Origin of the sequence: Clavibacter nebraskensis NCPPB 2581, from assembly GCF_000355695.1 — a bacterium.
GTDB lineage: Bacteria > Actinomycetota > Actinomycetes > Actinomycetales > Microbacteriaceae > Clavibacter > Clavibacter nebraskensis.
On sequence record NC_020891.1, the window covers coordinates 2,493,330 to 2,550,799 of the forward strand.

At 72.0% G+C, this 57,470-nt stretch carries 46 protein-coding genes and 2 tRNA genes (1 of these 48 only partly in view); 24 read left to right on the top strand and 24 right to left on the bottom strand.

Annotated elements, in window-relative coordinates; translation table 11 throughout:
• The first annotated feature begins 118 nt into the window (after positions 1-118).
• The 6 genes from hrpA (at position 119) to CMN_RS11705 (ending at position 12,709) form a co-directional block, all read left to right on the top strand.
• Entirely contained in the window at positions 119-3,937 is a 3,819-nt protein-coding gene (hrpA, locus tag CMN_RS11680; protein ID WP_015491017.1) for an ATP-dependent RNA helicase HrpA, read from the top strand.
• Between the two features lie 210 nt (positions 3,938-4,147).
• Complete coding sequence (locus tag CMN_RS11685; protein ID WP_015491018.1) at positions 4,148-5,845, top strand: purine-cytosine permease family protein; 1,698 nt, start codon at positions 4,148-4,150, stop codon at positions 5,843-5,845.
• Between the two features lie 65 nt (positions 5,846-5,910).
• Positions 5,911-6,645 carry a GntR family transcriptional regulator gene (locus CMN_RS11690; RefSeq protein ID WP_015491019.1) on the top strand — a complete coding sequence of 245 codons (735 nt, stop codon included), beginning with the start codon at positions 5,911-5,913 and terminating at the stop codon, positions 6,643-6,645.
• An 88-nt stretch (positions 6,646-6,733) separates the two neighbouring features.
• Positions 6,734-10,456 (top strand): urea carboxylase, encoded by a 3,723-nt coding sequence (uca, locus tag CMN_RS11695; protein ID WP_015491020.1) that lies wholly within the window; start codon positions 6,734-6,736, stop codon positions 10,454-10,456.
• Entirely contained in the window at positions 10,453-12,225 is a 1,773-nt protein-coding gene (atzF, locus tag CMN_RS11700; protein ID WP_015491021.1) for an allophanate hydrolase, read from the top strand. Before uca ends, atzF begins: the two co-directional genes overlap by 4 nt.
• Before the next feature lie 43 nt (positions 12,226-12,268).
• Positions 12,269-12,709: an AAA family ATPase gene (locus CMN_RS11705; RefSeq protein ID WP_015491022.1), complete on the top strand. Its 441-nt coding sequence runs from the start codon at positions 12,269-12,271 to the stop codon at positions 12,707-12,709.
• Between the two features lie 7 nt (positions 12,710-12,716).
• On the opposite strand, the gene CMN_RS11710 is transcribed toward CMN_RS11705, so the two are convergent.
• From CMN_RS11710 to CMN_RS11725, 4 genes are all read right to left on the bottom strand, one after another.
• On the bottom strand, positions 12,717-13,562 hold the full coding sequence (locus CMN_RS11710; RefSeq protein ID WP_015491023.1) for a sulfurtransferase: 846 nt from the start codon (positions 13,560-13,562) through the stop codon (positions 12,717-12,719).
• 33 nt (positions 13,563-13,595) lie between these two features.
• Positions 13,596-14,129 (bottom strand): GNAT family N-acetyltransferase, encoded by a 534-nt coding sequence (locus CMN_RS11715; RefSeq protein ID WP_015491024.1) that lies wholly within the window; start codon positions 14,127-14,129, stop codon positions 13,596-13,598.
• Between the two features lie 129 nt (positions 14,130-14,258).
• Complete coding sequence (locus tag CMN_RS11720; RefSeq protein ID WP_015491025.1) at positions 14,259-15,254, bottom strand: ribonucleotide-diphosphate reductase subunit beta; 996 nt, start codon at positions 15,252-15,254, stop codon at positions 14,259-14,261.
• A 160-nt stretch (positions 15,255-15,414) separates the two neighbouring features.
• Positions 15,415-17,922, bottom strand: a complete 2,508-nt coding sequence (locus CMN_RS11725) for a ribonucleoside-diphosphate reductase subunit alpha (protein WP_015491027.1) — start codon at positions 17,920-17,922, stop codon at positions 15,415-15,417.
• Between the two features lie 329 nt (positions 17,923-18,251).
• On the opposite strand from CMN_RS11725, the gene CMN_RS11730 reads away from it, so the two are divergent.
• Positions 18,252-19,463: an MFS transporter gene (locus CMN_RS11730; protein ID WP_015491028.1), complete on the top strand. Its 1,212-nt coding sequence runs from the start codon at positions 18,252-18,254 to the stop codon at positions 19,461-19,463.
• A gap of 70 nt (positions 19,464-19,533) precedes the next feature.
• A complete protein-coding gene (locus CMN_RS11735; protein WP_015491029.1) occupies positions 19,534-20,007 on the top strand; it encodes a hypothetical protein in 474 nt (157 codons plus the stop codon).
• Positions 20,008-20,073: 66 nt separating this feature from the next.
• Here the strand turns inward: CMN_RS11735 and CMN_RS11740 are convergent, their stop codons facing one another.
• Positions 20,074-21,066, bottom strand: coding sequence for an aldo/keto reductase (locus CMN_RS11740; RefSeq protein WP_015491030.1), 993 nt, complete (start codon positions 21,064-21,066; stop codon positions 20,074-20,076).
• Positions 21,067-21,075: 9 nt separating this feature from the next.
• Positions 21,076-21,477: a hypothetical protein gene (locus CMN_RS11745; protein ID WP_227077685.1), complete on the bottom strand. Its 402-nt coding sequence runs from the start codon at positions 21,475-21,477 to the stop codon at positions 21,076-21,078.
• A 135-nt stretch (positions 21,478-21,612) separates the two neighbouring features.
• Here CMN_RS11745 and CMN_RS11750 point away from each other — a divergent pair, with 135 nt between their 5' ends.
• Positions 21,613-23,229 (top strand): S1C family serine protease, encoded by a 1,617-nt coding sequence (locus CMN_RS11750; protein WP_015491032.1) that lies wholly within the window; start codon positions 21,613-21,615, stop codon positions 23,227-23,229.
• Positions 23,230-23,298: 69 nt separating this feature from the next.
• Here the strand turns inward: CMN_RS11750 and arfA are convergent, their stop codons facing one another.
• The 5 genes from arfA to CMN_RS11775 all read right to left on the bottom strand — a co-directional run bounded on the left by arfA (position 23,299) and on the right by CMN_RS11775 (position 29,314).
• The gene (gene arfA / locus CMN_RS11755; protein ID WP_015491033.1) at positions 23,299-24,843 is read right to left on the bottom strand and encodes an arabinosylfuranosidase ArfA; all 1,545 of its coding nucleotides are present in this window, start codon (positions 24,841-24,843) and stop codon (positions 23,299-23,301) included.
• A gap of 100 nt (positions 24,844-24,943) precedes the next feature.
• Positions 24,944-25,864, bottom strand: a complete 921-nt coding sequence (locus CMN_RS11760; protein ID WP_015491034.1) for a carbohydrate ABC transporter permease — start codon at positions 25,862-25,864, stop codon at positions 24,944-24,946.
• Positions 25,861-26,799 (bottom strand): carbohydrate ABC transporter permease, encoded by a 939-nt coding sequence (locus tag CMN_RS11765; protein ID WP_015491035.1) that lies wholly within the window; start codon positions 26,797-26,799, stop codon positions 25,861-25,863. Before CMN_RS11765 ends, CMN_RS11760 begins: the two co-directional genes overlap by 4 nt.
• Positions 26,800-26,859: 60 nt before the next feature.
• Positions 26,860-28,209: an extracellular solute-binding protein gene (locus CMN_RS11770; RefSeq protein ID WP_015491036.1), complete on the bottom strand. Its 1,350-nt coding sequence runs from the start codon at positions 28,207-28,209 to the stop codon at positions 26,860-26,862.
• Positions 28,210-28,312: 103 nt separating this feature from the next.
• Positions 28,313-29,314 (bottom strand): LacI family DNA-binding transcriptional regulator, encoded by a 1,002-nt coding sequence (locus CMN_RS11775; protein ID WP_015491037.1) that lies wholly within the window; start codon positions 29,312-29,314, stop codon positions 28,313-28,315.
• A 115-nt stretch (positions 29,315-29,429) separates the two neighbouring features.
• Between CMN_RS11775 and CMN_RS11780 the strand changes: the two genes are divergently transcribed.
• A complete protein-coding gene (locus CMN_RS11780) occupies positions 29,430-29,867 on the top strand; it encodes a hypothetical protein (protein ID WP_015491038.1) in 438 nt (145 codons plus the stop codon).
• Between the two features lie 19 nt (positions 29,868-29,886).
• On the opposite strand, the gene CMN_RS11785 is transcribed toward CMN_RS11780, so the two are convergent.
• The 7 genes from CMN_RS11785 to galU form a co-directional block, all read right to left on the bottom strand.
• The gene (locus CMN_RS11785) at positions 29,887-30,282 is read right to left on the bottom strand and encodes a DUF3054 domain-containing protein (protein ID WP_172638680.1); all 396 of its coding nucleotides are present in this window, start codon (positions 30,280-30,282) and stop codon (positions 29,887-29,889) included.
• Positions 30,283-30,291: 9 nt separating this feature from the next.
• Positions 30,292-31,911 carry a DUF7059 domain-containing protein gene (locus CMN_RS11790; protein WP_015491040.1) on the bottom strand — a complete coding sequence of 540 codons (1,620 nt, stop codon included), beginning with the start codon at positions 31,909-31,911 and terminating at the stop codon, positions 30,292-30,294.
• Positions 31,912-32,009: 98 nt separating this feature from the next.
• On the bottom strand, positions 32,010-33,644 hold the full coding sequence (locus CMN_RS11795; protein WP_015491041.1) for a cellulase family glycosylhydrolase: 1,635 nt from the start codon (positions 33,642-33,644) through the stop codon (positions 32,010-32,012).
• Positions 33,645-33,763: 119 nt separating this feature from the next.
• Positions 33,764-33,836 (bottom strand) — tRNA-Ala (locus tag CMN_RS11800).
• Between the two features lie 67 nt (positions 33,837-33,903).
• On the bottom strand, positions 33,904-34,863 hold the full coding sequence (locus CMN_RS11805) for a hypothetical protein (protein WP_015491042.1): 960 nt from the start codon (positions 34,861-34,863) through the stop codon (positions 33,904-33,906).
• Between the two features lie 97 nt (positions 34,864-34,960).
• Complete coding sequence (locus CMN_RS11810) at positions 34,961-35,629, bottom strand: GNAT family N-acetyltransferase (protein ID WP_015491043.1); 669 nt, start codon at positions 35,627-35,629, stop codon at positions 34,961-34,963.
• Positions 35,630-35,686: 57 nt separating this feature from the next.
• Positions 35,687-36,583 carry a UTP--glucose-1-phosphate uridylyltransferase GalU gene (galU, locus tag CMN_RS11815; RefSeq protein ID WP_012039135.1) on the bottom strand — a complete coding sequence of 299 codons (897 nt, stop codon included), beginning with the start codon at positions 36,581-36,583 and terminating at the stop codon, positions 35,687-35,689.
• Positions 36,584-36,623: 40 nt separating this feature from the next.
• On the opposite strand from galU, the gene CMN_RS11820 reads away from it, so the two are divergent.
• The 3 genes from CMN_RS11820 to mscL are packed head-to-tail and all read left to right on the top strand — an operon-like array spanning position 36,624 to position 38,100.
• Positions 36,624-37,199, top strand: a complete 576-nt coding sequence (locus tag CMN_RS11820; RefSeq protein ID WP_015491044.1) for a 5-formyltetrahydrofolate cyclo-ligase — start codon at positions 36,624-36,626, stop codon at positions 37,197-37,199.
• A gap of 6 nt (positions 37,200-37,205) precedes the next feature.
• Positions 37,206-37,589, top strand: a complete 384-nt coding sequence (locus CMN_RS11825) for an FmdB family zinc ribbon protein (protein WP_015491045.1) — start codon at positions 37,206-37,208, stop codon at positions 37,587-37,589.
• 28 nt (positions 37,590-37,617) lie between these two features.
• A complete protein-coding gene (gene mscL / locus CMN_RS11830) occupies positions 37,618-38,100 on the top strand; it encodes a large conductance mechanosensitive channel protein MscL (protein ID WP_015491046.1) in 483 nt (160 codons plus the stop codon).
• 40 nt (positions 38,101-38,140) lie between these two features.
• On the opposite strand, the gene CMN_RS11835 is transcribed toward mscL, so the two are convergent.
• Positions 38,141-38,389, bottom strand: coding sequence for a hypothetical protein (locus tag CMN_RS11835; RefSeq protein ID WP_015491047.1), 249 nt, complete (start codon positions 38,387-38,389; stop codon positions 38,141-38,143).
• The gene (locus CMN_RS11840; RefSeq protein ID WP_015491048.1) at positions 38,389-42,114 is read right to left on the bottom strand and encodes a DUF4011 domain-containing protein; all 3,726 of its coding nucleotides are present in this window, start codon (positions 42,112-42,114) and stop codon (positions 38,389-38,391) included. Before CMN_RS11840 ends, CMN_RS11835 begins: the two co-directional genes overlap by 1 nt.
• A 230-nt stretch (positions 42,115-42,344) precedes the next feature.
• Here CMN_RS11840 and CMN_RS11845 point away from each other — a divergent pair.
• The 3 genes from CMN_RS11845 to CMN_RS11855 all read left to right on the top strand — a co-directional run bounded on the left by CMN_RS11845 (position 42,345) and on the right by CMN_RS11855 (position 43,249).
• Positions 42,345-42,416: transfer RNA gene (locus CMN_RS11845), tRNA-Arg, on the top strand.
• A 39-nt stretch (positions 42,417-42,455) separates the two neighbouring features.
• Complete coding sequence (locus CMN_RS11850; RefSeq protein WP_015491049.1) at positions 42,456-42,917, top strand: XRE family transcriptional regulator; 462 nt, start codon at positions 42,456-42,458, stop codon at positions 42,915-42,917.
• The gene (locus tag CMN_RS11855) at positions 42,917-43,249 is read left to right on the top strand and encodes a HepT-like ribonuclease domain-containing protein (protein ID WP_041465561.1); all 333 of its coding nucleotides are present in this window, start codon (positions 42,917-42,919) and stop codon (positions 43,247-43,249) included. Before CMN_RS11850 ends, CMN_RS11855 begins: the two co-directional genes overlap by 1 nt.
• Positions 43,250-43,259: 10 nt before the next feature.
• Here CMN_RS11855 and CMN_RS11860 read toward each other — a convergent pair whose 3' ends face one another.
• A complete protein-coding gene (locus CMN_RS11860) occupies positions 43,260-44,372 on the bottom strand; it encodes a type I restriction endonuclease (protein ID WP_015491051.1) in 1,113 nt (370 codons plus the stop codon).
• A 108-nt stretch (positions 44,373-44,480) separates the two neighbouring features.
• Here CMN_RS11860 and CMN_RS11865 point away from each other — a divergent pair, with 108 nt between their 5' ends.
• Both CMN_RS11865 and CMN_RS11870 read left to right on the top strand, forming a co-directional pair.
• A complete protein-coding gene (locus CMN_RS11865) occupies positions 44,481-44,801 on the top strand; it encodes a nucleotide pyrophosphohydrolase (protein ID WP_015491052.1) in 321 nt (106 codons plus the stop codon).
• Positions 44,788-46,563 (top strand): DUF2075 domain-containing protein, encoded by a 1,776-nt coding sequence (locus CMN_RS11870; RefSeq protein ID WP_015491053.1) that lies wholly within the window; start codon positions 44,788-44,790, stop codon positions 46,561-46,563. Before CMN_RS11865 ends, CMN_RS11870 begins: the two co-directional genes overlap by 14 nt.
• A 16-nt stretch (positions 46,564-46,579) precedes the next feature.
• Here the strand turns inward: CMN_RS11870 and CMN_RS11875 are convergent, their stop codons facing one another.
• Together CMN_RS11875 and CMN_RS11880 are read right to left on the bottom strand one after the other, a co-directional pair.
• Positions 46,580-47,074 (bottom strand): hypothetical protein, encoded by a 495-nt coding sequence (locus tag CMN_RS11875; protein WP_227077686.1) that lies wholly within the window; start codon positions 47,072-47,074, stop codon positions 46,580-46,582.
• A gap of 119 nt (positions 47,075-47,193) precedes the next feature.
• Entirely contained in the window at positions 47,194-47,862 is a 669-nt protein-coding gene (locus CMN_RS11880; protein ID WP_131666502.1) for a hypothetical protein, read from the bottom strand.
• 262 nt (positions 47,863-48,124) lie between these two features.
• On the opposite strand from CMN_RS11880, the gene CMN_RS11885 reads away from it, so the two are divergent.
• The 5 genes from CMN_RS11885 to CMN_RS11905 are packed head-to-tail and all read left to right on the top strand — an operon-like array spanning position 48,125 to position 54,869.
• Positions 48,125-49,492 carry a purine-cytosine permease family protein gene (locus tag CMN_RS11885; RefSeq protein ID WP_015491056.1) on the top strand — a complete coding sequence of 456 codons (1,368 nt, stop codon included), beginning with the start codon at positions 48,125-48,127 and terminating at the stop codon, positions 49,490-49,492.
• Positions 49,489-51,054 (top strand): hydantoinase/oxoprolinase N-terminal domain-containing protein, encoded by a 1,566-nt coding sequence (locus CMN_RS11890; protein WP_015491057.1) that lies wholly within the window; start codon positions 49,489-49,491, stop codon positions 51,052-51,054. Before CMN_RS11885 ends, CMN_RS11890 begins: the two co-directional genes overlap by 4 nt.
• A complete protein-coding gene (locus CMN_RS11895) occupies positions 51,047-52,162 on the top strand; it encodes an S-methyl thiohydantoin desulfurase family protein (protein ID WP_015491058.1) in 1,116 nt (371 codons plus the stop codon). Before CMN_RS11890 ends, CMN_RS11895 begins: the two co-directional genes overlap by 8 nt.
• 50 nt (positions 52,163-52,212) lie before the next feature.
• Positions 52,213-53,319 carry a DUF917 domain-containing protein gene (locus tag CMN_RS11900; protein WP_015491059.1) on the top strand — a complete coding sequence of 369 codons (1,107 nt, stop codon included), beginning with the start codon at positions 52,213-52,215 and terminating at the stop codon, positions 53,317-53,319.
• Positions 53,316-54,869 carry a PucR family transcriptional regulator gene (locus CMN_RS11905; RefSeq protein ID WP_015491060.1) on the top strand — a complete coding sequence of 518 codons (1,554 nt, stop codon included), beginning with the start codon at positions 53,316-53,318 and terminating at the stop codon, positions 54,867-54,869. The genes CMN_RS11900 and CMN_RS11905 overlap by 4 nt, the downstream gene beginning before the upstream one ends.
• 9 nt (positions 54,870-54,878) lie before the next feature.
• Here the strand turns inward: CMN_RS11905 and CMN_RS15435 are convergent, their stop codons facing one another.
• Complete coding sequence (locus CMN_RS15435; RefSeq protein ID WP_015491061.1) at positions 54,879-56,486, bottom strand: SNIPE associated domain-containing protein; 1,608 nt, start codon at positions 56,484-56,486, stop codon at positions 54,879-54,881.
• A gap of 211 nt (positions 56,487-56,697) precedes the next feature.
• On the opposite strand from CMN_RS15435, the gene CMN_RS11915 reads away from it, so the two are divergent.
• Positions 56,698-57,470: the 5' portion of an L-threonylcarbamoyladenylate synthase gene (locus CMN_RS11915; protein ID WP_015491062.1), read on the top strand. The gene runs 10 nt beyond the window's last position; 773 of the gene's 783 nt are visible here — the first part of the coding sequence; its start codon is at positions 56,698-56,700; its stop codon lies beyond the right edge, outside the window.

Here is a 57,470-nt window from a genome sequence, read left to right on the forward strand (position 1 = left end):
TCGGCTCGGGAGGCGGCTGCGACCCGCGCGCCGCGTGGTCCCGGCGCCTTTCCCCGAAGCTACCTCCGGGCCCCCGCCACGGGGAGGGGCGACGGTGCGCGGATAGACTCAAACCAGCATGGAATCCAGCATCGCGTACCCGCCCGAGCTCCCCGTCAGCCGGATGCGGGACGAGATCGCCGACGCCATCCGCGACAACCAGGTCGTCATCGTCGCGGGCGCGACGGGCTCCGGCAAGACCACGCAGCTGCCGAAGATCTGCCTCGAGCTCGGTCGCGAGAGCATCGGCCACACGCAGCCCCGTCGCCTCGCCGCGCGCACCATCTCGGAGCGCATCGCGGAGGAGCTCGGGGGCGAGGTCGGCCAGCTCGTCGGCTACCAGGTGCGCTTCACCGACAAGGTCTCCGCCGACACCCGCATCAAGCTCATGACCGACGGGATCCTGCTCAACGAGCTGCAGCGCGACCGGCTGCTGAAGAAGTACGACACGATCATCATCGACGAGGCCCACGAGCGTAGCCTCAACATCGACTTCCTGCTCGGCTACCTCAAGCAGCTGCTGCCGCGCCGGCCCGACCTGAAGGTCATCATCACGTCGGCCACCATCGACCCGCAGAGCTTCTCGCGGCACTTCGGCGACGCGCCCATCGTGGAGGTCTCGGGACGCACGTACCCCGTGGAGATCCGCTACCGGCCGCTCGTCGCGGAGGCCGCCGTCGCGGGCGAGGATGACGACCTCGCGGACGCGCCGATGGAGCGCCCGGCCGACGACCGCGATTACCTCGAGGGCATCAACGCCGCCCTCGACGAGCTCGCGGGCGAGTCATTGGGCGACGTGCTCGTGTTCCTCAGCGGCGAGAACGAGATCCGCGACGCCGAGGACGCGATCCGCTCCCGGAACCTCCCGCACACCGAGGTGCTGCCGCTCTACGGGCGGCTCTCCTCGGCCGACCAGCACCGCGTCTTCCAGCCGTCGACGCAGGCGGGCGTGCGCCGCCGCATCGTGCTCGCCACCAACGTCGCCGAGACGAGCCTCACGGTGCCCGGCATCAAGTACGTGATCGACGCCGGCACCGCGCGCATCTCCCGCTACTCCGTGCGCTCGAAGGTGCAGCGGCTCCCCATCGAGGCGATCTCGCAGGCGTCCGCCAACCAGCGCTCGGGCCGCTCCGGCCGCACGAGCGACGGCATCGCGATCCGCCTCTACTCGGAGGAGGACTTCCTCCGCCGACCCGAGTTCACCGAGCCGGAGATCCTCCGCACCAACCTCGCGGCCGTCATCCTGCAGATGGTGTCGCTCGGCCTCGGCGACATCGCCGCGTTCCCGTTCCTCCAGCCGCCGGACTCGCGCGGCATCAAGGACGGCGTGGACCTCCTCACCGAGCTGGGCGCGGTCGTCCGCTCCCCCGACGGCACCCCCGCGCTCACCAAGGTGGGCCGCGACCTGTCGCGCCTGCCCATCGACCCGCGGTTCGCGCGCATGGTCGTCGAGTCGCGCAAGCACGGGGTGAGCCGCGAGGTCATGATCATCGTGGCCGGCCTCACCATCCAGGACGTGCGCGAGCGCCCGCTCGAGAAGCGCCCGCAGGCCGACCAGCAGCACGCGCGCTTCGTGGATCCGTCGAGCGACTTCATCACCCTCCTCAACCTCTGGAACTACCTGGAGGAGAAGGAGGCCGAGCTCTCCTCGAGCGCGTTCCGCCGCATGTGCAAGGCCGAGTTCCTCAACTACGTGCGCGTGCGCGAGTGGAAGGACGTGTTCCGGCAGCTCCGCCAGCTCGCCCGACCGCTCGACCTGCAGATGAACGAGCCCAAGGCCGACCCCGACGGGATCCACAAGTCGCTGCTCGCGGGCCTCCTCTCGCACATCGGCCTGAAGGATGCGCAGAAGAAGGACTACGTGGGCGCCCGCCAAGCGCGGTTCGTGGTGTTCCCGGGATCCGCGCTCGCGAAGAAGCAGCCCGACGCGATCATGAGCGCCGAGCTCGTGGAGACCAGCCGCCTGTTCGCGCGCACCAACGCGGCCATCGACCCGGCGTGGGCCGAGCCGATCGCGGGCGGGCTCGTCAAGCGCACCCACAGCGAGCCGCACTGGGAGAAGAAGCAGGGCGCGACCGTCGCGTGGGAGCGCGTGACGCTCTACGGCGTCCCGATCGTGCTCAAGCGGCGCGTGCAGTTCTCCCGCATCGATCCCGCGTACGCGCGCGAGCTGTTCATCCGGCACGCGCTCGTCGAGGGCGACTGGGAGTCGCAGCAGGCGTTCGACCGCGCCAACCGGAAGCTCCGCGAGGAGCTCGCCGAGGTCGAGGTGCGCACGCGCCGCCGCGACATCCTCAACGACGACGAGGCCGTCTTCGAGTTCTACGACAGGCGGATCCCGCGCGACGTCGCCTCCACGCGCGCCTTCGAGGGCTGGTGGAAGAAGGCCCGGCAGGAGACGCCCGACCTCCTCACGATGACCGCCGAGGAGCTCCTCGCCGAGGACGCCGTCGACGTCGACGAGGCCGCGTTCCCGCCCACCTGGCAGCAGGGCGACCAGCGCCTGTCCCTCACCTACCGCTTCGAGCCGGGCGCGCCCGACGACGGCGTCACCGTGCAGGTCCCGCTCGCGCTCCTCGCGCGCCTCAGCCCCGCGGGCTTCGACTGGCAGGTGCCCGGCATGCGGCGCGATCTCGTCACCGCGATGATCAAGGCCCTCCCCAAGGCGCTCCGCAAGAACGTGGTGCCCGCCGCCGACTGGGCCGACCGGCTGCTCGAGGGGCTGCCCGAGCCGGATCCGCAGCACCCCGTGGCCTTCACCACCACCCTCGCGGGCCTCATCATGCGGAAGGCCCACGTGCGCGTCGCGGACGACGACTTCGACCTCGACCGGATCCCCGCCCACCTGCGCATGGCGTTCCGCGTGGTCGACGAGCGCGGCCGCGAGGTGGCCGCCGGACGCGACCTCACCGAGCTGCAGGCGCGACTGTCCAGCCGCGCCCGCGACAGCGTCGCCCGGGCCACCGCGCGGCCCGTCGAGCGCGTCGCCGGCGCGAAGGGCGGTGCGCCCCGCGGCATGGAGCGCACCGGCCTCACCACGTGGGACCTCGACGAGCTGCCTCGCTTCGTCGACACCGCGCAGGGCGGCACGGGCGACAGCCGGCACGTCATCCGCGCGTACCCGGCGCTCGTCGACGAGGGATCCACCGTCGCGATCCGCCTCATGGCGACCGCCGAGGACCAGGCGCACGCCATGCCCGGCGGCGTCCGGCGCCTCCTCGTCCTCGCCATCGCCAACCCCTCGGCCTACGTGAAGCAGCACCTCACGAGCCAGGAGAAGCTGATGCTCGCGACGAGCCCGTACCCGAACGTGCAGGCGCTCTTCGACGACTGCCTGCTCGCGTGCATCGACCAGGTGCTCGAGCGCGTGGCCCCCGGCGGCGCGATCTACTCGAAGGAGCTGTTCGAGACGGCGCGCGACCGCGTCTCGGGCGTCGTCATGGACTCGATGTTCGACACGGTGGCGCTCGTCAACCGCGTGCTCACGGGCGCGCGCGACGCCGAGCGCGCCATCAAGCAGGCCACGAGCATGCAGCTGATCGGCGCGCTCACCGACGCGCGCGACCAGCTCGCGGGCCTCGTGCACCCGGGCTTCGTCTCCGCCACCGGTCTCGCCCGGCTGCAGCGCCTGCCCGCCTACCTCTCCGGGCTCACCCACCGCGTGCAGCGCCTCCCCGACCAGCCCGCGCGCGACCGCGCGTGGATGACCGAGGTGCAGAAGGCGACCGACCTCTACCGCGAGGCCGGCGGCGTCATCCCGTCGGCGCCGCGCGCGCCCGAGTCGCTCGTGCACGCGCGCTGGATGCTCGAGGAGCTGCGGCTCAGCCTCTTCGCCCAGCATCTGCCGACGGCCGAACCGGTGTCGCTGCAGCGGATCCGCAAGGTGCTCGCGGGCTGACGCGCCGGGTCGGCCGCCGGATCGGGCGGGTGGGTGCTGTCGCGCCCGTCCTCGATTTCGTATACAACGGCGTGTACAGCGCTGTCGACACATGGATGTTCGCTGCGGGGAACATGGCGGTAACACGGCGTCAGCAGAGTGGTGGACACGGCGCCCGCCGGAGCGCGTCGCGCATCCCTCCCTGCACCGTCGTCCGTGAAAGGTCGTGCCATGTCATCAGAGACCCGGCCAGCTCCGCCCGCCACCGCACCCGCCGCCGCACTCGCCGCCACCGACTCGCCCACCCGCACCGCCACGCGGGAGAGCCTCGAGGACTACACCCTCCGCTTCGCGCCCCGCTCCTACCGCCGATGGACCGCCGGCGTCGTCGCCACGAGCGCCCTCGGCGGCATCGCGTACCTCGCCGACTTCTCCATCGGCGCCAACATCGGCATCGCGCACGGCACCACGAACGCGCTCCTCGGGATCCTCGTCGCCGCCGTCATCATCTTCGTGACCGGCATCCCCCTGGCGTACTACGCGGCCCGCTACAACATCGACCTCGACCTCATCACGCGCGGATCCGGCTTCGGGTACCACGGCAGCGTCATCACCAACGTGATCTTCGCGACCTTCACCTTCATCTTCTTCGCGCTCGAGGGCTCGATCATGGCGCAGGGGCTCGAGCTCGGCCTCGGCATCCCGCGGCCGGTGGGCTACGCGGCGTCGACGCTGCTCGTGATCCCCCTCGTGATTTACGGGATGAAGGCGCTCTCGAAGCTGCAGGTGTGGACCACGCCGCTCTGGCTCGTGCTGATGGTGATCCCGTTCGCCTACCTCGTGATCGCGAACCCCCGGTCGGTTGGCACCTTCCTCGCCTACCCGGGCGAGGGCGGCGGGACCGGCGGCGCCGACCTCGCCTCCGTCATGCTGGCGGCCGGCGTCTGCCTCTCGCTCATCGCGCAGATCGCCGAGCAGATCGACTACCTCCGCTTCATGCCGCCGAAGACCGACGCCAACCGCGTCGCCTGGTGGCGCGCCGTGATCCTCGCCGGCCCCGGGTGGGTGCTCTTCGGCGCCGTCAAGCAGGCCGTGGGCCTCTTCATCGCCGTGTACCTCATCGCCACGCTGGATCCCGCCGCGTCGGCCACCGCCAACGAGCCGGTCCACCAGTTCCTCGGCGTCTACGAGCAGATGATGCCGGGCTGGCTCGCCCTCGCCCTCGCCGTCGTGCTCGTGGTGATCTCGCAGATCAAGATCAACGTCACCAACGCCTACTCCGGATCCCTCGCCTGGACGAACTCGTTCACCCGCGTCACCCGCACGTACCCGGGCCGCATGGTCTTCGTGATCGTCAACCTCGTCATCGCGCTCGCGCTGATGGAGCTCAACATGTTCGACTTCCTCAACACGATCCTCGGCTTCTACGCCAACTGCGGCATGGCCTGGATCGTCACCGTGGCGACCGACATCGCGATCAACAAGCACATGCTGGGGCTCTCGCCGAAGCACCCGGAGTTCCGGCGCGGCATGCTGCACGACTGGAACCCGGTCGGCGTCGTGGCGCTCGCGCTCAGCGCGGGGATCTCCATCGCCATGTTCTTCGGCGCCTTCGGGCCGGGCATCGCCCCGTTCTCGCCCATGTTCGCGGTCGGCATCGCGATCGTCGCCACCCCGCTCATGGCGATCCTCACGCGCGGCCGCTACTACCTGCGCCGCACCGACGACGGCATCGACCTCCCGATGCTCGACGCGGACGGCAACCCCTCCGCCGCGCTGCTGCGCTGCCACGTCACGGGGCTGGAGTTCGAGCGACCGGACATGATCCTCTCCGCCGAGCGCGCGGAGGACGGCTCGCCGCAGTACATCTCCTCCCTCGCGCTCGCGACCGACAGGACGGGGCACTACGTGCTCCCGGCCCAGCGATGAGCCGCACGCTGACGGCGCCGCCGCACCGGAGGATCCTCTCCCCTTTTGGACCGTATGGTGCAGGGATGAGCGACGACGACACCGCCCCCGCGACCCCGACGGCGTCGGCGACCGGGACCGGAGGGCGGCGCTCGCGCACCGATTACGTCTACGAGCAGCTCCGCGACCGCCTCATGAGCGGCGCGTACGCCCCGCGGACCCGGCTGCGGGAGGACGCGATCGCCGCCGAGATGCAGGTGTCGCGGACGCCCGTGCGCACGGCGCTCTTCATGCTCCGCAGCGACGGCCTCATCGAGAACGACGAGTACGGCTACCGCGTCGTCATGCCGGACCTCCAGAACCTCGCCGCCCTGTACGAGCTGCGCGTGACCCTCGAGATGCGCGGGATCCAGCGCACCATCGACTACGACGCCGCCGCCTACGACCTCCCGCTGCTCACCGCGGAGCTCGACCGGTGGCGGGAGTTCGCGGAGAGCCCGCCGTCGCCGACGCCGCAGTTCGTCGTCGAGGACGAGCGGTTCCACGTCACGCTCTGCCGCGCGGCCGGCAACGAGGCGATCGTCGACGCGCTCGAAGCCGTCAACCACCGCATCCGCTCGGTGCGCATGTACGACTACGTGACCGAGGACCGCATCACCGCGACCGTCCAGGAGCACCTGGCGATCGGCGACCTCGTGGTCGCCGGCGACGTCGAGGCGGCCAAGACCGCGCTCGGCGAGCACGTCGGCGTCTCCATGGACACCGTGATGGCCCGGGCCACCCGCGCCATCACGAACATGGTCACCCGCGGCGTCCTCTGACGCCCCTCCTCCCCGCCTGACCCGCGACAGCCGCGCCGCCCGATCCCCCGGGCCGCGCTCCTCCGCCGACCCGGAAAGCCGAGACCCCATGCCCGGAACCGCTCCCCCCGCACCGCGCTTCGACAGCGTCCTCATCGCCAACCGCGGCGAGATCGCGCGCCGCATCATCCGCACGGCCAGGCGGATGGGGCTGCGCACCATCGCCGTGTACTCCGAGGCCGACCGCGCCGCCCCGCACGTGCGGGAGGCCGACGAAGCCCACCTCCTCGGCCCGAGCGCACCCGAGAGCAGCTACCTCGACATCGACCGCATCGTCGAGGTCGCGCTGGCCGCCGGCGCCGGCGCGATCCACCCGGGCTACGGCTTCATCTCGGAGAGCGCCGCGTTCGCCCGGGCCATCGAGGAGGCGGGCATGGTGTTCGTCGGCCCCACCTGGCAGCAGATCGAGGCCTTCGGTCCGAAGCACACCGCGCGCGCGATCGCGATGGAGTGCCAGGTCCCGTGCGTGCCCGGGAGCGGCCTGGTCGGGTCGGAGGACGCCGCAGCCCAGGCCGCCGCCGAGGTCGGCTACCCGGTGATGGTGAAGGCGTCCGGCGGCGGGGGCGGCGTGGGCATCGTCACCTGCGCCGACGAGGCGCAGCTCCGCGCGGCCTTCGCCTCCGTCACCCGGCTGGCCGCGGCGCACTTCGCGACCCCCGGCGTGTTCGTGGAGCGCTTCATCGCCCGTGCCCGCCACCTCGAGGTGCAGGTGTTCGGCGACGGGGCGGGGAACGTCGCGATCCTCGGCGACCGGGACTGCAGCCTGCAGCGCCGCCACCAGAAGGTCGTCGAGGAGGCCCCGGCGCCGCACCTCCCGGACCACGTGCGGGAGACGATGCACCGGAGCGCCGCCGCCCTGGCGCGGCACGTCGACTACCGCTCGGCCGGCACGGTCGAGTTCGTCTACGACGCGGAGAGCCAGGAGGTGTTCTTCCTCGAGATGAACACCCGGCTCCAGGTCGAGCACCCCGTGACGGAGCAGATCCTCGGCGTCGACCTCGTCGAGTGGATGCTGCGCGTGGGCCTCGGCGACGTCGGCCCCGCCGGCTTCCTGCTCGCGGCCGACCTCCCCCGGCCGACGCGTCACTCCGTGGAGGCCCGCATCTACGCGGAGGACCCCTCGAAGGACCACCGCCCGAGCTCGGGCCTCCTGACCGAGGTCGCGTTCCCGGCGGGCGCGGTGGCTGACCTCGCGGACCTCCGCATCGAGAGCGGGGTGGAGACGGGCGACGTCGTCACGCCGGTCTACGACCCGATGCTCGCCAAGCTCATCGTCACGGCCGACGACCGCACGCAGGCGTTCGCGGCGCTCGCCGACGCGCTCGCCGAGACGCGGATCCAGGGACTGGAGACCAACCTCGGCCTGCTGGTGAGCATCGCCCGCTCCCCGGAGGTGCTCGACGGGAGCATGACGACCTCGCTCCTCGAGACCCTCCGCGACGAGCGCCCGCGGATCGACGTGGAGCGCGGCGGCGCGTCCACCACCATCCAGGACTGGCCCGGGCGGCTCGGCCACTGGCAGGTCGGCGTCCCGCCGGGAGGCCCGATGGACGACCGCTCCTTCCGGCTCGCGAACCGCGCGGTCGGCAACCCAGAGGGCGCGCCGGGCCTCGAGTGCACCGTCACCGGACCCGCGCTGCGCTTCTCCGACGCGACCCTCGTCTGCGTCACCGGGGCGGACGCGGTCGTGACCGTCGACGGGATCCCCGTGCCGCAGTGGGAGCCCGTCCTGGTGCCGGCCGGCGGCACGCTCGACGTCGGCACGGTGCGCGGCGTCGGGGTGCGGACCTACGTCGCCGCGCGCGCGGGCTTCGACGTGCCCGCGTACCTCGGCAGCGCGGCCACGTTCGCGCCCGGGAGCTTCGGCGGCCACGGCGGCCGGGCGCTGGCCACGGGCGACGTGCTCCGGACGGCACCGCTCGAGCGGGCGGGATCCACGACGCAGCTCGGCGAGCCCGCTCCCGTGCCCGCGGCCGAGCGTCCCGTCATCGGCGCCTCCTGGACCCTGCACGTCGCCGAGGGCCCGCAGCCGGCCCCCGACTACTTCACGCCCGAGGACATCACCGCCATCTACGACGCCGAGTGGGAGGTGCACTTCCACGCGGCACGCACCGGGATCCGGCTCGTCGGCCCGAAGCCGCGCTGGGCGCGACCGGACGGCGGCGAGGCGGGCCTGCACCCCTCGAACCTGCACGACAACGCGTACTCGGTCGGCGCGATCAACTTCACGGGCGACACCCCGTCGATCCTCGGCCCCGACGGCCCGAGCCTCGGCGGCTTCGCCTGCCCGGTCACCGTCGTGAGCGCCGACCGCTGGAAGCTCGGCCAGCTGCGCCCCGGCGACACCCTGCGCCTCGTCCCCGTCAACGAGTCGGAGCTGCCGCGCATCGGCGACGCCCGGCGCACGGCGCGCGCCTTCGTGCCGCGCTCCACCCGCCGCGACGACGACGACGGCGTGCTCGCCCGGCGACCCGCGACCGACGCCGCCCCCGAGGTCGTCTACCGCCGCGGCGGCGACGACAACCTCCTCGTCGAGTACGGCCCGATGACGCTTGACCTCGGGCTGCGGATGCGGATCCACGCGCTGATGGAGGCGCTCGCCCGCGTCGACCCGGCCGGGCTCGTGGACGTCACCCCCGGCGTCCGCTCGCTGCATCTGCACGTCGACCCCGCGGTGCTCGGCGTGCGCCGGCTGCTCGGCCTCCTGCAGGAGCTCGAGGACATGATCCCGGCGACGGCCGACCTCGTGGTCCCGAGCCGCGAGGTGCACCTGCCGCTCTCGTGGGACGACCCGGCAGTCCACGAGGCCATCGACCGGTACGCGTCGCTGATCCGCGACGACGCCCCGTGGAACCCGTCGAACATCGAGTTCATCCGCCGCGCCAACGGCCTCGGCTCGGTGGACGAGGTCCGCGACATCGTCATGTCGGCGCAGTATATGGTGCTCGGCCTCGGCGACGTCTACCTCGGCGCGCCGGCCGCGGCCCCGCTCGACCCCCGCCACCGGCTGATGACGACCAAGTACAACCCGGCGCGCACCTGGACGGCCGAGGGCACGGTCGGCATCGGCGGCACCTACATGTGCGTGTACGGCATGGACAGCCCCGGCGGCTACCAGCTCGTCGGCCGCACCCTCCCCATCTGGGCGGGCGTCCGCACGCGTCGCCGGGCCTTCACCGGCGGCGACCCGTGGCTTCTGCGCTTCTTCGACCGGATCCGCTACCACCCCGTGAGCGCCGAGGAGCTGACGCACCTCCGCTCCGAGATGGCGGCCGACCGGCTCGAGCTCGACATCCGCCCGGGCGAGTTCTCGCTGCGCGAGCACGAGGACATGCTCACGCGCGACGCCGACCCCATCGCCGCGTTCCGCGCCCGGCAGGCGACCGCGTTCGAGGCGGAGCGCGCCGCGTGGGAAGCCGCCGGCGAGTTCGCGACCCGCGAGGAGGCCGTCGGCGCCGGCGCCGCGGAGGACGACGTCCGCTCCCGGCTCCCCGAGGGCGCCACCGTGGTGGAGGCGCCCATGGCGGGCGCCGTGTGGAAGGTCGAGGTCCCGACCGGGGCCTCCGCCGCCGCCGGCGCCGCGCTCCTCGTCCTCGAGGCGATGAAGATGGAGACACCCGTCCGCGCGCCCCACGACCTGCGGGTCGTGGAGATGCTCGTCGAGGCGGGAGCCACGGTCGCGGCGGGCCAGCCGCTCGCCATCGTCTCCGCCCCCGCCCCCCTGACCGCCGCGGCAGCACCGCCGCACCCCGAACGGAGAGACCCCGCATGACCGCATCGTCCACGACATCACCCCTCACCGCTCCCGCCGCGGCACCGCATCCGGTCGCCCGCGTCCGCGCCGCCTACCGGCGCATCGCGGAGGTGGATCGCCCGGAGGTGTGGATCACGCTGCGCCCGGAGGAGGAGGCCGTCGCCGCCGCGGCCGGCGTCGCGCGGGCCCTCGCGGAGGAGGGCGCCGGCGCCCTGCCGCTCGCGGGCCTGGTGGTCGCCGTCAAGGACAACATCGACGCCGCCGGGTTCCCCACGACCGCCGCGCTGCCCGTCAGCGCCTACACGCCTGCGGAGAGCGCCACGGTGGTCGCGCGCCTCGAGGCGGCGGGCGCCGTGGTCCTCGGCAAGACGAACCTCGACCAGCTCGCGACCGGGCTCGTGGGCACGCGCAGTCCCTACGGCGAGGTGCGGGGAGCGGCTGATCCTGAGCTCGTGTCCGGCGGATCCAGCTCGGGCTCCGCGGTCGCGGTGGCGCTCGGGATCGTGGACGCCGCGCTCGGCACCGACACCGCCGGGTCCGGGCGCGTGCCCGCCGCCTACAACCGGCTCGTCGGGATCAAGCCCACCCTCGGCCTCCTGCCCGCCCGGGGCGTCGTGCCGGCCGCGCCCTCCTACGACACCGTGACGGTCTTCGCGCGCACCCTCGCCCTGGCCGAGCGCGTGGCCGGGGTGATGGCGGGTGTCGACGACGCGGATCCGGCCAGCCGCCCCTGGCCCGCCGACGCCCCGCTCCGCGCGGCTCCCGTCCTCCGCCTCGCGGTCCCGGCCGACGCGGGCCTCGCGCCCATGTCGCCCGCGTGGCGGCGGGCCTTCGACCGGACCGTCGCGCTGCTGGCGGACGCCGGCGTGGAGGTCGTCGAGGTCGACATCGCGCCGCTGCTCGCGGCCGCCGCCCTCCTCTACGACGGCGCCCTCGTCGCCGAGCGCACCCAGGCCGTCGGGCACCTGCTGGCAGGGTCGCCCGAAGGCGCGGATCCGTCGGTCGCCCGCATCATCGGATCCGGCGCCGCGAAGACGGCCGTCGAGCTCGTCGCCGACCAGCAGGCCCTCCGCCGCCACCGGCTGGACGCCCGGCGCATCCTCGCCGGCGTGGACGCGCTCCTGCTGCCCACCGCGCCCGGGCATCCGTCGCGCGCCGAGGTCGCGGCGGATCCGATCGGCGTCAACTCCTGGGTGGGCACCTACACGAACTTCGTGAACCTCCTCGACCTGGCCGCGATCGCGGTGCCCGGGCCGGACGCCGACGGCCGGCCCTTCGGCGTGACCCTGGTCGGCCCGGCGTTCTCGGACGCCGCGCTCGTCGACGCCGCGGACCGGCTGCAGCGCGCGGTCGGCACGGCGCCCGACGAGCCGCGCACGCCCGCCCCGTCCTGGGGCCCCGCTGCCACGCCGATCGCCGTGTTCGGCGCGCACCTGGTGGGCCAGCCGCTCAACGGCCAGCTCACCGCGCTCGGCGCCCGGCTGCTCGGCGACGCGGTCACCGCGCCCGCCTACCGCCTCCACGCGCTCGACACCGTGCCGCCCAAGCCGGGGCTCGTCGCCACGGAGACGGGCGGCGCGTCCATCACCGGGGAGCTGTGGGCGATCCCCTCGGGCCGCGTGGCCGACTTCGTCACGCAGCTCGCGCGCCCCATGGTGGTCGGCAAGGTGGCGCTGGCGGACGGATCCGAGGTGCTCGGCTTCCTCTGCGAGCCCCAGGCTCTCGAGGACGCCGAGGACATCACCGACCGCGGCTCCTGGCGCGCGCACCTCGGCGCGGGCCACTGACCGCGGCGCGCGGGGTCGCCCCGCCGCCGCGTACCGTCGACGCATGACGCGGATCCTCCTCACCGGCATGTCCGGCGCCGGGAAGTCGACGCTCCTCGCCGAGCTCGCCCGGCGCGGGCACCGCACGCTCGACACCGACCACGACGGCTGGACCCTGCCGGACGGCCGATGGGACGAGCCTCGGATGGCCCGCTTCCTCGACCTCGAGCCGCGCGTCGTCGTCTCGGGCACCGTCGAGAACCAGGGCGCGTTCCGCGATCGGTTCGCGCACGTCGTGCTGCTGAGCGCACCCCTCGACGTGCTGCTCGGGCGCGTCGCCGGACGCACCGGGAACGACTACGGGAAGGACCCCGCCGAGCGCGAGGAGATCCGCCGGAACACGCGGGAGGTGGAGCCGCTGCTCCGCCGGTCGGCCGACCTCGAGCTCGACGGCCGGCGCGCGACCGCGGACCTGGCCGACGAGCTGGAGCGGCTCCTGGGGTGACCGGCGGTCAGGCCCCGCCCGGCTCCGCGCCCGTCGCGGCCGGCAGCTCGGGCCGGTTCGACCACGCCGACCAGGATCCCGGGTACAGCGCCGCGTCGATGCCCGCGATCGCCAGCGCCGCGACCTCGAGCGCCGCGCTCACGCCGGACCCGCAGTAGACCGCGACCTCGTCCGCATCGGGCACCCCCAGCGCCGCGTACCGCGCGTGCAGCTCCGCGGGCGAGCGGAACGTGCCATCCGCGGCGAGGGCGTCCGAGGAGGGCGCGCTCCGAGCACCCGGGATGTGACCCGGACGCGGATCCCACGGCTCCACCTCCCCGCGGTACCGCTCCCCCGCGCGGGCGTCGAGCAGCACGCCGTCGAGCGCGACTCGAGCGGCGCCGTCCTCGTCGACCACGGCGAAGAGGCCGGAGGCCAGCGTCACGTCGCCGGGAGTCGGCACGACCGCGCCGGTCTCGAGCGGCAGGCCGGCGGCGGACCAGGCGGGCAGGGCGCCGTCGAGGATCCGCACGTCGGCGATGCCGGCGTCGCGCAGCAGCCACCACACCCGCGCCGCCGCGAGGCTGCCTCCGCCGTCGTACGCGACGACCGTGTCCCCCGCCCGGACGCCCCACCTGCGCGCGGCCTCCTGCAGCGCCGCGGGCTCGGGCAGCGGATGCCGCCCCTCCTCGGGAGCGCCGTGTCGCGACAGCTCGGTGTCGAGGTCGGCGTACACGGCACCCGGGATGTGACCGGCCTCGTGCAGCGGCCGGCCGGGAGGGCCGCCGAGCGACCACCGGACGTCGAGCATGCGCACGTCGTCGCGGGTGCGGAGGGCATGGTCGAGCTGGGCGGGTGTGATGAGGATCTCCATCACCCCACGCTCGCAGCGCGGTGCGGTGCGGGATCAGGCCAGCGGCTTCTCGAAGCAGACCGAGTTCGTGACGGGGATGTACGGCGGGTACACGTCGATGGGCAGCCACCCCGCGGTCGCGTAGAGCTGGATGGCGTCGGGCTGCCGGTCGCCCGTCTGCAGGATGAGCCGGTGGGCGCCGCGCTCCCGGGCCACGCGCTCCAGCTCGGCCATGAGCACGCGGGCGAGGCCGGTGCCGCGGTGCGCGGGATCCACGACGACCTTCTTCAGCTCGAGCTCGTCACCGAGGTGCCGGATGACGCCGTGCGCGGCCGCATCCCGGTCGTCGCCGTCGAGGACGAGCAGCACGATCGCCTCGACGTCGGCCGGGTCGAACGCGAACGCCACCGCCGCCTTCGCGGGCCAGTCGGGGTCGTCGGCGTGGCGCCCCTCGTACCGCTCGTCCATCTCGGCCTCCATGGCCGCACGGATCCGCACCCCGCGCGGGTCGTCCCAGCCGACCACCTCGGTGCGGTAGACCCGCCCGTCGCGCACGACGTGCCGGGCGTCGGCCTGCTGCTCGGTCATGCTCCCTCTCCTTGTCCGTCCCGGCCGGTGGCGGCGCGGGCATGACGACGCCCGCACCGGCATCCGGGTGGATGCGCGGCGCGGGCGGCGTCGGGTCGTGCGATGCGGCGCTGGAGCGCCGCGGCGGTCCTACTTGGCGCCGACGGTGGCCGACGCGTTCGACTCGTACGACGTGTTGGTCGACTCGAAGAAGTTGACGAGCTGCAGCGTGTCGTTCGCCGTCGCCATCCACTTCGCCGGGTTCGAGACCTTGTACTCGGCCTCGAAGCCGAGCTCCTCGAGGCGGCGGTCGGCCAGGTACTTCACGTACTGGTTGATGTAGTTCGCGTTGAGCCCGAGGATGCCGTTGGGCAGGAGGTCCTTGTTGTACTGCTCCTCCATCTCGACGGCGTCGAGGATCATCTGCTTGATCTCGGCGGCGAACTCCTCCGTCTGCAGGTCGGGGTTCTCCTCGAGCACCGTGAGGATGAGGTTGATCCCGAACTTCAGGTGCAACGACTCGTCGCGCACGATCCAGTCCATGAGCGAGCCGAAGTTGCGCAGCAGGTTCCGCTGACGGAACGACAGCGACACCATGAAGCCCGAGTAGAACCAGATGCCCTCGAGGATCACGTTGTACGCGACGAGATTCCGGACGAAGTCCTTCTTGCCCTCGGTGGTGGTGATGTCGAGGGTCTGCTCGGTCATGCGCTTGATGAACTTGACCTCGAACTCCTCCTTGCGCGCCATCGACGGGATGTCGACGTGGGAGTTGTACGCGGCCTCGCGGTCGATCGGGAACGTCTCCAGGACGTACTCGAACGACATGCAGTGGTTCGCCTCCTCCCACATCTGCTTCGCCAGGTAGAGGTGGCACTCCGGCGCGTTGATGTAGGGGTAGACGCCGAACGCGAGCGCCTTGTTCACAAGCAGCTCGTTCGGGTTGAAGTAGCTCATGAGGAACGTGATCGCGTGGCGCTCCTCGTCCGTCATCTTCTTGAAGTCCGCGATGTCCTCGCCGAGCTGGATCTCGTTGGGGAACCACGTGTTGGCGACGGCCTGGTCGTACAGGTCCATGGCCCACTGGTAGTTGACGGGCTTGAGGAGGAGGCCCTCCTGGATTCCCGTGCCGAGGATCTTCGACATTGGTGTCTCTACTTTCGCACTGCGTTACGGGTCGTACGGTGGGGCGGCCGGTCGGGCCGGGAGGAGCTGGGAGCGGTTCCCGCCTACTGGCAGGAGTCGCACTGGAGCTCGTCCATGGGGTCCATGGGGACGACGTAGTCGCCGAACGTGTCGTCGTTCATCAGCGTGCACCTCCCACTCCGCCGAAGCCGAAGCCCTTGCGGGGCGCCGGAGCGGACTGCGGCGCCGAGGCCTCCGCGGTCGCGGTGGATGCGGGAGCGGTCGACGCGGGAGCGGTCGGCGCGGGAGCGCCGCCGCCGAATCCGCCGAAGCCCTTGCGCTTGGTGCCGTCGGCGTCCTGCGACTTGTCGACCTTGACGGTCGACTGCTCGGCCGTGTGACGCGGCTTCATGTGCAGGTAGTACGTGGTCTTGACCCCGCGCTCCCAGCCGGCGAAGTAGATGTCCATCATGTCGCCGAGGTCGCGCGTCTCGAGGTACATGTTGCGGCTGATGGCCTGGTCGATCCACTTCTGCGCGCGCGCCGCGACCTCGAGGAACGCGTACGGCGAGAGCTGGAAGCTCGTGCGGTACGTGGCCTTGACCGAGTCCGGGATGGCGGCGATGTTCTGGATGTCGCCCTGGCTGCGGAGGATGCTCTCGCGCACCGTCTCCCAGAGGCCGAGCTCCTGCAGGTCCTTCACCAGGTTCCGGTTGACCTCGAGGAACTTGCCCGAGGAGGTGGAGCGGCTGAAGATCTGCGAGAACTGCGGGTCGAGGCCGGGCGTGGTGCCGGCGACGAGGCCGATGGACGCGGTGGGCGCGATCGCCATGAGCGTCGCGTTGCGCATGCCGCCCTTGACCTTGGCGCGCAGCGCGTCCCAGTCGAGGCGCGTGGTGCGGTTGACCTTCACGGGTACGCCTCGGTCGGCCTCCATGAGCGCGATCGAGTCGAGCGGCACGAGGCCCTCCGACCAGCGCGAGCCCTCGAAGTTCGGGTACGCGCCGCGCTCCTTGGCGAGGTCGGCCGACTCGTCGATGGCCGCGTAGGAGACGTGCTCCATGATCTCGTCGATCAGGTCGTACGACTCCTCGGACTCGTACGAGTAACCGAGCTTCTCGACGACGTCCGTGAAGCCCATGACGCCGAGGCCCACCGCGCGGTTCTGCTGGTTGGAGAAGTCGGCCTCCTTCACGCTGGAGCGCGTGATGTCGATGAGATTGTCGAGCTGGCGCACCGCGAGGCGGGCGCTCTGCTCGATCTTCGCGAAGTCGACCTTCCCGTCGGCGAAGTGCTGCGACAGGTTGATCGACGCCAGGTTGCAGACGGAGACGTTGTCCTCGTCCTGCGGCAGCGTGATCTCGGTGCAGAGGTTCGAGAGGTGGATCGTGCCCGTGCTGTTGTTCAGGGCGCGGTTGTTGATCGTGTCCTTCCAGGTCAGCCACGGGTGGCTGGTGGTCTGGAGCGAGATGAGGATCGCCTTGAACTGCTCGCGAGCCTTGATGCGCTTGAACATGCGCAGGCGCCCGGCCTCGGCCTCGCCGACGTAGAACGCGTAGCGCTCCGAGAACGCCTTGCCGTACAGCTCGTTGAGGTCGGAGACCTCCAGCGGGTCGAAGAGGAACCAGTCCTCGTCGTTCTGGACGCGCTTCATGAACTCGTCGCTGATCCACACGGCCGTGTTGGCGGTGCGGGTGCGGCGGTACGGGTCGCCCGAGTTCTGGCGCAGGTCGAGGAACTCGGGGAAGTCGAGGTGCCAGTTCTCCATGTAGAAGCAGAGGGCGCCGAACTTCTTGCCGCCGCGGCTGACCGCGCGGAGCACCGAGTCGATGGTGTGCATGAACGGGATCGGGCCCGTGGAGGTGGTGTTGTTCGAGCGGATGGGCGAGCCCTGCGCGCGCAGCTTGGAGACGGAGAGGCCGATGCCGCCCGTGCCCTTGGTGAGCCACATGACGTCGCGCGTGGTCTTCGCGATGTGCTCGATGTCGTCCTGCATCTCCATGACGAAGCAGTTCGCGAGCTGCGGGTAGATGGTGCCCGCGTTGACGAGGGTGGAGCCGGCCGCGAGGTACTCGAGCTTCGACATCTTCTCGTAGAAGGCGATGGCGGTCTCGGTCGGGTTCTGCTCGTTGAGCGTGAGGCCCATCGCGATGCGCATCCAGAAGTACTGGGGCACCTCGAGGGCGTCGCCGTTGCGGCCCTTGATGCCGTAGCGGTTGTTCAGCGTGACGACGCCGATGTACTTGAGCAGCTCGTCGTGCGCGGGCTCGAGGGCCTGGGCGAGGCGCTCCAGGTCGAACAGCTGCACGAGGCGGGAGTCGAGGAGCATCTCGTCGACGCCGCGCTGGATGTTGCGGGCGAAGTGCTCCGCGTGGAGGCGCTTGAGCTCCTCGGGCGACGAGTAGTCGCCGAGGACGCGCTTGTAGATGGTCTTGAGGAGCAGGCGCGCGGCGACGGTGTCGAACGCCGGGTCGTCCTTCACGTTCTGGAGCGCGACCTGGATGACGGCCTCATCCAGCTGCTGCGTGGTGATCCCGTCGAAGAGGGTGATCTCCAGCTCGGAGGCGATCTGCGTGACCCAGCCGATGTTCTCGTCGAGGCCCTGCGTGGCGTCCTCGATGGCCAGGTTGATCCTGTTCGCGTCGTACGGCTCCTTCGAGCCATCCCTCTTGACTACCGTGATCGACACTCTGCATCTGCTCCTTGCGGTCTCGAGGCCCATGCCTCTGGGCGGGGCTGCGTGCCCTGGTTCATAGAGCCGATGACGTGCTGATTCCGGTCCGCTGAAATACCAGCGTTGCGAACCCGCCATATAGTGGCTGTCGGCTGACAGCCACTATATGGCGGGTAGCGGCGATCGCCTAGCCACCACATCTAGTGGGCGTGTCATCCACAGATTGTGGACAAGTCCGCGGACTTGTCCACACGCTCCAACGCTACGGAGGCCCGCCGACATCGCTGTCCGGTGGCGCCCGGGGCTGCGGGACGAGGCCTCCCGGCCGGTAGGATCTGACCCTCGTGAGCACGTACGGAAGCCTCCTCAAGACCCGCGGCGTGGGCCGGATCATCGCCGCCCAGCTCGTGGCGCGCTTCCCGGGCGGCATGCTCTCGCTCGCGTTCCTCATGCACGTCGAGCGGATCCACGAGTCGTACGGCGCCGCGGGCCTCGTGCTCGCCGCGACGAGCATCGGCCAGGCGGTCGCCGGACCCCTCACGAGCCGGTGGATGGGCGTGTGGGGCATGCGTCCCGTCCTCATCCTCACGTCGGCCGTGTGCACGGTCGCGATCGTCGCGGTGGCGCTCGGCGACGCGGGCACGTCCGTCCCCGCCTTCATGGGGCTGGGGCTGCTCGCCGGCCTCGCGAACCCGCCGGTACAGCCGGCCGTCCGCACCATCTACCCGAAGATGGTCAACTCCAAGCAGCTCACGCCCCTCTTCTCCCTCGACGCGTCGGCGCAGGAGATCATCTGGGTGCTCGGGCCCGTCATCGCCACGTTCCTCGCGATCCAGGTCGATACGAGCGCCGGGATCCTCGTCGCGGCCGCCTTCCTCGTCGGCGGCGGCGCGTGGTTCATCTCCTCCCCCGAGCTCGGCCGCGTGCGCATCCCCCGCAGCAAGCGCCGGTTCGGCGTGGTGCTCGGGCGGCCGCCGGTGCTGCTCAGCACCATCGTCGGCTTCCTGCTCATCGCGGCGTGCGCAGCCATCGAGGCGGGCGTCGTCGCCGTGTTCGGCCACGGCGGGCCCGAGGCGGGCTTCGTCCTCGCGATCTTCGCGGTCGGCTCGCTCATCGGCGGCCTCGCGCTCGGCCACATCCCCATCAGCCCGTGGGCGATGGCCCGGCGCATGGCGATCATCCTGGCCGGTACCGCCATCGCGGCCGTGTCGATGAACGTCGTCTGGCTGTCGGTGTTCCTGTTCCTCGCGGGCGTCGGAATCGCGCCAGCGCTGGCCGTGCTCTTCGCCGTCGTCTCGTCGTCGGTGCGCTTCAGCGACACGGCAGAGGCGTACGGCTGGGTCGGCACCGGGCAGCTCATCGGGGCCGCGCTCGGATCCGCCGCGGCCGGCTTCGTCATCGACGCGCAGGGGGCCCAGGGCGCGTTCGTCGTCGCAGCGGCGCTGCTCGCGGCGGGCGCGGCCATCGCCGCCGTCTTCCACCGGCACAGCCCGGACCTCCGCGGCCGCGACGCCGGCCCCATCCCGGACACGGAGCCCGTCCCCGTCATGACCTGACCGTCGGGCAGCGCCCCAGAGTCTCCGCCCCCGCGGAAACTCGACCGCCCGCGCTGGATAGTGTGAGGGCATGACCTCTCCGCAGACCCCTCTGACCACGCGCCGCCTGCGCGCCGGGATCGCCGGGCTGGGCCTCGTGCTCGGCCTCGCCCTCGCCGGCTGCAGCTCGCCGGCCGCCGACGACGCCGCGACGCCCACCCCGTCCGCCTCCGCATCCGCCGAGGCCGCGAGCCCCACGCCCGAGGCGCCGACCGAGGGCGACGCCGGCTCCGGCGACGCCGCCGCGTCCGGCTCCCGCGAGGCCATCGCCGCGAAGACCCGCGACATCGCCTGCGGCCTGAAGGACAAGTCGACGCTCGAGGAGTCGGACGTCCAGGCGTTCCGCGACCTCGGCACCGAGATCAGCACCTCCACAGAGAGCGGCGCCGCGGCTGCTGGCCAGCAGATCACGGCCCTCGCCGACCAGCTCGCACCCGGCGTCGGCCAGCCGATCAGCGATGAGCTGAAGACGCAGATGTCGAGCGCCTGCGACCAGCTGCAGTAGCGCTCCCCGCACGCACGACGGCCCGGCCAGCGCGAAGCTGACCGGGCCGTCGCGCGTCCGGTGGGACTACCAGCGCGGGTGGACCGCGGCGCGGAAGTAGCGGTCGTAGACGTCCGCCACCTGGCGCTCGAAGACCTCGCCGAGGGCGGGGGCGTCGCCGGCGCGCGCGTTCGCTTGGGCCTGCTCGGCGTTCCGGGCGCCGGGGATCACCGTGGAGACGCCCTTGCGCTGCACGATCCAGGCGAGCGCCACCTGAGCGGGCGTGAGGTCGGGCGCCGCCTCGTGCGCGGCGGCCGCGAACTCGCGGGCCGCGGCGACGCCGTCGTCGTAGTCGACGCCCGAGAAGGTCTCGCCCACGTCGAACGCGGCGCCCCCGCGGTTGAAGTTGCGGTGGTCGGTCTCGGCGAACGTGGTGTCCGCGGTGTAGCGGCCGCTGAGGAGTCCGGACGCGAGCGGCACGCGGGCGACGATCCCGACGCCCGCCTCGACTGCGGCCGGCAGCACGTGGTCGAGCGGCTTCAGGCGGAACGCGTTGAGGATGATCTGCACGCTCGCGACGCCGGGCCGCGCGATGGCGAGGAGGGCCTCGTCGGTGGTCTCGACGCTCACGCCGTAGGACGCGATCGCGCCGTCGGCGACGAGCTCGTCGAGGGCGTCGTAGACGCGGTCGCTCGAGAACACGGGCGTGGGCGGGCAGTGCAGCTGGACGAGGTCCAGGGTGTCGACGCCGAGGTTCTTGCGGGAGCGGTCCGTCCACTCGCGGAAGCGGTCGAGGGTGAAGTTCGCGGGATCCTGCGCGTCGCGGCGGCCCATCTTGGTGGCGACGGTGACGCCGGCGTCCGGATGCGCGCGCAGCCAGGATCCGATGATCGTCTCGCTGCGGCCGTCGCCGTAGACGTCGGCCGTGTCGAAGAAGGTGATGCCCGCGTCGGCCGCGGCGTCGAGCACCGCGAGCGCGTCGTCCTCGGCCACGTCACCCCAGTCCCCGCCGAGCTGCCATGTCCCGAGTCCGATGACCGAGACGTTCCGATGGGTCCTGCCGAGGCTTCTCTGCTCCATGCGTCGAGCCTACGCGCGAGGACCGGCGGCCTCGTGGTCGCCGGTCGCGGGCCGGACGCGGAGGGCGTGCACGGCGAGCGCGGCGAGCGCGGCCATCGGTCCGCCCGCGACGATGCCCGGCGCGAGGGTCACGAGCAGGGGCACGAGGTCGAGGAGCCAGCGCTCCCCCAGCGGGTCGCCGAAGCTGGAGTACGGCATCGAGGTCGCGATGCCGGCGGCGAGCGCGCGCAGGCCGAGGCCCGCGGCGGGGAAGGCGACGGCGAGGGCCCAGAGGACCGGGGCGAGCCAGGCGGCGAGGGCGGGACGCTCGGTCGCCTCCTGGGACGAACCCGGCGCCGCCCGCTGGAACGCCGGGTCGAATCGCGGATCCTTGCCGGACGGCTCGCCATCGTCGTCCGACCTCCGCGTCATGTCACTCAGGGTACGCCCGGGCGGGGCCCAGGATGCATGGCGGACGCTCGTGCTCGTCATGGGGTGCTCATAGGGTCGCCGGGTGTGATCTCCCCATGGCCCTCATCGGGCCACCCGAGACACGAAGGACCCGTCATGAACGAGACACCCCAGGAGCCGACCGGACGTCCGGACGAGGCCCCCATCGACGCCACCCGCTCGACCGACGCCACCCCGGCCGCGTCCGAGAGCGCCCCCGCGGCTCCGGCCGCGCCCGCCGCCGGGCAACCCGCCTGGCCGGCCCCCAACGGTCCCGCGGCCGGCGGTCCCGCCGCGCCCGCGACCCCCGCCGCCGCGCCCGCCGGATGGACCGCCCCGACCGCGGCGCACGCCGCCGCCGGCCCCGCGGTCGGCGCCGGCGCCCCCACCGCGCAGCAGCCCACGTCGCAGCAGCCCACCGCCGCCTACGCGACCGCGATGCCCGCCGGCGGCCACCCCGCCGGATCGCCGTGGCCCGCCCCCGCGACCGACGCCTTCGGACGCCCGCTCGTCGTCGATGCGGCGGGGAACCCCGTCCCGCCGAAGCGCATGCGCCGCGGCCTCCGCACGGGCCTCATCGCCGGGGCGTCCGCCCTCGCGCTCCTCCTCTCCTTCGGCAGCGGCACCGCGGTGGGCTTCATGGCCGACCTCGGCCGCTCGAGCTCGCAGGCGGGGAGCACGCAGATCCAGGACCCGGGCTCCTTCACGCCGGGCCAGGGCTTCGGCCGCGGCACGACCACGCTGCCCGGACAGGGATCCGGCAGCGGCTCCGGGTCGGGATCCGGCACGCAGTCCGGCACCGGGCGCGGCACGTCGGTCACCTCGCCCGAGGCGACGACCGCGCAGAAGGCCGGCGTCGTCACCATCGACTCCGCGCTCACCTACGAGAACGCGGCCGGGGCGGGCACGGGCATCATCCTGTCGTCCGACGGCACGATCCTCACCAACAACCACGTCGTCAGCGGCGCCACCAGCATCCGCGTCACGGTCGAGTCGACCGGCAAGGCGTACGTCGGGAAGGTCGTCGGCACCGACGCCACGAACGACGTCGCGGTCCTGAAGCTCGAGGGCGCGTCGGGGCTCACCCCGGCGAAGCTGGACACGGACGGCGCCCAGGTCGGCGAGGCCGTCACGGGCGTCGGCAACGCGGGCGGTACGGGCACGCTCACCGCAGCGACCGGACAGGTCACCGCGCTCGGCCAGACCATCACCACGCAGTCCGAGGGCACGGCGGCGGGCGAGACGCTCACCGACCTGATCCAGACGGACGCGCCCATCGTCTCCGGCGACTCCGGCGGGCCGCTCGTGGACGCGGAGGGCGAGGTCGTCGGCATCGACACGGCCGCCTCGTCCGGCTCCGAGCAGATCGCCGGGTTCGCCATCCCGATCGAGAAGGCCATGTCCATCGCGAAGCAGATCGAGAGCGGGGTCGAGTCCGGCACCGTGAAGATCGGCTACCCGGCGTTCCTCGGCGTGCTGCTCGCGAACGGCGCGGGCACCGTGGCGGGAGCGCCCGTCCAGGGCGTCGTCGACGGATCCGGCGCCGCGAAGGCAGGCCTCGCCCAGGGCGACGTCGTGACCTCGGTCGACGGCAAGGCCGTCGCCTCGGCCTCCGAGCTCAGCGCCGCGATCTCCGCGCACAAGCCCGGCGAGTCGGTGCAGCTCGGCTGGACCACCGCGGCCGGCGCCGCGAAGACCGGCGCCGTGACCCTCACCGAGGGCCCCGTGAGCTGATCCGCTCCTCCCCCACGACGACGGCCCGCCCTGCATCGCGCAGGGCGGGCCGTCGTCATCGTGCGGGCGTCAGCTGCGGGTCACGTCCAGCACCACGACCGCCCAGGACAGCGCCGGGAGCGTGAGCGTCAGGCGCCCGCCCTCGGCGTGCACGCCCTCGAGCGGCACGAGCCCCACCTGCTCGCCGGTCTCGACCGTGTTGCTCGAGTGCCGGTCGCCGCCCTCGGGCACGCGCAGGACCTCGGCGCGGCGGATCCGGCCGGCGTCGAGGCCGCGCAGGGCGACCTCGGCCGACGCCTCCTCCTCGAGCCCGCGGTTGGCGAGGAAGAGCGCGACGGTGCCGGCCTCGTCGTCCCAGGTCGCGCTCACGTCGACCACGTCGGCGGTGCCGAAGCGGTCGTTGTCGTAGCGGTCGCTGTCCACCTCGACCTGGAGGATGCGGCCCGTGGCGAGCTGCGCCATGCGGGCGAACGGCCAGAAGATCGACTGCCGCCAGGCGGGCCCGCCCTCCTCGCTGCGGATGGGCGCGATCACGTTCACGAGCTGCGCCTGGTTGGCGATCTTCACCCGGTCGCCGTGCCGCAGCAGCGAGTTGAGCAGCGTGCCGACGACGACCGCGTCGGTGACGCTGTACTCGTCCTCGATGACCCGCGGGTGCTCGCGCCATCCAGCCTTCTCGATCCGATGCGGCTGGTCCTCGCCGTCGAGCCCGCGCTGGTACCAGACGTTCCACTCGTCGAAGGAGAGGTCGATCCGCTTCCGGTTCTTCAGCCGCGCGCCGGTCGCGTCCGCGGTCGCGACCACCGACTCGATGAAGAAGTCCATGTCGACCGCGCTCGCGAGGAAGCTCCGCACGTCGCCGTCGTGCTCCTGGTCGTAGGCGTGCAGCGAGACGTAGTCGACGACGTCGTAGGTGTGGCCGAGCACGGTCTGCTCCCACTGGCCGAAGGTCGGCATGCCCGAGTTGGAGCTGCCGAACGCGACGAGCTCGATACTGGGATCCACCAGCCGCATGGCCTTGCCCGCCTCCTGCGCGAGGCGGCCGTACTCGTCGGCGGTCTTGTGCCCGATCTGCCACGGCCCGTCCATCTCGTTGCCGAGGCACCACAGCTTGATGTCGAAGGGCTCCTCGGCGCCGTTCCTCCGGCGCATGTCGGAGTGCTTGGATCCGCCGGGGTGGTTCGCGTACTCCACCAGCGAGCGCGCCGCGTCGACGCCGCGCGTGCCGAGGTTGACGGCCTCCATCACCTCGACGCCCGCGGCCTTCGACCAGCCCACGAACTCGTGCAGGCCGAACGCGTTGGTCTCGACGGTGTGCCACGCGCCGTCGAGGCGGCGGGGCCGGTCCGCGACCGGGCCGACGCCGTCCTCCCAGTCGTAGCCGGAGACGAAGTTCCCCCCCCCCCCGGGGTAGCGCACGACGGTGGCGCCGAGCTCCTTCGTGAGGTCGAGCACGTCCTGCCGGTAGCCCTCGGGCGTCGCGGTCGGGTGGCCCGGCTCGTAGATACCGCTGTAGACGCACCGGCCCATGTGCTCGACGAACGAGCCGAAGAGCCGGCGGGGCACGTCGCCGATGGTGAAGTCGCGGTCGATGGTGATGCGGGCGCGGGTCATGGGCGTCCTCCTCGGTGCGGGGCCCGGGCGCGTGCGTCCCGGGCGGGATGGGTGGGATGGGTGGGATGCGTGGGCACGCGGGCGGGACCGGGGCGCGGGCTCACTGGCCGCCGAACCCGGTGGTCGAGATGCCCTTGATGATCTGGCGCTGGAAGAAGAGGAACACCAGGATCAGCGGCAGCGCGGCGAGCACGGCCGAGGCCATGTTCTGCGCGTACTGGATCCCGTAGGCGTTCTTCACCGTCTGCAGGCCGACCGGCAGGGTCATGAGCGTGGCGTCGTTCGTGGCGATGAAGGGCCAGAGGAAGTTGTTCCACGCGCCGATGAAGACGAAGATCGCGACGGCCGAGAGGATGGGGCGCGACAACGGCATCACGATCTGCAGGAACACGCGCACGCGTCCGGCCCCGTCGACGCGCGCGGCGTCCTCGAGCTCGATCGGGATCTGGTCGAAGAACGCCTTCAGGATGAAGACCATGGCGGGCTGCACGATCTGCGGCAGGATCACGGCCCAGAGGGTGTCCACCAGGTCGAACGCCAGCATCTGGTGGAAGAGCGGGACGATGAGGATCTGCGGCGGGATGATGATCGACGCCACGATCGCCCCCATCAGCAGCTTGCGGCCGCGGAAGTCGATGCGGCTGAGCGCGTAGCCGGCGAGCGCCGAGAACACGACAGCCACGACCGTGATCACCGTGCTGGTGAGCAGGCTGTTCCAGGTCCACAGCGGGATCGTCCCGCCGTTCAGCACGGAGGCGTAGGCGTCGAGCGTGAACCCGTTCGCCGGGAGGATCGTCACGGGGAACGCCGCGGCGTCCGTCTCCGACTTGAACGACGTGAGCACCGCCCAGAGGAACGGCAGCAGCCACGCGGCGGCGAGGACGATGAGGATCAGGAGCGCGGCGATGCGCGACGGCTGGAACCGCGGCGTGCCCGTGCGGCCCTGGCGGGCGGCGACGCTGGTCGCGGGCCTCCGGGCGAGCGTGCCGGAGGAGAAGGCGGGACGGGTGGCGGTGGTCATGACTTCCTCCGGGTGGCCGCGATCTGGATAACCGACATGACCACGATCAGCGCGAAGAAGATGTAGGAGATGGCGGCCGAGTAGCCGAAGCGGAAGCCGGTGAACCCGGTCTCGAAGACGTACTGGACGATGGGCCGGGTCGATCCGCCGGGCCCGCCCGCGGTCATCTGGTAGATCTGGTCGAAGACCTTGAGCGACGCGAGCACCTGCAGGATCGCGAGGAGCGCGGTCGTCGGGGCCAGCTGCGGGATCGTGATGGAGAACAGCTGCCGCCACTTCCCGGCGCCGTCGAGCGCGGCCGCCTCGTACTGCTGGTCGGGGATGTTCTGCAGCGCCGCCAGGTAGATGAGGAAGTTGAACCCGACGGTCCACCACACGGTGGTGATGACGACGCTCGTCATGGCGAGGTTCGAGTCCTGCAGCCACGCGGGCTGCGGGAGGCCGAGGGCGCCCGCGATCGCGTTGACGACGCCGAGCTGCGGGTTGTACATCCAGAGCCAGAACAGCGACACGACCGTGGACGCGAGCAGGAACGGCAGGAAGAAGGCGAGCCGCCAGAGCCACTGGCCGGGGAGGCCGAGGTTCACGAGGAGCGCAAGCACGAGGCCGACGACCAGGAGCGGGATGGTGCTCGCGATCGTGAACACGACGGTGTTGCCGAGCGAGCGCCACATCTGGGAGTCGCCGAAGGCCTCGAGGTAGTTCGCGAAGCCGATGAGCTGGCCGTTCGCGCCGGTGAGGCTCTGCCCGGTGAGGCTCTGGTAGAAGCCGTAGAGGACGGGCCAGACCAGGAACACCAGGAAGGTGATGAGGAACGGGGCGATGAAGAGCAGGCCCTGGGTCTGCTCCTTGGCCCGGACCCGGGGGCTGCCCGGGGCGGGCCGTGGAGACCCGGCCGCGGGAGCGACCGGGGTGGGTGGTGCTGCTGTCGTCACGAGTGGACTCCTTCGTCGTTTCGCTGGGAAGAGGGGGCGGCGACGGCCGGCGGTCGCGCGCTACAGGGGGTTGGGCTTGGCGAGCAGCGCGTCGATCTGCCGGATGAAGGCGTCGAGGCCCTCTCCCGCCTCCTGGCGCCCGAGGAACACGTTCTGCACGTTCTCGGCGAAGTACGTCTGGAAGTCGGATCCGGATCCGGTGAAATACGCCACCGGGTCGTACTCGATCTGCGCGGCCGCGTTCGCGTAGTGTGCCTGCGGCAGGAGCTCCGCGTACTCGGGGCTGTCGATGACCGGCTTGTACGCCGGGATGTGCCCGGCGCCCGCCCACTGCAGCGAGTTCTTCAGGAGGTCGGCTACGAAGAGGTAGGTCCTCTCGCGCTTGACCGGATCCGGCGAGCTCTGGTGCGGGAGCACGAACGCGTGGGAGTCGGCGAAGGTCGCGGGCGTGCCGAAGAGGTTCGGGATGGGCATCGCGTCGAACGGCACCTTGGCCGTCTGGAAGGTGGGGAGCTCCCACACGCCCGTGACGATGGCGCCGCTCTTGCCGCCCGCGAACTCGGCGATGGCCGTGCCCGCGTCGCCGCTCGGGGTGGCGATCGTGCCGTCGAGCAGGCTCTGGATGAACTCGAGCGACGCGACGGCCTTGTCGCGGTCGTACACGACCTGGCCGCCCGTGGGCAGCTCCATGTCGCCGCCCATCTGCTTGTAGAACGTGTAGAACATGCGCCACATCTGGGCACCGTCGCCGAGGTACCCGTAGCTCAGGGCGTGCTCGCCGGTGACGGCCTGCATCGCGCGCATGACCTCGAGGAACCGGTCCGGCGACGCGATCTCCTCGAGCTGGCCGTCGCCGCCCAGCACGCCCGCCTGGGCCGCGATGTCCGTGTTGTACATGAGGATGAACGGGTGGCTGTCGAGCGCGATGGAGTACAGCTGCCCGTCCACCACGCCCTTGTCCCACACGCGCGGCTCGAAGTCGGCCTGGGTGACGCCGAGCTCCGCGAGCCTGTCGGTGTCCCACGGGTCGAGCAGTCCGCCCGGCGCGAAGCCGGGCACGCGCGCCGCGTGCATGATCGCGACGTCGGGAGCGCGGCCGCCCACCGACGCCATGGCGAGCTTCGTGTAGTACGGCTGGCCCCACGCGAGGACCGTGGCGGTGACGTCGAATCCGCCGCCGGAGTCGTTCGCCTCCTTCACCATCTCCGTCATCCGGATGCCGTCGCCGCCGGACAGCAGATGCCAGTACTTCAGATCGACGATGCCGCCGGCCGACGCCACCTGCGGCGCGCAGCCGGAGAGTCCTCCGACCAGGAACGCGCCGCCCAGGGCCGCCGCTCCGCCCATGAGGATCTGACGCCTCGACCATGCCGAGGGACGTCTCCCGGCCTTTCCTGCAACAGGATCCATTGACCACTCCTTCGTGATGCAGTGATCATTACATCGTTGTAATGAGGAGCGCAACGTTTCCGCCCGGACGATCTGTTCGACGTTCGCGGAGCGGCAGTCCGGGTCAGGCGAACGGGCGCGTGCTGCCGCGGACCACGATGCGGTGCGGGATCACGAGCTGCACGGGCGGGCCGTCGCGCTCCTCGATCCGGCGGACGAGCTGGCCGACGGCCGCCTCCGCGTAGGCGCGGATGTCGAAGTGCACGGACGTGAGGGTGGGGATCGAGAAGCGCGACTGGTCGACGTCGTCGAAGCCCGCGACCTGGATGTCCTCGGGCACGCGCACGCCGTGGTCGGCGAGCGCGCGCAGGGCGCCGAACGCGAGGCCGTCGGTGAAGCAGAACAGCGCGTCAGGGAGGGGGTTGCCGTCGGCCAGCCAGGCGTCGACCGCCTCGGCGCCGGACGCGCTGTTCCATCCCGTGCGGTCGATCTCGACGGGCGCCTCGCCCGCCTCCTCCATCGCGCGCCGGTAGCCGATGCGGCGGAGGTCGCCCGCCGCGGACTCCTCACGGGTGGCCGTGCCGACCGCGGCGATGCGCCGCGCCCCCGTGCCGAGGAGGAAGCGCGTCATGTCGTACGCCGCCTGGACGCTGTCGACGAGCACCCGGTCGACGATCTCCTGCTCGACCTCGCCGATCACCACGACGGGCGGCAGCGACTCGGCACGCGCGATCGCGCTCCGCGAGAGGAGCACGGGGTTGAGGATCAGGCCGTCGACGAGGTGCTCGCGCGCGCGCGACATGAGGTCGCGCTCGCGGTCGGGCAGCGAGCCCGTCTCCTCCATCTGGATGCTGTAGCCAGCCTCGTGCGCGACCTCCACCAGGTGGTGGGCGAGCTCCGCGGAGTACGCGGTGCCGAGGTCGGGAAGGGCGACCGCGATGACGCCCGTGCGCCCGTTGCGGAGGCCCCGCGCCGAGAGGTTCGGCACGTAGTCGAGGTCGGCGACCGCCCGCTCGACGCGCTCACGGGTGGCGGGGCTCACGGCGACGCGGCCGGTGATCACGTTCGACACCGTCTTCGGGGAGACCCCGGCGCGCGCGGCGACGTCCTTCACTGTCGCGCGCATGATCCTCCCCGTGTCCGACCGGCGGCGTCTGCCGCGGGCGGTGCCCCGAATCTAATGCACACGCATTCCCCCGCCCGCGGAGGCGGCGCCCGGGAGCGCCCGGCATACTGCACGGATGATCTCCACCGCGCACGCCACGACCCTCCTGGAGCTCGGCCTCGCGTGGAGCCCCGAGCCCGGCGACCGGTTCCGGATCCGCGGCCAGGGCTTCGAGTCCGACGTCTTCACCATCAGCGAGCTCACGATCGAGGCGCACAAGCACGCGACGGGCACCGTGCTCGGCTTCAACGGCACGACCGAGTGGGCGCTCGACTCCGTGGCGCTCGAGGACAGCCTGTGGCTGCCGCGCGAGGACCAGCTCCGGGCGCTGCTCGGCGGGGCCTTCCGGTCGCTCCGGCGCGAGATCGGCGGCGCGGAGGACGGCGCGCACGTGGTGCTCGTCGTGATCGACGGCGAGGAGGTCGAGCACCGCGACCTCGAGGCCGAGGAGGCCTACGCGACGGCGCTCATCGCCGTGATGGAGGCCGCCGCCCCGACGCCGCCCTCCGACTGACGCGGGGCGGCCGCCGGGCTCAGGCCCGCGCGCGCCGGCGGACGACGACGGCCGAGATCGCGCGCCAGCCGAGCATCAGGACGGCCAGGATGATCGCGGTCGTGATGACGAACGGGATCACGACGCCCTCGCCGCTGAGCGCGCGGAGCACCATCCCGACGACCAGCGTCACGCCCCAGACCACGAGGCCGGTGGGCACGACGCGCGACGGGCTGTGCCAGGCCCGCGCCACGATCCAGCCGACGAGCCCGCCCGCGAGGAACGGCCAGGCGGTGCCGAGCACGCCCGACAGCGAGAGGTCCTCGCCGTGGCTCGCGCGGCCGATGAGGACGAAGGCGACGATGAGCGCGGCGTCGAGCACGACGGCGCGGACGATCTCGGGACGGGCGGCGCGGCGGGCCATTCGGGGAGTCACCCGGCGATCCTAGGCGTCGCGCCCTGGGCGGTCGGCGTGGGCGTCACCGGTCGTCGCGCCCGGCAGCAGGAGGAAGCCGTCGGCCACGAGCGCGCGGATCCGCGGCAGCAGCTCGGCGCGCAGGGCGTCGGCGTCCACCGCGGTGAGCTGCGCGACGGCGTCGACGATGGCGCCCACCGCCAGCTCGCCGTCGCACGCACCGACGAGCGCCGCGAGGCCCGTGTCGAGCGGCACCTCGCGGCCGAAGCCCGCGCCCTGGCGGAGCGTCATGACCGTGGGATCCTCGGCCCCCGGCCAGTAGTGCCGTTCCTCCGTGACGTCGCCGGCCACGACGAGCGCGAGCCCGGCGAGCGCCCGGTCGTCGACGCCGGCGAGGGAGTCGTGCGCGGCGAGGGAGGCCTGGAGGTGGTCGCCGAGGCCGGTCGGGTTGTGGCCGAGGCCGCCGTGCAGCCGCTCGATGCGGCGGAGCCTCGGCGTCCCCGCGGCCGGCCGGCGGAGGGTGAGGTAGCCGAATCCGACCCCGTCGACCCCGCGCGCGGCGAAGTCGTCGAGCCAGGCGCCCATGAGCGCCTCCGACTCGGGGGTGCCGGCGCGGGTGCCGCCGTCGCGGATCCACGTCTCGGCGTACAGCGCCGCGTCCTGCACCTCGCGCTCGACGATCCACGCGTCGAGTCCGGATCCGGTGCGCGCGGCCGCCCGGTCGAGCCAGCCTGCGACGCGCTCGAGGCCGGGCTCCCCGGCGCGGTGCTCCCAGTTGCCGAGGAGCTGCGCGACGCCGCCGGGCGTCAGGTGGTCGGCGAGGTCGGCGACGACGCCCTCCACGAGCGCGTCGCCGACGAGGCCCGCGTCCCGGTACTCGTAGGCCGGCACGCCCTCCGCGCGCGGGGTGATCACGAAGGGCGGGTTCGAGACGATGTGGTCGAACCGCTCCCCCGCGACGGGCTCGAACAGGCTGCCGAGCCGGAGCTCGATGGTCGTGATCCCGTTGAGGGCCGCGTTGAGCGCCGCGAACGCGAGGGCCCGCGCGGAGATGTCGGTCGCGACGACGCGGTCGGCGTGCCGGGACGCGTGCAGAGCCTGGATCCCGCAGCCCGTCCCGAGGTCGAGCGCGCTGGAGACGGGCGTGGAGATCATGAGGCCGCTGAGAGTGGCGGACGCGCCGCCGACGCCGAGTACGTGGTCCTCGTCGAGGGCGCCGCCGGTGGCGAGCTCGCCGAGGTCGGACGCGATCCACCACTCGCCGACGCCGTGCGCGTCGATGAAGCCGTAGGGGCGGAGGTCGAGCGCGGGTCGCACGCGGTCGCCGTCGACCTCGACCAGGCCGAGGCGCCGGGCGCCGTCGATGCCGAGCGACGGCAGCGCGACCCCGAGGTCGGCGATGTCGACGGGTTCGCCGAGCACGAACAGGGCCGCGAGCACGGCGGCCGCGGGGAGCCCGTCGGCGGTGCGGGCTGCCTCCACAGCGCGGCGGGCCGGGATCCGGTTCCCGCGGTGCAGCGCCTGCCCGGCCGCGTCGCCCCACACATGGAGCGCCGACGCGAGGGTGAAGGGCGCCGCCTCGAGGTCGGCGCGCAGCGCACGCACCTCGGGGGTCTGCGGCGTGACGGTCGGGATGTCGGGGTGCAGCATTGCTCGATCTTAACCGCGACCCCACGAGGAAGCGGCGCCGGCCACCGAGCGGGATGCGCTCGACGGCCGACGCCGCGGATGATGGGCGGGAGCCCTGGTCAGTTACTGGTGAATGTGAGCACGGGGTTGCTCGGAGCCTGAGTTCCCGCGACGTTCAGACCGACGTGCATGGTCTGTCCGGCCGGGATCTTGGCGGCCCAGCCATCACCGGTGCACGTGATGCGGCTCGACGCCACGGTGCACTTCATGCCCCAGCTGTTCGTGACAGCCGTGATTCCGGGGCTGTCCCAGGAGACCGTCCAACTCGACACCGCGGACTTCGCAGTGATGACGAGCTCAGACGTGTAGCCCGTGGGCCACGATCCGTCCAGCTTGTAGGTGGCGGTCGCTGAGCCCGACGGCTGCGGCTCCGGCTGCGGCTGCGGCTGCGGCTGCGGCTCCGGCTGCGGCTGCGGCTGCGGCTGCGGCTGAGGCTGCGGCTGCGGCTCCGGCTGCGGCTCCGGCTGCGGCTGCGGCTGCGGCTGCGGCTCCGGCTGCGGCTCCGGCTGAGGCTGCGACGAGGACGACGGGTTCTGCGGGTGGAGGATCGGCGCCAGCGCGTCGAGCTTGGCCTGCTCCGGGGTCACCCAGTCGGACTTCAGCAGTCCGCCGGTGTTGTTGCTGTCCGGGTTGAACGACCAGTAGGCCGAGCTGATGCCGGTGGTCTTGAGGTAGTTCACCAGAGTGGACAGCCACTGCTTGTCGCTCGTGGTCTGGAGCTGGGTGCCGAACTCACCGAGCAGGACGGGAGCGGTGTTCTTCTTCGCCAGGTAACCCCAATGCGCGTCCCACACACCCGGGAGGTTGTTGGGGTAGTCGGGCGCGTTGAACCACGACTGCCCGTAGATGGTCGACGGATAGTCGTGCGGCGAGTAGACGACCCGGTTGGGCACGCTCAGCGCGACGGGCTTGTCGCCGGCGTCACCGAGCCCGCCGCCCCACCAGGTACCGGACTTGCTGTCCCTGTCGGTGCCCTCGACGATGACCAGCAGCTTCGGGTTGACGGATAGCACCGCGTTGCCGCCGCGCTCGGCGGCCAGGCGCCAGTCCGTCGCCGTGTTGCCATCACCCCAGGTGGCGGATCCGTGGGGCTCGTTGTGCAGGTCGACGCCGATGACCGTGGGGTCGTCCTTGTAGCGGTTCGCGAGCATCTTCCAGTCGGAGATCCACTGCGATTCGGGAAGGCTACCGGAGTACCAGAGCTCGGTCTGGCCGTTGGTGTCCGGACGGTGCTGGTCGAGGAACACGTTCAGGCCGTTGGCCTTCGCCGACGCGATGGCGCGGTCCATCATCGTCAGCGGGGACACGCCCTTGAGATCCGGATTGGCGGAGGTCCCCCAGTCCGCCACGCTGGCGGTCCGGAGGCACTCGTTCGCGTACGGAAGGCGCACCGTCGTGAAGCCCAAGTCGTGCAGGTGCTTCATGCCACTGTCGAGAGTGATCTTGTCGAGCCCGTGGAGCACGCAGCCGGACGACTCCAGACCGAACCAGTTGGCACCGCGGATGGTGTACGTGGCACCGGCGGAGTTGACGATCTTGCCGCCATCGGTGTGGAGCCACCCCGAGGCGGTCGTGGACGCGGAGCTTCCCTGATCTGCTGCGGAGGCCGCGCCTGCCGATGCTCCCGCCGTCGCGATCGCGACGGGGAGGAGCAGTCCGAGCATGAGGGAGGTGAGGGGTCTTCGTATATTCATGGTGCCGCAGCATAAAGATTACGCGGGACTGGATCTGCGCCACATTCCACACCCCATCATCCGTGCCGCGCACGGACGGACTTCGCACAGACAAAAACCCCGCCGGAGCGGGGTTCTTGTGGACCTAAGGAGATTCGAACTCCTGACCTCCTCGATGCGAACGAGGCGCGCTACCAACTGCGCCATAGGCCCTGACAACTCCACGAGACTACCACGTCACGCGGAGCCCTCCGAACCGCCGGGGTGGCGGTGGATCCGGCTAGCCGACCGCTCGACGGCGACGCAGCACCTCGTCGAGGTCGCCCATGCCGGGCTCGGCGTCGTCGACGATGCCCATGCGGGAGAAGCGGCTGACGGGAGCGGTGCGCGCGGCGGGCGCAGCAGGAGCGGCGGACGCGGCCGCCTCCTCCTCGGCGGACAGGCGCGCGACCTCGGGCTCGAGGTGGGCGCGTCGCAGGGTCTCCTCCGACGCGGCGGCGGCGCGGCGCATCTCCTCGACGGGCGAGAGCGGCGTGCGGGGCGCGCTGCCGGCGCCGGGACGTGGACCGGGCGCCTGCGAGCGCGAGAGGTAGAGCGGCTTCGGCACGGGCACCGGCGTCCAGGACTCGCCCTCCTCGCGCCCGGCGACGGGCGCGACGGGCTGCTCGGCGGACTCGTGGAAGTCGGTGAAGCCCGTCTGCGGACGCGGCCGGGCCTCGGGCGCCTGGAGTCGGCGGGCGGCGGCGACCTGCGACATGCGCTGCAGGATGGCGAGCGAGCCCATGGTGGCGAGGGACGAGATCACGAGCAGCGTCCACGCGCCGGCACCGGCGACCTGGGCGATGCCGGCGATCACGCCCACGAGGGCGAGCGCGAGGATGGCGGTGGCGGCGAGCCGGCTGCGGCGGAGGCGCGTGGCGGCGGAGGGCGACGTTGCGGACACGGGGGCCACTTTCGGTAGGGCGCGCTGGGCGGCGGCGTCTCGCGCACGCGCGGCGGCTTCGGCTTCTTCTGCGGCCCGGCGGAGGGCGCGCTGCTGCTCGACGACGCTGCGGGCGTTGGTCTCCGCGCGCACCGCGTCGGGGACCTCGGCCGTCTCGGCCAGGATCCGCAGGGTCTGCTGGAGGCGCACGGCGTTGCGCTCGGTCGCCATGTACTGGCGCCGGTGCAGCCACGTGGGCAGCAGGTAGGCGAGCCAGAGCACCGCGGAGAGCGCGATGATGATGCCGCCGGATTGCATGTCCCGAGGCTAGGAGGTCCGGCGGGCGCGACGCGGGAAGCGCGCCGCGTGTCCATGGCGACACCGGCGCATCCGCAGGTCCGCGGACGCGCGGAGGTCAGATCCGGCGCTGCACGGTCAGCGGCACGGCGGCCGCCTCGACGTCCGCGTCGGGGACGCGCGACCACTCGGGGTCCACGCCGCCCTCCTTCCAGCGCGCGAGCACGCTGGTGGACAGCTCCTCGACCACGAGGCCGAAGCAGAAGTGGTCGCGCCAGTCGCCGTTGATGTGGATGTAGCGACGACGCAGCCCCTCGTAGCGGAAGCCGAGCTTCTGCACGACGCGGAGGCTGGGCGCGTTCTCCGGGCGGATGCAGATCTCCATCCGGTGCAGCCCGAGCGTGGTGAAGCAGTAGTCGGTCGCGAGCGCGACGGCCGTGGGCGTGATGTTCCGCCCGGCGAACTCCTGGCCGACCCAGTAGCCGATGGTCGCGCTCGAGAGCGAGCCGTACGCGATGGACGACACGTTGAGCTGGCCGGCGAACTCGTCGTCGAAGTCGATGACGAGCGGTACACCGAGGCCGGCGCGGGCGTTGGCCTGCAGCGACCGGATGCTCGCGCGCGTGTCGAACGCCATCGGCGCGTAGGGGCTCGTGGCCTCCCACTTGCGGAGCCAGGAGCGGTTGTCGAGCAGCGAGCGCTCGAGGGCCCGCGAGTCGCGGAGCCGGATGGGCCGGACGGAGATGCGCCCGTCCCGCATGGTGGGTACGGTCTGCGGCACGTCCATGAGCCTAGGCCTCAGCGCGGGCGCCGGTGCGCCCCGGCCCCGCGCCGCGGATCCGGATCAGCGCTCGAGCGTCTTGACGAACTCGGGCAGCCACTCGCGCAGGCCCTCGCCGAGGTCCTCGTGGTCGACGCCGAGCTGGACGATGGCCTTCAGGTAGTCGAGCCGGTCGCCCGTGTCGTAGCGGCGGCCGCGGAAGACGACGCCGTACACGCCGCCCGTCCACTCGGGTGCGGCGGCCATCTTCTCGAGCGCGTCGGTGAGCTGGATCTCGCCGCCCTTGCCGGGCTCCGTCTTGTGCAGCACGTCGAAGACCTCGGGGCGCAGCACGTAGCGGCCGATGATCGCGAGGTTGGAGGGCGCGGTGCCGGCGGCGGGCTTCTCGACCATGCCGGTGATGCGCACGACGTCGTCGTCGTCGGTCTCCTCGACCGTGGCGACGCCGTAGAGGTGCGTCTGCGAGGGATCCACCTCGAGGAGCGCGACGACCGAGCAGCCGCGCTGGAGCTGGACCTCGATCATGCGGGAGAGGAGCACGTCGCGCTTGTCGATGATGTCGTCGCCGAGGAGCACGGCGAACGGCTCGCGGCCCACGTGCATCTCGGCGCGGAGCACCGCGTGGCCGAGGCCCTTGGGGTCGCCCTGGCGGACGTAGTGCATGTCGGCGAGGTCGGTGGACTCGTTGACCTTGCGGAGCTTCGCGTCGTCGCCCTTGAGCTGGAGGGTGGCCTCGAGCTCGGCGTTGCGGTCGAAGTGGTTCTCGAGGGCGGTCTTGTTGCGGCCCGTGATCATGAGGACGTCGTGCAGTCCCGCGCCCACGGCCTCCTCCACCACGTACTGGATGGCCGGGCGGTCGACGACCGGCAGCATCTCCTTCGGCATCGCCTTCGTCGCGGGCAGGAATCGTGTTCCGAGTCCCGCGGCGGGGATGACGGCCTTGGTGATGTGGGTGACCATGCGATCGAGCGTAGCGGGCGAACATACCTAGACTCGACCCATGCCGAGCGATATCGGGAACGAGAAGAGGGCCCTGCGTGCCCAACTGCGGGAGCGTCGTCGGCAGATGACGTCGACCGAGCGCGACGAGGCCGCGCACGGTCTGACCAGCCGGTTGACCGAGCTCGTGGCGAACCACGACGCGAGCCGGGTGGCCTGCTACCTCTCCACGGTCGACGAGCCCACCACGCGCCCGTTCCTCCAGTGGCTGCACGCGAACGACCGGCAGGTGCTCCTGCCCGTGTCGCGCAACGACGGCCTGCTCGACTGGGTCGTGAGCGACGGCACCGAGACCGAGGGCCTGTTCGGCCTGCCGGAGCCGGTGGGCGAGCTGCTCGGGCCGATCGCCATCAACGACGTCGACCTCATCGTCGTGCCCGCCGCCGCGGTCGACCAGGGCGGGATGCGCATGGGCTGGGGGCGCGGTTACTTCGACAAGACCCTCGGATCCATGGAGGCCTGCCCCCCGGTCTACGCTGTGGTGTTCGACGCCGAGTTCGTCGACGAGCTCCCGCGGGAGAAGCACGACATGCCGGTCGACGGCATCGTGACCCCGACCCTCATCCACTCTTTCTAGGGACCCATGCCCACGTACTCCTACCGCTGCACGGTGTGCGGCAACGCCTTCGACATCGTCCAGGCGTTCACCGACGACTCCCTCACCGAATGCCCCGTGTGCGGCGGCAAGCTCCGCAAGCTGTTCGCGGCGGTCGGCGTGAGCTTCACGGGCAGCGGCTTCTACCGCAACGACTCGCGCACCGAGGACGCGGCCAGGCGGTCGCGGTCGTCGTCGGGGGCGTCGAAGTCGTCCGGATCGGGGGCGTCGGACTCTTCGTCTTCCGGATCATCGGACTCCTCCGCGGCGTCCGGATCCGGCACCGTCGGCCAGGGCTCCGGTACCGTGACCCCCAGCACCCCCTCCGGTCCCGCGTCCTCGGGCTCCGGCTCGTCCTCGCCGTCCACCTGATCGGACGGCCCGCCAGACAGGAGAACCCGTGAAGGGCTTCAAGGAGTTCATCCTCCGCGGCAACGTCATCGACCTCGCGGTCGCTGTCGTCATCGGCGCCGCATTCACCGCGATCGTGACGGCCATCGTCACGAACGTCTTCAACCCGCTGATCGGCGCGCTGTTCAACGCCTCGACGCTCAACGAGGCGTTCACGGTCGACATCCCCACCGCGACCGGCAAGCCCGCGACGCTGCTGTTCGGCGCGGTGCTTGCGGCGCTGATCAACTTCCTCATCGTCGCCGCGGTCGTCTACTTCGCGCTCGTGCTGCCGGTGAACCACCTCAAGAAGGTCGCGTTCGCCAAGCAGAAGGCCGCGGAGGAGGCGACGCCGAAGGACGTGCCGCCGACCGAGACCGAGCTGCTCATCGAGATCCGCGACCTGCTCGCCGGGCGGCCGTCGCCCGAGGGCGCGCACACCGTCGCGTCGTCCACGGGCCAGCACGTGGCCGAGCCCGGGACGCCCGCCTAGCGCGGATCCGCACGACCCGACCGCCTCCGGCGTCGACCCGTCAGCCCCAGTGGGGCGGGCGATCGAGCCGGAGGCGGTCGTCGTTCGCGTCCGAGGCGGCGGGCGCGTCGCCCCAGCCCTGCGGGGCATCCTCGGCGGCGCGCACCGCGGGAGCGTGCGCGTCGGCCTGCGGCGTGGGGTCGGATCCGGGGACGGGCGGCGTCGACGCGCGCCGCGACCGGCGGGCCGGGCGGCGCTCCCCCGCGGTGTCGGCCGCCGGGTCGGCGTCCGGCGCGTCGCGCTCCGGCATCAGTCCGCCCGGTGCGCGCCGGCCTGGACCTGCACGGGCGCGGTGACCGGGTGCGCGTCCGAGATCGCGCCGAGGGCGGTGGCGATGCGGCGGGCGACGGCGTCCGGATCCGCGAACAGCTCGAAGGAGTGCACGCGGAGGTAGTGCCAGCCGAGGCGCTTGAGCATCTCCGGGCGGAGGCGCAGCGACTCGCGGAGGCTCGTCTGGTTGACCACCGGATCCGTCTCGATCGCGATGGCCCGGCCGCCGTAGGACGCGACGAGGCCGAGCTTGTCGCGGTGCCCGAGGGCGGGCGCGAGCCCGAGGCCCTCGAGGCGGCGCGCGAGGTCGACGAGCATGGCGTCGCCGTCGTCCGGGATCGGGTCCTCCTTGAAACGCGCCTCCGCCTCCGAGAGGATCTGCGCGAGCGCGACGATGCCGTGCTTCATCCGGTCCTGGTCGATGTCCGAGGGCTGGAAGCAGGAGACGACCACCATCGAGCGACGCGCGCGCGTCATGGCGACGGCGAGCAGGCGCTCCCCGCCGGGCGCCGCCAGGGCACCGAAGTTCGACAGCACGCGGCCGTGCGGGGTGCGACCGTAGCCGACCGAGAAGATCACGCGGTCGCGGCTCTGCGCGACGCACTGCTCGAGCGTCGCGACCATGAACGGCTCGGCGCGATCGCCGATGAAGAACTCGGTGACGTCGCTGCGCTTGGCGGCCGCGTGGAGCACGGCCTGCTGCACGCGCACGGCGTGCCGGGCGCTCGCGGTGATGACCATGAGCGACTCGCGCGGGCGGTGGCTCGCGTGGTCGAGCACGAGCTCCACCACGCGGATCACCTCGGCGTCGACGCTCTCGACGGCGCCGGTGTCCTCGTCGGGCATGCCGTGGCCGTCGGCGACGAAGTCGAGCGACAGGCTGCCGTGGCCGAGGAACGTGCCCGCCCACGGGAGGGACTGGATCCGGCCACCGTAGAAGCGGCGGTTGACGAGCTCGGCCAGGTCCTCGCCGCCCGCGCGGTAGCTGCGCGTGAGGGAGAGGGTGGGCAGCAGCTCGCCGAGGCGCGCGAGCGCGGAGTCGGCGTGGCGCACCTCGAGCGTGGAGTCGTCGTCCGCGAGCTGCGGCGTGGAGCGCTCGGGCTGCGGGACGACCGCGATCGTGAACGGCGACGGGGTCTGCGTGACCGGATCGCCGAACACGACGGTCTGCTTGCCGCGCCGGATGCCGCCGAGGGCCTCCGCGAGCGTCATGGCGCCGGCGTCGACGAGGAACACGGCGTCGAACGGCATCTCGTCGGTGATCGCGGGCACCTCGTAGGGCGACGCGAGCCAGACCGGCGCGATGGTGCGGGAGAGGTGGGGCGCGGAGTGGTGGAGGGCCGCGGCGTCGACGGGGGCGGATCCGCCGAGCAGCTGGCGCAGGTGGTGCGCCTCCTCGGGCCAGTCGACCACGCCGATCTTCCACGTCTCCGCGAGCTGCCACGCGAGCAGGCCCGCACTGGCGGCGGCGTGCGCCTCGTCGACGAGGCGGAAGTCGGACTCGAGGCGGTCGAGCACGCTCGTGTTCGCGTTGAGGAGCGCCTTGTCGCCTGCGAGCATCTGCTCGAGCACGGACTGCCACCACGCGAGCTCGAGCTCGGCGGCGACGGCCTCCTGCGGCACGTGCCGGTCGGAGAGGTCGCGGAGCAGCGGATCGAGGTCGAGGCGGCGGAGCTCCGCCAGCAGGGAGGTGCGCTCCTGCAGGTTCTGGAGCACCTCGCTGTCCTCGGCGAGCTGGGCGACCTTCTCGCGCAGCTCGGCGATGGGGAGCTTGCCGAGCGGTGTCGGACGGGTGAGCATGCTCAGCGGCTCGTCGAGCACCTTGAGGTCGGCGGCGACCTCCTGGTAGCGCACGTGCACGTCGGAGATGCCGCGCGGGACCTCGGGGGTGGAGCCGACCGCGACGTAGCGCTGCCACAGGATCCGCTGCTTCTGGATGGCCTTGAGGCTCTCGTGCATGTCGGAGATGTGGACGCCGGGGCGCACGTACTCGCGCGCGAGCTTGCGGAGGCGACGGCGCGTGATGCTCGTCATCTCGGGGGCGTCGCGACGGGATCCGGTGGCCGCGATGATCTCGCTGAGCGACCGGTCGAACACGACGGGCTGGAACTTGTCGAGCGTCTCGCGCACGTCGAGGAGGAGGCGGAGGTACACGCCGAGCTCGTCGATGGACGTGTAGGCGCGCATCCGCGTCTGGCCGATGAGCTCGTCCGCGCGCTCGAGGAGGCGCGGCAGGCTGTCGGCGGAGAGCGACTTCGCGAGGTCGTGCGCGTGCGTCGCGGCGGCGCTCGTGGAGAAGGTGGCGCCGTACCAGGGCGAGTCGCCCGGGCCGTACCGGAACTCGCCGAGGCTCGCGGCCTTGACGAGCGAGGCGGCGGCGCTGGCGCGGTCGTGCGCGATCGCGACGACCGCCTCGCGGGTGAGGCGCGCGGTGGTGGCCGGCGGATCCGGCAGGAGCGCCAGGCGCGACAGCTCGCCGAGCGCGTCGAGCACGGAGACGCCGAGGTCCTTGTCGGGACGCCCGAGCGCGAAGCGGTAGTCGAGCAGCACGTGACGGAGGCGCACGAGCGCGTCGTCGACCTCGGCGGTCTGCGCGGGCGCGGCCTTCTCGTTGCGGACGATGGACTGCACCACGTCGCGCTTGAGCGACTTGGGCGCGACCGCGAGGCCGGGGAGGCCCACGTCGGCGAGCCGCTGCGCGATCCCCTTCAGCGAGGAGGCGCGCGGGCTCACGACGAGCACGCGCTTGTGCTGCGCGACCAGGCAGCCGATGGAGTTGACGATGGTCTGCGTGCCGCCGGTGCCCGGCAGCGTGGTCACCACGAGCGAGTTGCCCGCGTTGATCTGCGCGATGACGTACTCCTGCTCGGGATCCGCGTCGAGCAGCAGAGTGTCGGTGACGGGCGGGCGCTGGTCCTGCGGGATCGGGTCCACGGGCGCATAGGCCTCGCCGACGCCCCACTTCGCGGTCGGGTTGCCGGCGATAGCGTCGATGACGAGGTGCTCGAGGTGCTCGGCGTCCTCGGCGAGCGCCCGGCCCACCTCCGCGAACGACGAGACGACGAGGCGCGGCTGTACGGCGAAGGCCGGCAGGTGCGAGGTGAGTCCGCGGAGGCGGTCGATGACGGGCTGCGGCTTGAAGGCGCCGTTCTGCACGGCGAGCGCGACGAACGAGTCGGCGTCGAGCGTGATCTGGAACTGCTCCTCGAGGGCGCGCGCGAGCGCCGGGTTGAGGAACGGCTGGCCCTTGAGGCGCACCTCGTAGTCGCTGCCGTGGCGGCGGATCGCGAGCGGGCGCAGCAGCACGGGCGCGCGGAACTGCTCGTCGGCGAAGCGCCACTCGGCGAGGCCGATGGCCAGGTGGATCGACTCGATGCCCCGGGCCGAGACCAGCTCGATGCCCTTCTGGGTGATGCGGTTCGCGGCCTTGCGGGCGCTGCGGAGCGCGAGGTCGTCGCGGATGAGGGACGACAGCAGCGTCGTCTTGCCCGTGATGAACTGCGCGAGGCCGCCCGGATGCGTGGTGCTCAGCTCGATTCGGGAGCCGGGCGCGTCCACGAAGTGGAGGAGAGGAGAGGTGCCGCCGATGCCGGCCAGCTGCGCGCGCCACTCGCGCCAGCGGGGCTCGGCCACGTTGCCACTCCCGAGCTGCACGTCGCCGACGCGGAGGTCGTGGGGGCTGGTGCTGTTGTGGGAAGCATTCACGTGGGGGTCCTCAAGAGGCTCGGCGGCGAACCCGGAGAGCAGGTCGTCGTCGTCGGATCGTTCATTGGCACGCCACACCCAGCAACAGTACGACGCGGCAGGTGGGGAAACCGGCAGGCGGGGCGGCGCGGGGCCGGATCTGCGGGGGCGCGCCGCCCCCGCTCCGGCCCGCGCTCCGCCGCCTCGCGCCTCGGCCGGCCGGACTCCCCTCCGCTACCATGGGCCGGTCAGCCTCTGTAGCTCAATGGAAGAGCAGTTCCGTCCTAAGGAAAGGGTTGGGGGTTCGAGTCCCTCCAGGGGCACCTTCCGCTTCGTGATATCGGCCCGCTATCATCACGGGCATGAGCGATGCGTCCGTCGGTGAGGAGCTGCGGCGCCTCCGCCGTCTCGCCGCGCTGTCCCAACGCCAGCTCGCCGCGCTCGCCGATGTGCCGCAGCCCAACATCGCCGCCTACGAGAGCGGACGCCGGCAGCCGTCGGCGGAGACCATGGGACGCCTTCGTGCCGCGCTGGGCATCCCGTCGCTCGACCGGGTCCGAGCGTCACGGGAGCGCATCCTCGAGGTCGCGGCTCGCTGCCGCGTGGACGACATCCGCGTGTTCGGGTCCGTCGCACGCGGGGACGCCACGGCGGGGTCCGACGTCGATCTCCTCGTGCACCCGGCGCCGGACGCGTCCATCTTCGACGTGGCGGGGTTCATGGCCGAGGTGACGGAGCTCCTCGGCGTCCACGTCGACGTGGTCTCCGATCGGGGCACGGGGCCGGTCATGGACCGCATCCGCGCCGAGGCGGTCGCCCTGTGATGCTCGACGAGGAGCGTGTCCCGGCGCTGCTCGCCGACATCGCGCGCTTCGCAGCCTCCGCGCGTCGAGTGGTGGAACGCGGGCATGCCCGCTTCGCCGACCCCAACGACGACGAGCAGCGGCGGATCGCGTGCTCGCTGGTGGTGGATCTCTCCACCGCAGCCGCGCGGTTGCCGCCCTCCTTCCGCGAGGCGCACCCGGACGTCAATTGGAACGGCATCCGCGCGGTGCGGAACTTCATCGCGCACGACTACGCCGGGACCGATCAGGAGATCCTGTGGGCGGCGATGGCGGTGGACTTCCCCCGGGTGGCGCGGGCGCTGCTGGGGTGAGCGCTCCGCGCTAGGCGCCGACCGCGTCCCCCGCGTGCACGCGGATCGCCTCGCGGATCGAATCCGCGTGCGCATAGATCTCGTCGAGCGAGCCGATCGGGTGCCGCGTCTCGACCTTGTGCGCGTCGAAGAGGCCGAGGTACTTCTGCTTCTTGCCGTTGAAGTGCAGGCGCGCGATGGGCTTGCGGTTGTTGTCGTCGAGGAGGATCGCGAGGTACGACTTCGCGTCGCGGTGCACCACGCGCTGCGGCTTCACCTCGCTGCAGGCGATCGCCTTGACGATCTGGTAGCCCTCGAGCTCCTCGAGCGTCGTCTCGATCTCGGTGTCGCGGTCGAGATCGGCCTCGACGACCTCCTCGCTCGTGATCGCGTCGGCCGACGCCGCGGTGGGCGCCGCGGGGAACGCAGGCGCCCCGAGGGCGGTCTTCAGGCGGTCGTTCACCTGCTCGTTGAGGTACTGCTTCGAGGCCTTGCCGACGAGCGTCGTGAACTGGTCGCGCACCTTCTCCGTGAACGAGCCCTCGTACACACGGCGGGTGAGGAGCTTCACCCATTCCGTGGTCGGCTCGCGGAACTCGGCAGCGATCGCCCGCTTCAACGAACCCACGTACTTGAGCTCGCCGGCCGCGCTGATGATCGAGTCGAGGTCGAACACGTCCTTGGTGAGCTTCATCAGCTCGGGCAGCAGGGTCTCGTCGATGTCCGCGAGGTCGAGCACCAGGAACGGCTTCTCGTCCATGCGGTTGGGCGCGTCGAGGTCCGTGTAGAAGTGATAGGTCTCGCCGTTGGTGAGCACCGCGATGCGCGCGTTCGTCACGGCGAAGTAGCGGAAGAGCTGCGAGGCGTGCTCGATCTTGAGCGGCTCGGTCGACTTCTTGCACTCGATGAGGATCTGCACCTCGCCGTCGCGCATGATCGCGTAGTCGATCTTCTCGCCCTTCTTGAGGCCGAGGTCCGCGGTGAACTCGGGGACCACCTCGAGCGGGTTGAAGACGTCGTATCCGAGGATCGTGGAGATGAACGGCATGATGAACGCGTTCTTCGTCGCCTCCTCCGTCTGGATGGCATCGCGCTGATTGCGGACCTTCAGGGCCAGCGCGGCCAGTCGTTCGGCGAATTCCATGGGGACTCCCTCATCTCGGTGATGCCGACGATACGGAGGTCCATGCGCGTTCATGGATATGCGGATGCCCCCATTTCGGGTCGGGAGGTCGCCTGCTACCGTGACCGCATGGCCAGCCGAGACGTGCGCGACGAGCTCGCGGCGTTCGTCGCCGAGCGAGACTGGGCGCAGTTCCACACACCGGAGAACCTCGCGAAGAGCGTCGCCATCGAGGCGGGCGAGCTGCTGGAGTGCTACCAGTGGGATGCCGACGGCGACCCCGAGCAGGTGAAGGCCGAACTGGCCGACGTCCTCACCTACTGCCTGCTGCTCGCCGAACGCCTGGGCCTCGATCCCGACGAGATCGTGCAGGACAAGCTGGCCGTCACGCGGGCCAAGTACCCCGTCGACAAGGCGCGTGGCCGCAGCACCCGGTATGACGCACTTTGACGTCCGTCGCGTCGCGCTCTCGGGCGACGCGGTCGCACGATGGGGAGCGGAGCATCCTCACAACTCCAACTGGCCGGTGGTCTACGTCCTCGACGGTCCGCCCTCAGGGCAGCGGGTCAGAGGCCGGGCGCGCGACGACCTCTACGTGGGGGAATCGCTGCGGGCTGCCGCACGCCTCGCCCAGCACCTCAAGTCCGATGCGCGCGGTCATCTCGCGACCGCCCGGGTGATCGTCGGCGAGAACTTCAACAAGTCCGTGTGCCTCGACTTCGAGTCGCGGCTCATCAACCTCTTCTCCGGCGACGGCGCGTACACCGTCCTGAATCGCAACATCGGCATCACGAACGCGGACTACTACGACCGCGTCACCTACACCGCAGAATTCGAGCGGGTCTTCGAGAAGCTCCGAGCCGAAGGGCTCTTCCACCGCTCCATCGCGGAGATCGAGAACGGCGACCTCTTCAAGCTGTCCCCGTTCAAGGCGCTCTCCGCCGACCAGGAGGTCGCGGTGGAGCAGGTGCTCGAGGGGCTCGTCGCGGACCGGAAGCCGGGGATCGAGAGCACGACGGTGATCCAGGGAGAGCCTGGCACCGGCAAGACCGTGGTGGGGATCTACCTGCTCAAGCTGATCGCGGACATCGGTCGGCTCCCGGTAGACGACGTGCTCGACAGCGATTACCTGTTCGCCGACTTCTTCCTCGGCGAGAATCGCGAAGCGCTCCAAGGGATGCGGACCGGGTTCGTCATCCCGCAGCAGTCCCTGCGCGAGAGCGTGAAGAAGGTGTTCACCCGGACCCCCGGATTGCAGGGCGTCGAGGTCCTGACGCCCTTCCAGGTCGGCGAGAGCGCCGGACGCTTCGATCTCCTGGTCGTCGATGAGGCGCATCGCCTGAACCGCCGGGCGAACCAGGCGTCGGGGCCGCTGAACCGCATGTTCGAGGACATCACGGTCGCCCTCTTCGGTGAAGACGACAAGCAGAAGACGCAGCTCGACTGGATTCGAGCGAAGAGCACCCACCAGATCCTCATGATCGACCCGGCGCAGAGCGTCAGGCCCGCCGACCTCGGCGCGGCCACCATCGACGGCGTCATCGCGGAGGCACGACGCGATCGGCGTTGGCAGCCGCTCATGTCGCAGATGCGCGTGAGAGCGGGCACGGATTACATCGGGTACATCCGACGCGTCCTCGGCGCGACGCCGAGTCCGCATCCGGAGAATCCGCTGACCGCGGACGCCCTCGGCGACTACGAGTTCCGAATGTTCGACGATGTGAGTGACATGCACGCGGCCATCCGCGACCGCGATCGGGAGCACGGGCTCGCGCGCATGGTCGCGGGCTACGCGTGGGAGTGGGTGTCGAAGAAGGACCCTCAGGCCTTCGACATCGAGATCGGTGCGTACCGTGCGCGATGGAACAGCACCCAGCGCGACTGGATCGCGTCGGCGAATGCACTGGAGGAAGTGGGGTCGATCCACACCGTGCAGGGATACGACCTCAACTACACCGGCGTGATCATCGGTCCGGATCTCCGCTACGACCCCGAGGCCGGCCGCCTGTTCATGGATCGGAACTCCTACTTCGACAAGAAGGGCGAGGAGAACAACCCGACGCTCGGCATCACCTCCTCCGACGACGTCCTGCGCCTGCTCATCAGCAACGACTACGCGGTGCTCATGACGCGGGGCATCCGCGGGACCTTCGTGCACGTGGTCGATCCCGCGCTACGCGAGCACCTGCGGCCCTATATCCCCACGATGTAGGACGGATCGGTGGGGCTCACTCGCCCTCGGTGCCCGCCTCCCGGCGCTTCCGCTCGATCGCGTCGCGGTACTTCTGCATGCTCCGCTCCCCGGCACGGCGGCGGATCTCCTCCACGTCGGGGGCGAAGGTCTCGCGGGTCATCTCCTTCAACTCGGCGTACTTCCCGTCGAACTCGTCCTGCGTCATGCCGGGCTCCCACGGGCGCAGCCAGGCGATCTCAACGGCCTCGATGAGCGCCCATGCCGTGCCGAGCACGGCACCGGCTGCGGGCACTCCGCCTACGAGCCAGCCCAGGAGGAAGACGACTGGCAGGGCGGTGAGCGCGGGAAGCACCGCGAAGTCCCAGCCTCCAGGTGAAGACAAACGCCGAGCTCGTGAGAATCGGTCCTCGACCAGGAGTTCAACTACAGCCGCAGCGACCGTGGCTGCCGTGACGCTGGCAATCAGGTCCCCGAAGCTCAAGTCGGGAACGAACGGGAAAAGCGTGAGGAGCCACAGGGACAAGAGCACGCACGGCGCCTTGAGAGCCCCGAATGCGAGATGCCCTGAAAGTGCAGCGCCGAACCCAGGCGGTTCCCACGTCTCTGCATTGCGAGGTGGTTCTTTCATCACTTGGCTGTCCTTCCGGTTCATGAGAAGCAATCGGCGATGACGCCGTCGATTCCGAGAAGTCCCTCCAGCTCCTGGGCAGCATCCTCCCCCACCGTCACACCGAAGTCTCCTCGCCGGATCGCGGCCGCGATGGCCCGGACGGAACCATAGATAGCGCGGGCATCTTTGATCCAGCCGATGACCTTGCCCACAGGGATGCCGTACTGGACGATCAGACCCACGATGTCAGTCGCGCAGGCGACCCAGTTGACCGCCAGTTCGATCTGGGGATCTGTCGGGGACGTCCTCGGGCTCGCGGAGGTCCCAGTAAAGAGTGCGGTACTGACTGCGGGGTAACCAGCGGTTGTAGTCGCACCCCCTATGGCGCCGCCGCGTCGCGCATTGATCTCGGCAGCGAGCCGGTCTGCATAGCCTGGTGTGGTCTTGGGGTCTGCCTGCTTGAGGTCCTCAGGGAGCGACTCCAGGAGCGCGAGCATCTGCCCGAGTCGGTCATCCGATGTTCCACCGACCACTCGTGACGAGTCGAATGTGGAGGTACCGGAGCGGAGAAGTGCCGTGTTCGCGGACGACCCGACGCTTGGGTGCTCCGCGACTACGGGATGAAGCGCCGACGCGGCAACGAGAGCCGCAGAAACCAACACGCCGATCGCTGTTACCACAGCGCCCGACGCGACGCTTGCCTTCACCTGACTGCCACTCTTCACCAGCTGAACCCGTTCGCTTCGATCGACACCGATGCCTTGCTGCTGGCAAGCAGCTTGCCGAACTTCTGCCACGCAGAAGGCATGCATTCCACAGGCCGCCCCAGGAGCGGTGCCGACCCACGAGCGGCCTCCCCCAGCACACCGCCCCGCTTCACGCCGCCGACACGGCACTCTGCACATGGTGCCCTCCGCGGGCGGATCCCTACGCTGTGGCAACCCGTCGCCACACCCGAGGAGACTCCCCATGGCATCCACCGCACCCGACGACTACGCGCTCGCGCGGGTCCCGCAGGAGGCGCGCTACCACTGGTTCCCGATCGCGACGCAACGCGTCGGCCAGCTCTCCGCGCTGAGCGCCTTCGTCGTCGCTGCCACGCTCGGCTTCAGCATGAGCTTCTGGGACGCCTTCTGGGCGATCACCATCGGCGCCGTGATCCTCGAGGTCGTCTGCATCTTCACGGGCCTCATCGGACAGCGCGAGGGGCTGAACACCTCGATCCTGTCGCGCTGGACGGGGTTCGGCCACAACGGGTCGGCGCTCATCGGCCTGGCCATCGGGATCAGCCTCATCGGCTGGTTCGGGATCCAGTCGGGCGTCTCGGCGTCCGGCCTGAACTCGATCATGCCGTGGCTCCCAGTGTGGGCCTGGTCGCTCGCGTTCGGCCTCATCATCACCGCCGTCGTGATGCTCGGCTTCCACGGGATGCAGTGGGTCGCGAACGTTGCGGTGCCCCTCTTCCTGCTGCTGGTCGGCTGGGCCGTCGTCATCGAGCTGCAGAAGCACGACATCTCGGAGCTCGTGACGCAGCCGGCGCCCGGCCCGCAGATTTCGATCATCGCGGGCGCGTCGATCGTGGCCGGCGGCTTCATCGTCGGCGCGCTCATCTCGCCCGACCAGACGCGCTACAACCGGTCGGCCGCCGACGTCGTGAAGCAGACGGTCGTGAGCATCACGGTCGGCGAGTACCTCACGGGTCTGTCCGGCGTGCTGCTCGCGCACGCGGTGCGGACGGCCGACGTGTCGGCGATCATCCTGTCGTCGGTGGGCTGGATCGGCGTGCTCGTGATCCTGCTGGGCACCATCAAGATCAACGACTGGAACCTGTACTCGTCGGGCCTCGGGATCGTGAACTTCATCGACACGGTGTTCGGGCGGCGCGTGAACCGGGCGCTCGTCACGGTCGTCGTCGGCGTGATCGGGTCGGTGCTCGCGGCGGCCGGGATCCTCGGGCAGTTCACCGCGTTCCTCACCCTGCTGGGCGTGGCGTTCCCGCCGATCGTGGGGATCATGATCGCCGAGTACTTCGTGGTGCGGAACTGGCGGCCGGCGCTCGACGCGTCGCGCGAGGGCGGCACGCTCCCGGCGAGCGCCCCGCGCTGGGTGCCCGTGAGCCTCGCGATCTGGCTGGTGTCGGCGCTCGTCGGCTACTTCGCGACGTTCGGCCTCGGCAGCCTCAACGCCGTCATCACGGCGTTCGTGCTCTACGCGGTGCTCGGCAAGGCGGGGCTGATCCGCGGCGTCGGCGAGGTGCGCACCGAGGCGGTCGCGCAGCCCGCCCCCGGGGTCGCGGCGCCGGACGCGGCGACCGCGGGGAAGGTGGCCGCACGATGAGGATCGGCATCGACGTCGGCGGCACCAACACGGACGCCGTGCTCATGGACGGCGACCGCGTGGTCGTCGGGATCAAGTCCTCGACCACCGAGGACGTCACCAGCGGCATCGTCGGCGCGCTCGCGGAGCTCGACCGGCAGCACCCGTTCGACCCCGCGGACATCGACGCGGTCATGATCGGCACGACCCACTTCATCAACGCGCTCGTCGAGGCCCGGCGGCTCGCGCCCACGGCGGCCGTGCGGCTCGCGCTGCCGGCCACCGCCTCGCTGCCGCCGTTCGTCGACTGGCCCGAGGAGCTCGTGGCGGCGGTGCGCGGCACGGGCTACCTGGCGCACGGCGGCCACGAGTTCGACGGGCGGGTGATCGCGCCGCTCGACCACGACGAGCTGAAGCGGCACGCGGCCGACATCGCCGCGCGCGGGCTCCGGTCCGTCGCGATCTCCAGCGTGTTCGCGCCCGTGAACAGCGAGTTCGAGGTGGAGGCGGCCGCGGTGCTCGCGGCCGAGCTGGGGCCGGACGTCGCGATCTCGCTCTCGCACGAGATCGGCCGCATCGGCCTGCTGGAGCGGGAGAACGCGACCATCATCAACGCGTCGCTGCGGGAGCTGGCCGACCAGATCGTCGGCGGGCTCGAGCGCGCGGTGCGCGGGCACGGGATCACCGCTCCCCTCTACCTGTCGCAGAACGACGGCACGCTCATGGGCGTGGACTTCGCGCGCCGCTACCCGGTCGCGACCTTCGCCAGCGGCCCCACCAACTCGATGCGCGGCGCCGCGCTCCTCTCCGGCCTCGGCACGTGCGCGGTCGTCGACATCGGCGGCACCACGAGCGACGTGGGCGTGCTCGCGGGCGGGTTCCCGCGGGAGGCGACGGCCGAGATCAGCGTGGCGGGCGTCCGCACGAACTTCCGCATGCCGGACGTGCTCTCCATCGGCATCGGCGGCGGATCCCTGGTGCGCGGCGACGGCGACCTGGTCGGCCCCGACTCCGTCGGCTACGAGCTCGGCCGCCGGGCGCTCGTCTTCGGCGGCGACACCCTCACGACCACGGACATCGCGGTCGCGGCCGGCATGGTCGACGTGGGCGACCCGGCGTGCGTGGCGCACCTCTCGCCGCAGCTCGTGCGCCGCGCGCTCGACACCATCGCGATGCGCGTCGCCGACGTCGTGGAGCGCATGCGCACCTCGTCCGCTCCGCTGCCCGTCGTGGCGGTCGGCGGCGGGTCGATCCTGCTGCCGGAGTCGCTCGAGGGCCTCGGCCGGGTGCATCGCCCGGAGAACTTCGCCGTCGCGAACGCGGTCGGCGCGGCCATCGCGCAGGTCTCCGGCGAGCTCGACCGCGTCTACAGCGTGAGCGAGGGATCCCGCCAGCAGGCCCTCGACGACGCCCGGCAGGAGGCCGTCGAGCGCGCGGTCGCCGCGGGCGCCTCCCCCTCGACCGTGGAGATCGTCGACTTCGACGAGCTCCCCATCCCCTACCTGCCCGGCAACGCGATCCGCATCCGCGCCAAGGCCGTCGGCGACCTCGACCTCGACACCAGGAAGGCCGCGCATGTCTGACACGACCGTGCCCCGCACCCGCCTCACCGAGATCCGGCTCGAGCACCTGCCCGCCATCGCGCGCGGCGCGGCGATCCTCGGCACGGGCGGCGGCGGCGACCCCTACATCGGCCGGCTGCTCGCGGGCGAGGCGATCAAGGAGCTCGGGCCCATCCCGCTCGCCGACCCGTTCGACCTGCCGGACGACGCCGTGGTGATCCCCGTCGCGATGATGGGCGCGCCCACCGTGATGGTGGAGAAGCTGCCGACGGTCGAGCAGCTGCAGGGGGCGATCCTCGCGCTCGCGCGCTACCTCGGCGTCACGCCCACGCACGTCGCGTGCATCGAGGTGGGCGGCGCGAACTCGACCATCCCGATGGTCGCGGCCGCGCGCATGGGCCTGCCCATCGTGGACGGCGACGGGATGGGGCGGGCGTTCCCGGAGATCCAGATGGTGATCCCCACCATCGACGGGATCCGCGCCACGCCCATGTCCTTCGCCGATGAGAAGGGCAACACGGGCGTCGTCGACACCATCGACAACGCGTGGGCCGAGCGCCTCACGCGACCGGTCGCGGTGCAGATGGGCAGCTCGATGATCATGTCGAACTACGCCATGACGGGCGCGCAGGTGAAGGCGTCGTTCGTGCCGCACACGCTGTCGCTCTGCCACGAGCTCGGCACGCTCGTGGAGGAGGCGCGCGACGCGCTCGTCGACCCGGTCGAGGCGGTGGCCGCCCGGCTCGGCGGCGCGGTGCTCCTCGGCGGCAAGGTCGTGGACGTCGCGCGGCGCACGGTCGCGGGGTTCGCGCGGGGCGAGGCCCGGATCCAGGGCGCGGGCGCCGACGCGGGCCGCGAGATCGTGCTCGGCTTCCAGAACGAGATGCTGCTGGCGTCCATCGACGGGGTGCCCGTCGCCTCGACGCCGGACCTCATCATGGTGCTCGACAGCGAGACCGGCGAGCCCATCACGACCGAGACGCTGCGCTTCGGCCAGCGGGTGCGCGTGGTCTCCGCGCCGGCCGACGAACGGTGGCACAGCCCGGGCGGCATCGAGCTCGCCGGGCCCCGCTACTTCGGCTACGACATCGACCCCGTGCGCTCGCCGGTCGACGACTTCCCGCGCTAGGGAAGGGCCCCGCTGGGGGAGGGCCGGGCGCCGGTGCTACCGTGACGCCCGTGAGCCGGGATCTGGGAGTCGACGACCTCCCGGACCTCGTCGGCGGGCTCCTCCTGCTGGGCTCCGGCGGGGGCGGCGACCCGCGGATCCTCGCGGCCGCCACCGCCCGCCAGCTGCGGGACGCGCCGGTGCGCGGCATCGGGCTCGACGACCTCGACGCGGACGACCTCGTCGTGGCGGTGGGGTACATCGGATCCACGTCGGTGCTGCGCGAGAAGCTCCCGTCCGGCACCGAGCTGGCCGAGGCCGTCGAGGCGCTCACCCGCTGGACGGGCTCGCCGCCGGCCGCCCTCATGGCGCTCGAGATGGCGGGCGTCAACGGGCTCGCCCCGCTCTCCGCCGCGTCGACGCTCGGCCTCCCGCTCCTCGACGCCGACCTCACCGGCCGCGCGCTCCCCCGCATCGACCAGTCGAGCCTCGTCGTCTCCGGCCGCGCCATCTCGCCGTGCGCCGTCACCGAGCCGGGAGGGCGGACGATGCTGCTCGACGGCGTCACGCCCGCCGAGGTCGAGGGGCTGCTCCGGCTCGTGATCGCGCACTCCTCCGGCTGGGCGGCGCTCGCCCTGCCGCCGCAGCGGGCCGCCGACCTCCGCGCGACCGCGATCCCCGGCACCGCCGAGCGGGCGATCCGGCTCGGCCGCGCCCTCCGATCCGCCGACGGCGCGAGCACCCCGGCCGGTCTCGCGGCGGCCGTCGGCGGCACGCTCCTCGGGCACGGCCGCATCGTGGACGTCGTCACGACGCCCCGCCCCGGCCGCTTCGACGTGACGACGGTCAGCGTGGTCGACGAGACGACCGGCGCGGTGATCCGGCTCGAGGCCGAGAACGAGTTCGTGATCGCGCTCGTGGACGGCCGGCCGGTCGCCACCGTCCCCGACCTCATCGCGGTGGTCGCCGTCCCGGGCACATCCGTGGCCGGGACGCGGGTGGTCCTCGTCGACGACGCGCGGCCGGGCGCCCGCGTCGTCGTCCTGGCCCTCGACGCGCCCGCGTGGTGGACCGCGACGCCCGAGCGCCGGGCCGCCGTCTCCCCCGCCGCCTTCGGGTTCGGCCGGGTCGACGTGGACACGGACGCCGACGCCAGCGCGTCCGGGGCGCGCGCGTGATCCGGCCGATCCCCCTCTCCGCGCTGCTCGACCACGCGTCGCTCGCGGACGTGCGCCGGGTGGCGGGGGCAGCGGATCCCGCGGTCTCCGGCGTCGGCGGCGTGCGGATGGACGCGCCGGTGGACGACGCGACGGACCTCGAGGCATCGGGCGCGGCCGACGTCCTCGTCGTCCTCGACCGCGCCGAGCGCACCACCTGGCGCTTCGACGCGCGGCTGCGACGGCTCGCCGACCGGGGCGTCGCGGCCGTCGTGCTCGACGCGGCCGTGGCGGTGGATCCCGCGACGACGCTGCTCGCCGACCGCCTCGGCATCGTCGTGCTGGCCTGCGACGACGCGTGGGCGACCTCCATCGCCCTGCACGACCGCCTCGGCGACGCGCGCGCCGCCGCCGGCCGCGCCGCGCTCGACGCCGCGTCCGGGGTGGCGGACGCGGGCCGGGATCCGGCGGACGCCCTCCGCGCCGCCGCCGCGCTGCTCGGGCGCCCTGCCCTCCTCGTCGACTCCTCCGGCCGCGCGCTCGCGCCGGAGGGCACCGCGCCCTCCGCGGACGCACACGCCGCCATCGCCGCCGGCCTCCCCGGCCACGTCGACACCCGCCCCGTCGGCGAGCACGGCACCCTCGTCACCGCGCCCGTCGACTCGGGGCTGCTGGCGCCGAGCTGGCTCGCGGTCGAGGTGCCCGGACCCGTCGCCGCCGAGGTCGACGCCGTCGCCGCCGCGCTCCCCGTCGTCGCCCTCGCGGTCGGGCACCGCCTGTCGCTCCGCCGCGTGGTCGACGAGCGCGAGGCCCGCTGGCGCATCGCCCTCCTCGGCGAGCTCCTCGAGGCGGGCGACTCCCCCGGCGCCGGGCTGCTGCGCCGCGCGCTCGAGCTGGGCTGGCGCGTCGAGGGCTGGCACATGGGGATCCGCGTCGTGTCGCGCCAGGACGCCGACCTCGTCGGCCGCCGCTACGAGCTCATCGAGGCGCTGGCGGCGGAGGGCCTCGACGTGGCCGTGGTCGAGCAGGGCGACGGCTGGGCCGCGTGGATCTCCTTCGCGCTCGAGCCCGACGTCCCGACCGCGAACGACGCCGCCCGCGCGGTCCGCCGCGCCCAGCAGCGCTGGGACGACGACCTGCCGAGCGACGTCGGCGTCGGCCGCGTGCACCGCGGACCCGCGGGCATCGCCCGGTCGCTGGCCGAGGCCGCCGACGCCGCACGCCTCGCCGCGTCCCGCCCGCAGTCCGGCCGCTTCCTGCACGTCGACCGCCTGGGCCTCGCCCAGCTCCTCCTCGCCTGGACCCAGACGGACACCTTCCAGCCCGCCGCCCTCGAGCTGCTCGCGCCGCTCCGCCGCCAGACCACGGGCGACCTGCTCACGACGCTCGCCACCTACCTCGACGCGGAGTCGTCGGTCGCGGAGACCGCCTCGATCCTCGCGGTGCACCGCAACACGGTGGCCGAGCGGATCCAGCGCGTGCAGCGCATCCTGCAGGTCGACCTCCAGGACGCCGAGACGCGCCTCGCCCTGCATCTCGCGTGCCGCACGGTGCTGGCGGCGGAGGCGTAGGGCCGGCCGTCAGGACGCCGGGACCGGCTCCGCCCCGTCGAGCGCGCGGCTGGCCCGGTACTCCTCGGCCGCCGGGTGCAGGGCGAACTCGACGAGCTCCACCGCGTGCGCCTTCAGGGCGTCGAGCACCTCGTCGGGCGTGACGTAGAAGAACTCGCGCCGCAGGTTGATCCGGTTCACCCGGTGCTCCGCGAACGTCCGGTGCAGCATCGCCTCGACGCCCACCGCGTCGTCGGCGAAGAACAGCGCGTGGACGTCGAAGCGGAACGGCACGGACGCGTCGCCGAGCTCGACCACCCGGTCCATCGGCTCGAGCCGGCGCGTCATGCCGATCTTCACCATGCGCTCGCCGAACGCCCCCACGTTGGAGATCACGTAGACGTATCCGGCGCGCACGTTCGCCGCGCGGTAGTCGACATCCACGAGCGCGCGGTCGACGTCGTCGATCCGGTCCCGCATGCGCGCCGCGCCCTCGACGTCGCCGTTGGTCTCCAGCGCGGCCAGGGTCGCGGCGTAGTGGGCCCGCTCCTTGTCGAGGCGATCGCGCTCGGCCTGCAATTCCGCCGTCGCCTTGGCCTGCTCGCGGAGCTCCGCCCGGCGCTCCCGCTCCATCTCCTTCTCCGCCTGCAGCACGCGGAGGTGCGCGCTCGCGAGCTGCAGCTCCTCGAGTCGCAGCTCGTGATATCCGTCCTCGATGCGGAGGTCGATCATCGTCCCGCTCTTCGCGATCTGCTCCGCCGCCCGGGTCAGCCGGTTCTGCGCGACGTGGAGGTTGCCCGCCCTGGTCGCCTTCACGGCGTTCTCCGCCTCGGCGTTGTAGGCGCGCAGCAGCACCTTCGACATGTCGCTCACGAAGCGCCGACCCTGCGCGTCGGATCCGTTGAAGGTGAACCCGGACGTGGCCGTCACCGCCCGCTTGTCCCGGACGGCGTTCTTGATCGTGTACCGCAGCGCCTCCAGCCGCGACGCGAGCTCGGCCGAGGACTCCGCCGGGTGGTCGTAGTCGAACAGGCCGACGCCCTGCAGCTCCGCCGTCGCGGTCACATGGACGAGCTCGGCGCGCGCGGTCGCGAGCTCCGCGTCGACCGCGCGCCGGGTCTCGATCCGCTCGTGCACGGCCTCGTCCGCCGCCTGGAGCTCGGCCTCGGCCCGGATGCGCGCGGCCCGGGCGTCCGCCTCGGCCCGGTCGCGCGTCGCCGTCGCCTCCGCCTCGGCCCGGAGGCGCTCCGCCCCGGCCTCCGCGAGGATCCGGTCGCGCTCCTCCCGCGCCGCGGCGACCAGGGCGGTCGCGGCGTCGGCCCCGGTACGCCGGGAGGACTCGGCCTCCGCCGCCGCGTGGGCGCGGTACTCGTCCACCTCGGCGAACTCGCGCATGCCGTGGCGCCGGATCAGGTCCTCGAGCTGCGCGATGTGCGCCTCGGCGGCCGCGGCCCGCTCCCGGGCCTCGCGCTTCGAGAGGCGGTCGACGGGCGGCGCGGCGGGCGCGACCGGCTCCGGCTCCGGCTCCGTCGGGGTGACCTCGGGCTTCGGCTGCACGTGCTCGCTCCACCGCTCGCCGTCCCACCAGCGGACGTAGCGGGGATCCTGGTCGTCGTACCAGCCGGCGGCAGCGCTCATTCCCTCAGGCTAGGCAGCCGCCCCGGCCACCAGGAGCCCCCGTTCGAGGCGGCGTCCGCCCTCCCCTGTGGACGCTCGCCCGCTCCCCCCAGCCGCCGCGCCTACCGTCGACATCACCGCTCTCCCGCCGCACGCGCGGCTAGGCGCACCTCGGCCCGACTCAAGTGCGCCACGGCGGATCGACCACGACACGCACGAGAGGCACGCCCCCATGACCGACACCACCCGCACGATCCCCTGGGACGGCTCGCTCGACGAGCGCGCGGCCCGGGCCCTCGAGGCGCCAGGAGGCCTCGTCGTCGCCGCCACCAAGGTCGGCTACATCCTCATGACGACGGACGGCACCGGCCTCGAGCGCAAGTTCGACGCCAAGCAGCGCAACCGCGACAAGCCGGGCGTGGTGCTCTGCACGAGCATCGAGCAGCTGAAGGAGCTCGCCGTGCTGAACGACGAGATCCTCGCCTTCTACCAGGAGCACTGGGACGCCGACGTGCTCCTCGGCTGCATCCTCCCCTGGCGCGAGGACGCGAAGCACCTCATCCCCGACGAGGTCGCCGGCCAGCTGGCCATGGACCGCCGCGGCACGAGCTGCTTCGTGATCCGCTTCGGCCGCCCCGCCGAGCAGCTCGCCGAGCGCCTCTGGGAGAGCCGCCGCCTGTCCTTCGCGAGCTCCGCCAACCCGTCGGGCAAGGGCAACCGCGGGCGCGTCGAGGGCATCGGGGAGCGCATCGAGCAGCAGGCCGACGTCATCGTGGCGGCCGACGACTACGTCGCCTCCATCCAGCCGGGACTCGACGAGACGAGCCGCCACGAGCAGGGCGTCATGGTCTCCATGGTCGACGCGTCCGGCGCGCTCATCCCCGAGCAGCGCGGCGAGCGCTCGGTCACCCCGAACCCGACGCTCATCCGCCGCGGCCTGGCGGTGGACGTCATCATGTCGGCGCTCGCCCGGTCGTTCCCGTCGTGGGACTACCGGCACGGCGA

What these genes read in the sequence shown, in the direction of transcription:
- hrpA (WP_015491017.1), top strand. Translation starts at nt 119, where the DNA reads ATGGAATCCAGCATCGCGTACCCGCCCGAGCTCCCCGTCAGCCGGATG.
- CMN_RS11685 (WP_015491018.1), top strand. Translation starts at nt 4,148, where the DNA reads ATGTCATCAGAGACCCGGCCAGCTCCGCCCGCCACCGCACCCGCCGCC.
- CMN_RS11690 (WP_015491019.1), top strand. Translation starts at nt 5,911, where the DNA reads ATGAGCGACGACGACACCGCCCCCGCGACCCCGACGGCGTCGGCGACC.
- uca (WP_015491020.1), top strand. Translation starts at nt 6,734, where the DNA reads ATGCCCGGAACCGCTCCCCCCGCACCGCGCTTCGACAGCGTCCTCATC.
- atzF (WP_015491021.1), top strand. Translation starts at nt 10,453, where the DNA reads ATGACCGCATCGTCCACGACATCACCCCTCACCGCTCCCGCCGCGGCA.
- CMN_RS11705 (WP_015491022.1), top strand. Translation starts at nt 12,269, where the DNA reads ATGACGCGGATCCTCCTCACCGGCATGTCCGGCGCCGGGAAGTCGACG.
- CMN_RS11710 (WP_015491023.1), bottom strand. Translation starts at nt 13,562, where the DNA reads ATGGAGATCCTCATCACACCCGCCCAGCTCGACCATGCCCTCCGCACC.
- CMN_RS11715 (WP_015491024.1), bottom strand. Translation starts at nt 14,129, where the DNA reads ATGACCGAGCAGCAGGCCGACGCCCGGCACGTCGTGCGCGACGGGCGG.
- CMN_RS11720 (WP_015491025.1), bottom strand. Translation starts at nt 15,254, where the DNA reads ATGTCGAAGATCCTCGGCACGGGAATCCAGGAGGGCCTCCTCCTCAAG.
- CMN_RS11735 (WP_015491029.1), top strand. Translation starts at nt 19,534, where the DNA reads ATGACCTCTCCGCAGACCCCTCTGACCACGCGCCGCCTGCGCGCCGGG.
- CMN_RS11740 (WP_015491030.1), bottom strand. Translation starts at nt 21,066, where the DNA reads ATGGAGCAGAGAAGCCTCGGCAGGACCCATCGGAACGTCTCGGTCATC.
- CMN_RS11745 (WP_227077685.1), bottom strand. Translation starts at nt 21,477, where the DNA reads ATGACGCGGAGGTCGGACGACGATGGCGAGCCGTCCGGCAAGGATCCG.
- CMN_RS11750 (WP_015491032.1), top strand. Translation starts at nt 21,613, where the DNA reads ATGAACGAGACACCCCAGGAGCCGACCGGACGTCCGGACGAGGCCCCC.
- arfA (WP_015491033.1), bottom strand. Translation starts at nt 24,843, where the DNA reads ATGACCCGCGCCCGCATCACCATCGACCGCGACTTCACCATCGGCGAC.
- CMN_RS11760 (WP_015491034.1), bottom strand. Translation starts at nt 25,864, where the DNA reads ATGACCACCGCCACCCGTCCCGCCTTCTCCTCCGGCACGCTCGCCCGG.
- CMN_RS11770 (WP_015491036.1), bottom strand. Translation starts at nt 28,209, where the DNA reads ATGGATCCTGTTGCAGGAAAGGCCGGGAGACGTCCCTCGGCATGGTCG.
- CMN_RS11775 (WP_015491037.1), bottom strand. Translation starts at nt 29,314, where the DNA reads ATGCGCGCGACAGTGAAGGACGTCGCCGCGCGCGCCGGGGTCTCCCCG.
- CMN_RS11780 (WP_015491038.1), top strand. Translation starts at nt 29,430, where the DNA reads ATGATCTCCACCGCGCACGCCACGACCCTCCTGGAGCTCGGCCTCGCG.
- CMN_RS11790 (WP_015491040.1), bottom strand. Translation starts at nt 31,911, where the DNA reads ATGCTGCACCCCGACATCCCGACCGTCACGCCGCAGACCCCCGAGGTG.
- CMN_RS11795 (WP_015491041.1), bottom strand. Translation starts at nt 33,644, where the DNA reads ATGAATATACGAAGACCCCTCACCTCCCTCATGCTCGGACTGCTCCTC.
- CMN_RS11805 (WP_015491042.1), bottom strand. Translation starts at nt 34,863, where the DNA reads ATGCAATCCGGCGGCATCATCATCGCGCTCTCCGCGGTGCTCTGGCTC.
- CMN_RS11810 (WP_015491043.1), bottom strand. Translation starts at nt 35,629, where the DNA reads ATGGACGTGCCGCAGACCGTACCCACCATGCGGGACGGGCGCATCTCC.
- galU (WP_012039135.1), bottom strand. Translation starts at nt 36,583, where the DNA reads ATGGTCACCCACATCACCAAGGCCGTCATCCCCGCCGCGGGACTCGGA.
- CMN_RS11820 (WP_015491044.1), top strand. Translation starts at nt 36,624, where the DNA reads ATGCCGAGCGATATCGGGAACGAGAAGAGGGCCCTGCGTGCCCAACTG.
- CMN_RS11825 (WP_015491045.1), top strand. Translation starts at nt 37,206, where the DNA reads ATGCCCACGTACTCCTACCGCTGCACGGTGTGCGGCAACGCCTTCGAC.
- CMN_RS11835 (WP_015491047.1), bottom strand. Translation starts at nt 38,389, where the DNA reads ATGCCGGAGCGCGACGCGCCGGACGCCGACCCGGCGGCCGACACCGCG.
- CMN_RS11850 (WP_015491049.1), top strand. Translation starts at nt 42,456, where the DNA reads ATGAGCGATGCGTCCGTCGGTGAGGAGCTGCGGCGCCTCCGCCGTCTC.
- CMN_RS11855 (WP_041465561.1), top strand. Translation starts at nt 42,917, where the DNA reads ATGCTCGACGAGGAGCGTGTCCCGGCGCTGCTCGCCGACATCGCGCGC.
- CMN_RS11860 (WP_015491051.1), bottom strand. Translation starts at nt 44,372, where the DNA reads ATGGAATTCGCCGAACGACTGGCCGCGCTGGCCCTGAAGGTCCGCAAT.
- CMN_RS11865 (WP_015491052.1), top strand. Translation starts at nt 44,481, where the DNA reads ATGGCCAGCCGAGACGTGCGCGACGAGCTCGCGGCGTTCGTCGCCGAG.
- CMN_RS11870 (WP_015491053.1), top strand. Translation starts at nt 44,788, where the DNA reads ATGACGCACTTTGACGTCCGTCGCGTCGCGCTCTCGGGCGACGCGGTC.
- CMN_RS11885 (WP_015491056.1), top strand. Translation starts at nt 48,125, where the DNA reads ATGGCATCCACCGCACCCGACGACTACGCGCTCGCGCGGGTCCCGCAG.
- CMN_RS11890 (WP_015491057.1), top strand. Translation starts at nt 49,489, where the DNA reads ATGAGGATCGGCATCGACGTCGGCGGCACCAACACGGACGCCGTGCTC.
- CMN_RS11895 (WP_015491058.1), top strand. Translation starts at nt 51,047, where the DNA reads ATGTCTGACACGACCGTGCCCCGCACCCGCCTCACCGAGATCCGGCTC.
- CMN_RS15435 (WP_015491061.1), bottom strand. Translation starts at nt 56,486, where the DNA reads ATGAGCGCTGCCGCCGGCTGGTACGACGACCAGGATCCCCGCTACGTC.